Annotated in this window: 48 protein-coding genes and 1 other RNA gene (1 of these 49 running past the window's edge); 31 read left to right on the forward strand and 18 right to left on the reverse strand. The window is 45.0% G+C overall.

The genetic code is table 11. From position 1 onward, the window contains the following. Positions 1-94: 94 nt before the first annotated feature. The 3 genes from BM100_RS10315 to gltB all read right to left on the reverse strand — a co-directional run bounded on the left by BM100_RS10315 (position 95) and on the right by gltB (position 6827). Entirely contained in the window at positions 95-604 is a 510-nt protein-coding gene (locus tag BM100_RS10315) for a hypothetical protein (protein WP_092510612.1), read from the reverse strand. A gap of 336 nt (positions 605-940) precedes the next feature. Beyond that, positions 941-2359, reverse strand: coding sequence for a glutamate synthase small subunit (locus BM100_RS10320; RefSeq protein ID WP_092510614.1), 1419 nt, complete (start codon positions 2357-2359; stop codon positions 941-943). Between the two features lie 10 nt (positions 2360-2369). Beyond that, entirely contained in the window at positions 2370-6827 is a 4458-nt protein-coding gene (gene gltB / locus BM100_RS10325) for a glutamate synthase large subunit (RefSeq protein ID WP_092510616.1), read from the reverse strand. A 747-nt stretch (positions 6828-7574) separates the two neighbouring features. Between gltB and arcB the strand changes: the two genes are divergently transcribed. The 3 genes from arcB to mtgA all read left to right on the forward strand — a co-directional run bounded on the left by arcB (position 7575) and on the right by mtgA (position 11489). Then, positions 7575-9878 (forward strand): aerobic respiration two-component sensor histidine kinase ArcB, encoded by a 2304-nt coding sequence (gene arcB, locus BM100_RS10330; protein WP_420855318.1) that lies wholly within the window; start codon positions 7575-7577, stop codon positions 9876-9878. 236 nt (positions 9879-10114) lie between these two features. Beyond that, positions 10115-10768, forward strand: coding sequence for an isoprenoid biosynthesis glyoxalase ElbB (gene elbB / locus BM100_RS10335; RefSeq protein ID WP_092510620.1), 654 nt, complete (start codon positions 10115-10117; stop codon positions 10766-10768). A 4-nt stretch (positions 10769-10772) separates the two neighbouring features. Continuing rightward, positions 10773-11489 (forward strand): monofunctional biosynthetic peptidoglycan transglycosylase, encoded by a 717-nt coding sequence (gene mtgA, locus BM100_RS10340; RefSeq protein WP_092510622.1) that lies wholly within the window; start codon positions 10773-10775, stop codon positions 11487-11489. 131 nt (positions 11490-11620) lie between these two features. Here the strand turns inward: mtgA and dolP are convergent, their stop codons facing one another. The 4 genes from dolP to BM100_RS10360 are packed head-to-tail and all read right to left on the reverse strand — an operon-like array spanning position 11621 to position 15194. After that, a complete protein-coding gene (dolP, locus tag BM100_RS10345; RefSeq protein ID WP_092510624.1) occupies positions 11621-12196 on the reverse strand; it encodes a division/outer membrane stress-associated lipid-binding lipoprotein in 576 nt (191 codons plus the stop codon). A gap of 11 nt (positions 12197-12207) precedes the next feature. Next, positions 12208-12798: a DnaA initiator-associating protein DiaA gene (gene diaA, locus BM100_RS10350; RefSeq protein ID WP_092510626.1), complete on the reverse strand. Its 591-nt coding sequence runs from the start codon at positions 12796-12798 to the stop codon at positions 12208-12210. 54 nt (positions 12799-12852) lie between these two features. Then, positions 12853-13257: a YraN family protein gene (locus tag BM100_RS10355; protein ID WP_092510628.1), complete on the reverse strand. Its 405-nt coding sequence runs from the start codon at positions 13255-13257 to the stop codon at positions 12853-12855. A 5-nt stretch (positions 13258-13262) separates the two neighbouring features. Further along, positions 13263-15194: a penicillin-binding protein activator gene (locus tag BM100_RS10360; RefSeq protein WP_092510867.1), complete on the reverse strand. Its 1932-nt coding sequence runs from the start codon at positions 15192-15194 to the stop codon at positions 13263-13265. Positions 15195-15257: 63 nt separating this feature from the next. Here BM100_RS10360 and rsmI point away from each other — a divergent pair, with 63 nt between their 5' ends. The 7 genes from rsmI to BM100_RS10400 all read left to right on the forward strand — a co-directional run bounded on the left by rsmI (position 15258) and on the right by BM100_RS10400 (position 23186). Beyond that, positions 15258-16136, forward strand: a complete 879-nt coding sequence (gene rsmI / locus BM100_RS10365) for a 16S rRNA (cytidine(1402)-2'-O)-methyltransferase (RefSeq protein ID WP_092510630.1) — start codon at positions 15258-15260, stop codon at positions 16134-16136. A gap of 242 nt (positions 16137-16378) precedes the next feature. Beyond that, positions 16379-16765, forward strand: an RNA gene (gene rnpB / locus BM100_RS10370) — RNase P RNA component class A. Between the two features lie 1187 nt (positions 16766-17952). After that, the gene (locus BM100_RS10380; protein ID WP_092510634.1) at positions 17953-18498 is read left to right on the forward strand and encodes a fimbrial protein; all 546 of its coding nucleotides are present in this window, start codon (positions 17953-17955) and stop codon (positions 18496-18498) included. Positions 18499-18609: 111 nt separating this feature from the next. Beyond that, the gene (locus BM100_RS10385; protein WP_092510636.1) at positions 18610-19170 is read left to right on the forward strand and encodes a fimbrial protein; all 561 of its coding nucleotides are present in this window, start codon (positions 18610-18612) and stop codon (positions 19168-19170) included. A gap of 209 nt (positions 19171-19379) precedes the next feature. Next, positions 19380-21896, forward strand: a complete 2517-nt coding sequence (locus tag BM100_RS10390) for a fimbria/pilus outer membrane usher protein (RefSeq protein ID WP_092510638.1) — start codon at positions 19380-19382, stop codon at positions 21894-21896. A gap of 69 nt (positions 21897-21965) precedes the next feature. Then, entirely contained in the window at positions 21966-22712 is a 747-nt protein-coding gene (locus tag BM100_RS10395) for a fimbrial biogenesis chaperone (RefSeq protein WP_092510640.1), read from the forward strand. 27 nt (positions 22713-22739) lie between these two features. Beyond that, complete coding sequence (locus tag BM100_RS10400; RefSeq protein WP_092510642.1) at positions 22740-23186, forward strand: hypothetical protein; 447 nt, start codon at positions 22740-22742, stop codon at positions 23184-23186. A gap of 88 nt (positions 23187-23274) precedes the next feature. Here BM100_RS10400 and BM100_RS10405 read toward each other — a convergent pair whose 3' ends face one another. Beyond that, positions 23275-24324 carry a fimbrial protein gene (locus tag BM100_RS10405; protein WP_092510644.1) on the reverse strand — a complete coding sequence of 350 codons (1050 nt, stop codon included), beginning with the start codon at positions 24322-24324 and terminating at the stop codon, positions 23275-23277. Between the two features lie 435 nt (positions 24325-24759). On the opposite strand from BM100_RS10405, the gene BM100_RS10410 reads away from it, so the two are divergent. After that, positions 24760-25656, forward strand: coding sequence for a LysR family transcriptional regulator (locus tag BM100_RS10410; protein WP_092510646.1), 897 nt, complete (start codon positions 24760-24762; stop codon positions 25654-25656). Positions 25657-25790: 134 nt separating this feature from the next. On the opposite strand, the gene BM100_RS10415 is transcribed toward BM100_RS10410, so the two are convergent. The 5 genes from BM100_RS10415 to BM100_RS10435 all read right to left on the reverse strand — a co-directional run bounded on the left by BM100_RS10415 (position 25791) and on the right by BM100_RS10435 (position 28395). Then, positions 25791-26186 carry a DoxX family protein gene (locus BM100_RS10415; RefSeq protein ID WP_092510648.1) on the reverse strand — a complete coding sequence of 132 codons (396 nt, stop codon included), beginning with the start codon at positions 26184-26186 and terminating at the stop codon, positions 25791-25793. Positions 26187-26494: 308 nt separating this feature from the next. Beyond that, the gene (locus tag BM100_RS10420) at positions 26495-26785 is read right to left on the reverse strand and encodes a YqjK-like family protein (RefSeq protein WP_092510650.1); all 291 of its coding nucleotides are present in this window, start codon (positions 26783-26785) and stop codon (positions 26495-26497) included. Continuing rightward, entirely contained in the window at positions 26778-27185 is a 408-nt protein-coding gene (locus BM100_RS10425) for a phage holin family protein (protein WP_092510652.1), read from the reverse strand. The genes BM100_RS10420 and BM100_RS10425 overlap by 8 nt, the downstream gene beginning before the upstream one ends. 1 nt (position 27186) lies before the next feature. Further along, positions 27187-27492 carry an ElaB/YgaM/YqjD family protein gene (locus BM100_RS10430; protein ID WP_092510654.1) on the reverse strand — a complete coding sequence of 102 codons (306 nt, stop codon included), beginning with the start codon at positions 27490-27492 and terminating at the stop codon, positions 27187-27189. Positions 27493-27726: 234 nt separating this feature from the next. Continuing rightward, a complete protein-coding gene (locus tag BM100_RS10435) occupies positions 27727-28395 on the reverse strand; it encodes a DedA family protein (RefSeq protein WP_092510656.1) in 669 nt (222 codons plus the stop codon). 683 nt (positions 28396-29078) lie between these two features. Between BM100_RS10435 and sstT the strand changes: the two genes are divergently transcribed. After that, entirely contained in the window at positions 29079-30323 is a 1245-nt protein-coding gene (sstT, locus tag BM100_RS10440; RefSeq protein WP_092510658.1) for a serine/threonine transporter SstT, read from the forward strand. Between the two features lie 98 nt (positions 30324-30421). Here the strand turns inward: sstT and BM100_RS10445 are convergent, their stop codons facing one another. The 5 genes from BM100_RS10445 to BM100_RS10465 all read right to left on the reverse strand — a co-directional run bounded on the left by BM100_RS10445 (position 30422) and on the right by BM100_RS10465 (position 37795). Next, entirely contained in the window at positions 30422-32443 is a 2022-nt protein-coding gene (locus BM100_RS10445; RefSeq protein ID WP_092510660.1) for an NADPH-dependent 2,4-dienoyl-CoA reductase, read from the reverse strand. Between the two features lie 528 nt (positions 32444-32971). Further along, positions 32972-33940, reverse strand: a complete 969-nt coding sequence (locus tag BM100_RS10450) for a VirK/YbjX family protein (protein WP_092510662.1) — start codon at positions 33938-33940, stop codon at positions 32972-32974. A 348-nt stretch (positions 33941-34288) separates the two neighbouring features. Further along, complete coding sequence (locus tag BM100_RS10455; protein WP_420855316.1) at positions 34289-34753, reverse strand: GNAT family N-acetyltransferase; 465 nt, start codon at positions 34751-34753, stop codon at positions 34289-34291. Positions 34754-34801: 48 nt separating this feature from the next. Then, positions 34802-36160 (reverse strand): DUF6687 family protein, encoded by a 1359-nt coding sequence (locus BM100_RS10460; protein ID WP_092510664.1) that lies wholly within the window; start codon positions 36158-36160, stop codon positions 34802-34804. Between the two features lie 465 nt (positions 36161-36625). Next, positions 36626-37795, reverse strand: coding sequence for an MFS transporter (locus BM100_RS10465; protein ID WP_092510666.1), 1170 nt, complete (start codon positions 37793-37795; stop codon positions 36626-36628). Between the two features lie 431 nt (positions 37796-38226). Between BM100_RS10465 and atzF the strand changes: the two genes are divergently transcribed. The 19 genes from atzF to BM100_RS10555 all read left to right on the forward strand — a co-directional run. Beyond that, the gene (atzF, locus tag BM100_RS10470; RefSeq protein WP_092510871.1) at positions 38227-40029 is read left to right on the forward strand and encodes an allophanate hydrolase; all 1803 of its coding nucleotides are present in this window, start codon (positions 38227-38229) and stop codon (positions 40027-40029) included. After that, complete coding sequence (uca, locus tag BM100_RS10475) at positions 40022-43726, forward strand: urea carboxylase (protein ID WP_092510668.1); 3705 nt, start codon at positions 40022-40024, stop codon at positions 43724-43726. The genes atzF and uca overlap by 8 nt, the downstream gene beginning before the upstream one ends. A 124-nt stretch (positions 43727-43850) precedes the next feature. Further along, positions 43851-44120: an Ogr/Delta-like zinc finger protein gene (locus BM100_RS10480; RefSeq protein ID WP_092510670.1), complete on the forward strand. Its 270-nt coding sequence runs from the start codon at positions 43851-43853 to the stop codon at positions 44118-44120. 86 nt (positions 44121-44206) lie between these two features. Further along, entirely contained in the window at positions 44207-44461 is a 255-nt protein-coding gene (locus BM100_RS10485; protein ID WP_244590627.1) for a hypothetical protein, read from the forward strand. 175 nt (positions 44462-44636) lie between these two features. After that, positions 44637-44852 carry a DUF1240 domain-containing protein gene (locus BM100_RS23945; RefSeq protein WP_338066833.1) on the forward strand — a complete coding sequence of 72 codons (216 nt, stop codon included), beginning with the start codon at positions 44637-44639 and terminating at the stop codon, positions 44850-44852. Between the two features lie 447 nt (positions 44853-45299). After that, entirely contained in the window at positions 45300-45818 is a 519-nt protein-coding gene (locus BM100_RS10495; protein WP_092510873.1) for a phage tail protein, read from the forward strand. Positions 45819-46061: 243 nt separating this feature from the next. Continuing rightward, the gene (locus tag BM100_RS10500) at positions 46062-47177 is read left to right on the forward strand and encodes a DUF2586 domain-containing protein (protein WP_175494940.1); all 1116 of its coding nucleotides are present in this window, start codon (positions 46062-46064) and stop codon (positions 47175-47177) included. Beyond that, positions 47178-47633 (forward strand): DUF2597 family protein, encoded by a 456-nt coding sequence (locus BM100_RS10505; protein ID WP_092510674.1) that lies wholly within the window; start codon positions 47178-47180, stop codon positions 47631-47633. It abuts the gene before it with no gap. A 195-nt stretch (positions 47634-47828) separates the two neighbouring features. Then, entirely contained in the window at positions 47829-48098 is a 270-nt protein-coding gene (locus BM100_RS10510; protein ID WP_092510677.1) for a putative phage tail assembly chaperone, read from the forward strand. A 50-nt stretch (positions 48099-48148) separates the two neighbouring features. Next, positions 48149-48289, forward strand: a complete 141-nt coding sequence (locus tag BM100_RS24060; RefSeq protein WP_273554506.1) for a DUF6890 family protein — start codon at positions 48149-48151, stop codon at positions 48287-48289. Next, positions 48286-50334, forward strand: a complete 2049-nt coding sequence (locus BM100_RS10515) for a phage tail tape measure protein (RefSeq protein ID WP_092510679.1) — start codon at positions 48286-48288, stop codon at positions 50332-50334. The genes BM100_RS24060 and BM100_RS10515 overlap by 4 nt, the downstream gene beginning before the upstream one ends. Next, entirely contained in the window at positions 50327-50662 is a 336-nt protein-coding gene (locus BM100_RS10520) for a DUF2590 family protein (RefSeq protein WP_092510875.1), read from the forward strand. The genes BM100_RS10515 and BM100_RS10520 overlap by 8 nt, the downstream gene beginning before the upstream one ends. Beyond that, positions 50652-51836, forward strand: coding sequence for a baseplate J/gp47 family protein (locus tag BM100_RS10525; protein ID WP_092510681.1), 1185 nt, complete (start codon positions 50652-50654; stop codon positions 51834-51836). Before BM100_RS10520 ends, BM100_RS10525 begins: the two co-directional genes overlap by 11 nt. Further along, positions 51829-52485, forward strand: a complete 657-nt coding sequence (locus tag BM100_RS10530) for a phage tail protein (RefSeq protein ID WP_092510683.1) — start codon at positions 51829-51831, stop codon at positions 52483-52485. Before BM100_RS10525 ends, BM100_RS10530 begins: the two co-directional genes overlap by 8 nt. 9 nt (positions 52486-52494) lie before the next feature. Next, positions 52495-54477 (forward strand): phage tail-collar fiber domain-containing protein, encoded by a 1983-nt coding sequence (locus tag BM100_RS10535; protein WP_092510685.1) that lies wholly within the window; start codon positions 52495-52497, stop codon positions 54475-54477. Position 54478: 1 nt separating this feature from the next. Then, positions 54479-54901 carry a tail fiber assembly protein gene (locus BM100_RS10540; protein WP_092510687.1) on the forward strand — a complete coding sequence of 141 codons (423 nt, stop codon included), beginning with the start codon at positions 54479-54481 and terminating at the stop codon, positions 54899-54901. After that, complete coding sequence (locus tag BM100_RS10545) at positions 54901-55629, forward strand: hypothetical protein (protein WP_092510689.1); 729 nt, start codon at positions 54901-54903, stop codon at positions 55627-55629. The genes BM100_RS10540 and BM100_RS10545 overlap by 1 nt, the downstream gene beginning before the upstream one ends. Then, positions 55601-56140: a baseplate complex protein gene (locus tag BM100_RS10550; RefSeq protein ID WP_092510691.1), complete on the forward strand. Its 540-nt coding sequence runs from the start codon at positions 55601-55603 to the stop codon at positions 56138-56140. Before BM100_RS10545 ends, BM100_RS10550 begins: the two co-directional genes overlap by 29 nt. Continuing rightward, positions 56137-57671 carry the 5' portion of a hypothetical protein gene (locus BM100_RS10555; RefSeq protein ID WP_244590628.1) on the forward strand. The gene runs 385 nt beyond the window's last position, so 1535 of the gene's 1920 nt are visible here — the first part of the coding sequence; its start codon is at positions 56137-56139; its stop codon lies beyond the right edge, outside the window. Before BM100_RS10550 ends, BM100_RS10555 begins: the two co-directional genes overlap by 4 nt.

Raw genomic sequence — 57671 nt, forward strand, 5'->3', positions numbered from 1 at the left:
GCCTATTGTCTGAAACCTAAAAAGCCATCACTGAATATCACCCATGCTGAAAAAACAGGACTTCAGGTGATGGCTTAAACCGATCTCAGGTTAATTATAGATAGCTACTGGCCATTTTTTCGAATTCCCACAAACACATCTCGATGTTATCCCTATTTGTTCTAGTACTAGATTTCTCAGCTGCCTTTAGGCTATTTATTACCTTCCGGATAAATGATTTCTGCTGCCTTGACCCATTTATTGTTGAAGGAATATCGCAGATATCCATAATTGAAAGATTACGATGTTTTGTTGTTAGCATTAATACGTAATTGGGATTATTTATCAAAGCAATTGATAGAGATTCACGGATTTGTTTTGAAAATTTGGGATGAATATTCGGATATAACTTAAAAGCAATTTGTAGCCACTGATTATCACCAGTTGAAATATTATGGGCAATACTATTACGCTCGTATTCTTCACCTAATTCAGCTACAACAGAATTGACGCCTCTTTCCTGCACTTGCTGCATGATCTCATCAGGAGTAGATAACTTGGCAATGGATGGCACACTCGCCAAGGAGATGAGGGAAAAGAAGAGGGTCTGTAGTAGTAAGCGCATGTTATCTTCCTGTAATTTCACTTTAATAATCTTTTAAGTTGCGTCTATTAAATCAGTTACACTGAGAAACTTTCTTTTCGAAAAAAATGAACCTTACTGCTGTATTACGGTATTGCACTATTGTTGTATTGTTGTAATGCGTGGGAGATTAAATTTTAATATTTGACTTTGGGTTACAAGAATAATCGAATAAACTCAAAAAATACAATCAATCTGGTAGTAAGAAGAAAAGAAAAAACTAGAGTACTTTCATTTGTAAATTCTTTTCATTTGAAAAAATTGTCTCCGGTCAAGTGACCGGAGAAATAGTTAAGGGGATAAATAGGCGGTTAAATATTATATTTCAAGGTAATCCAAAATGCCTGAAGCGGCTTTTCTGCCTTCAGCAATGGCAGTGACGACCAAGTCGGAGCCACGTACAGCATCCCCGCCGGCGAATATTTTTGGATTACTGGTCTGGAAAGGCATTTCACTGGATTCAGGGGCAACAATACGCCCTTTCTGGTCGAGATTTACCTGATGTTCATTCAACCAGCTCATAGTATGAGGCTGAAAACCAAAAGCCATGATCACGGCATCAGCCTCTATTAGGAATTCTGAATCCTCAATAATTTTGGCTTGGCGGCGACCTTTTTCATCCTTGGTGTCCATTTGTGTTTTCACGACCTTGACGCCACAAACATGCCCTGTGCTGTTAATTTCAATACTGATTGGCTGGAGATTAAAACGAAACTCGACGCCTTCTTCTCTGGCATTGACTACTTCACGGCGGGAGCCGGGCATATTCTCTTCATCACGCCGGTAGGCGCAGAACACACGGGTTGCGCCTTGGCGAACCGCAGTCCGAACGCAATCCATCGCAGTATCACCACCGCCCAGCACTAGCACCCGCTTGCCTTTCATATCAATATAAGGCTGTTCCGGCAGGGAAGGATACCCCATCAGCTGGCGAGTATTCGCGATCAAAAAAGGCAGGGCATCATACACTCCATTTGCATCTTCGTTTTCCAGTCCGGCATGAATGGATTGATATGTGCCTACACCAAGAAATACAGCATCAAACTCTTTTGTCAGCTCGGCCAGCGTAACATCTTTACCTATCTCTGTATTCAAGCGAAATTCAATGCCCATCCCAGAAAACATTTCACGCCGTTGGATCATCACCTCTTTTTCCAATTTAAAAGAGGGAATACCAAATGTAAGTAAACCACCAATTTCAGGATGGCGATCATACACAACGGCCTGAACTCCGTTACGGGCCAGAACATCCGCACAGGCCAATCCTGCCGGGCCAGCTCCAATCACAGCCACACGTTTGCCGGTCGGGATGACATGCGACATATCGGGCTTCCAGCCCATAGCGATGGCGGTGTCATTGATGTAGCGCTCAATGTTGCCGATAGTCACGGCGCCGAAATCATCATTCAGCGTACAGACACCTTCACATAAGCGGTCTTGCGGACAGACCCGCCCGCAAACTTCCGGCAGGCTATTTGTTTGGTGTGACAATTCTGCTGCTTCAATGATGCGCCCCTCATTGGCGAGTTTCAGCCAGTTTGGAATATAGTTATGGACGGGGCATTTCCATTCACAGTATGGGTTGCCGCAAGCAATGCAGCGATCAGCCTGCGCCTGCGCCTGAATTTCTGAGAACGGCTCATAAATTTCCACAAATTCTATTTTGCGGATTTTCAACGATTTTTTAGGTGGATCGACACGCTGTAAGTCGATAAATTGATAAACATTCTGGCTCATTATTGACTCCTTACTGGGCCTGAACCCGCAATTCAGCAGAAGAGCGGCTACGGTGTCCCAACAACGCGCTGACGTCACTGGATTTAGGCTTAACTAGCGCAAATTTATTGACCCATTGTGACCAGTTCTCCAATATGTTTTCTCCATGCTGGGAGCCCGTCAGCTGGACGTGTTCGGTGATTAAGCCACGTAGATGCTCCTTGTGGATAGCGAGTATATCTATCGAAAGAACCTCCACCAGTTCGGAATTGACGCGCTTGCGGAAATCATCAAATTCATCGAGTACATAGGCAAAGCCACCAGTCATGCCAGCCCCGAAGTTGACTCCCGTACTGCCGAGAACGCAGATTATTCCGCCAGTCATGTACTCACAGCCATTGTCCCCAATTCCCTCGACCACGGAGATGGCGCCTGAGTTGCGTACTGCGAAGCGCTCACCTGCCCGTCCGGCGGCGAAAAGTTTTCCGCCTGTTGCGCCATACAAGCAGGTATTGCCGACGATAGTTGCTTCATTGCTTTTGAATGCTGAACCAACAGGAGGACGGATAGAAATACGGCCTCCAGCCATGCCTTTGCCGACATAGTCATTGGCATCGCCGGTTAAGCTCAATTCAACGCCACCTGCATTCCAAACCCCAAAACTCTGCCCGGCTGTTCCAGTGAAGTGCAATTTGATCGGATCGGCTGCCAAGCCCTGATCGCCATGACGGGTTGCAATTTCCCCTGAAAGGGCCGCACCGACGGAGCGATCGGTATTTTGGATATCAAAGTAGAAAGTCTTACTTTGCTTTTTTTCTACATAAGGCATGGCTTGGGCCACAATGGCTTTATTCAGGTCACCTTGATCGAAGGGTGGATTCCCTTCTGTACAATGCAGGGCTTTACCTGCATGCGGTTCAGCCGTTTCCAGCAATGGTTCAAGATCAAGCTTGTTTTGCTTGGACGAAATACCCTCAAGGATCTCCAGTAAATCTGTCCGTCCGATCAAATCAGTAAGCTGTCTGACGCCCAGTTGTGCCATGAGTTCGCGAGTTTCCTGCGCGATAAAGCGGAAGTAATTAATCACTCTTTCGGGCAGCCCGTGATAATGGGATTGACGCAATTTTTCATCTTGCGTTGCAACACCGGTTGCACAGTTGTTTAAGTGGCAAATCCGCAGATATTTACAGCCAAGGGCAACCATCGGGCCAGTACCAAAACCAAAGCTTTCTGCCCCTAAAATAGCGGCCTTGATGATATCCACGCCGGTTTTCAAACCGCCGTCGACCTGAAGCCGAATTTTATGGCGCAACCCATTGGCTACCAATGCTTGCTGAGTTTCCACCAGCCCCAATTCCCACGGACAACCCGCATATTTCACTGAGGAAAGGGGGCTTGCACCGGTTCCTCCGTCATAGCCAGCAATGGTAATTAAATCAGCATAAGCCTTGGCTACACCTGTGGCGATAGTGCCGACACCCGGCTCTGAAACCAATTTGACTGAAATCAGTGCGTTTGGATTAACTTGTTTGAGATCGAAAATCAACTGTGCCAAATCTTCGATAGAATAAATATCATGATGCGGCGGCGGAGAAATCAGTGTGACTCCCGGAACGGAGTAACGCAATCTGGCGATATAAGGCGTGACCTTATCTCCCGGCAATTGCCCCCCTTCACCCGGTTTTGCGCCCTGGGCCACTTTTATCTGGATCACATCGGCACTAGTCAGATAGGCCGGTGTGACACCAAACCGACCGGATGCCACTTGTTTTATGCGGGAAACTTTCTTCGTGCCGTAGCGAACAGGATCTTCCCCACCTTCACCGGAGTTGGAAAATCCACCCAAAGTATTCATTGCTTCTGCCAGCGCCTCATGGGCTTCGGGACTCAGTGCGCCAATAGACATGGCCGCGGTATCAAAACGTTTGAACAAGGCTTCCGCAGGCTCCACCTCTTCAATGGGGATTGGCTCACCTTGGGGAGAAATCGCCAGCAGATCTCGCAGTGTTGTGACCGGGCGCCCGTTTACCAATTCAGAATATTTTTGGTAATCACTGTAGTCACCGCTGTAAACCGCAGCTTGCAGTGCATTAACGACATCAGGGTTATAGGCATGATATTCACCATTGTGAACATATTTCAGCAGCCCCCCCTGATCGATGGAATGACGATGTAGCCATGCCCGTTTGGAAAGGTTCATCAGCTCTTGTTCAAAATCACTGAAATCAGCCCCTTCAATACGGCTGACGACGCCATTGAAGCAGATATCTGTCACTTCTGAATGCAAACCGACAGCCTCGAACAGCTTGGAACAGCGATAGGACGAAATCGTGGAAATGCCCATTTTGGACATAACTTTATACAGCCCTTTATGAATGCCATTGCGGTAATTCAGCATAACGCGGGCATAAGGTGCATTGATTGTGCCGCTATCGACCATTTTTCCCAATGACTCATAGGCCAGATAGGGATAAACTGCCGTCGCGCCAAAGCCCAGCAATACAGCAAAATGGTGTGGGTCACGCGCACTGGCTGTTTCTACAATCAAGTTGGCATCACAGCGTAAGTTCTTCTCCACCAAACAATGCTGAATGGCGCCGACGGCCATTGGTGCGGGGATCGGTAATCTCTCCGGCGAAATATTGCGATCGGATAGCACCAGCAACACCGCACCATTGCGGACAAGCTCTTCAGCTTTCTGGCATAAGGTTAAAACGGCGTTCTTGAGGTTGGTTTCTTGCGGATCGTAAGTCAAATCCAGCGTATCTGCGCGATAGTAAGGCTCTGCCTGTGTCGTTAACTGCACAAAGTCAGAATAGAGTAAAACCGGGGATTCGAAACTCAGTCGATGAGCTTGCCCTTCTGCTTCACAAAAAACATTCATCTCTCGCCCAATACGGGTTGAGAGTGACATAACATGCGCTTCCCGCAATGGATCGATGGGAGGATTGGTTACTTGGGCAAATTGCTGGCGGAAATAGTCATAGATGATGCGTGGGCGGCTGGAAAGAACCGCAAACGGCGTATCATCACCCATTGAACCTGTGGCTTCCTGTGCGTTTTCGCCCAATGTACGAATAACTTGATCCAATTCTTCATTACTGTAGGCAAATTGTTTGTGATACGTTGCCAGCAGTGTGTCATCCAAATTCCGCTGCCCGACCTGATCTTCTGGCAATGCTTCAAATGGTGTTAAACGCCTAACATTTTTCTCCAGCCATTCTTTATAAGGATGACGGCTTTTCAAGTCGTTGTCAGTTTCTGCGGAGTGAAGAATGCGGCCTTCGTAGGTATCAATGACCATCAATTCGCCCGGCCCAATACGGCCTTTTTCCACAACCTCATCCGGTTGGTAATCCCAGATACCGACTTCTGAAGCACAGGTAATCAGCTTATCGGTGGTAATCACATAACGTGCAGGACGCAAGCCATTGCGATCCAGATTACAGGCCGCATAGCGCCCATCAGAAATAACGATGCCGGCTGGCCCATCCCACGGCTCCATGTGCATGGAATTGAAATCGAAGAATGCACGCAGGTCATCATCCATATCAGGGTTATTTTGCCATGCGGGCGGAACCAGCAGGCGCATTGCCCGAATGAGATCCATGCCGCCATTGAGGAACAGTTCCAGCATATTGTCCAATGAACTGGAATCAGAGCCTGTTTCATTCACGAAGGGGGCTGCGGTATGCAGATCGGGGATCAGCGGAGTACGGAACTTATAGGCCCGGGCCTTGGCCCATTCGCGGTTCCCCGTAATTGTGTTGATTTCCCCGTTGTGGGCCAAATAGCGGAAAGGCTGTGCCAGCGGCCAGCGTGGAACTGTATTGGTGGAAAAACGCTGGTGGAATAAACAGATGGACGATTCCATCCGTAAGTCTGCTAAATCTGGATAGAAACGGGGCAAGTCGGCTGCCATGCACAGCCCTTTGTAGATCGTGACCAGATTGGACAGGCTGCAAATATAAAAGTCGCTGTCGTTAATGCGTTTTTCTATGCGGCGTCGGGCGACGAACAGGCGGCGCTCCAGATCTTGTGCCCGCCATCCCGCTGGTGCGTTGATAAAAATTTGCTCAATGCGGGGGAGGCTTGAAAGGGCAATGTCGCCCAAAATATCTTGGTTAATGGGAACTTCCCGCCAACCTACAATAGATAGTGTTTCGTTTTGTAATTCTTGTTCAATGATATCACGGCAGGATTGAGCGATTTGGGCATCCTGGCTCAAAAACAGCATACCGACTGCATAGTTTTTGGCGAGCCGCCATGATTGCTCATTGGCAATCATCTGAAAAAAACGATCCGGTTTTTGCAATAATAAGCCGCATCCATCACCGGTCTTGCCATCCGCCAAAATTGCGCCCCGGTGCTGCATCCGAGCCAGCGCATGTATGGCTGTGCGTACTACTTTGTGACTTGCCTCACCTTCAATATGTGCAATTAATCCAAAGCCACAGTTATCTTTTTCCTGTAATTTGTCATACAACATTGTAATGCTCCCCAAGTTCTGTCCGACTCTCACATCACTCGCGAGTTGATATAGATATATATTATTTCTATAGGCGTCTGAATTGCGCCCTCAGTCAAACGCCACTTGTTTTTTTGCAACGTTAATTTGCAACAACAAGCGGTAAATCAAAATGATGTTGTGTTTCGTTGTGTGTTACTGCATAAAATCGTGCGTCACTGCATAAATATGAGCTGGCTGATTATCCAACAAGTTATTTTCAGTGAATTCTCAACTTATCGAGAAAAATAGAATAGGTCAAATAGTGAAAAATCGTGTTTATCTCGATGTTTTTATTTTTATCCATTTGAATTAAATAGGTAAATTATGAAAAATCGTGTTTTGTGAGCCAGATCATATGTATCAAATGATGTGATTTATATCACTAAAACACCCTGATTATTTGTTTTGTACATGCTATCAAGTACAAGTTTATTGGTTTTTTATTCTATGTTTTTCCATAAAAATGGTTTTATATCGTGTATTTTATGTTCGATAAGAATAAATTATTGAATGTTTTTCCTCATTAAAAAATCAATCAGTGATTAATTGAATATAAATTTAATTATATTGACTTTTTATTCTTGCGGAGGTGAGGGTGATATTCCTCAACGAAGTTGAGTTTTTTTTACGTTATGATTCAATCCAGTGGCTTTATTGCGAATCGTTTTACTGGGAGTGGTTATGAAGTTTATTCGTGGGCTTGCCCAATATTATGTAGATTTAATGATGAAGCTAGGGTTGGTGCGCTTTTCTATATTGCTCGCATCTGCTCTGGTTATCCTGGCAATGACTATGCAAATGGCAGTCACATTCGTTTTGCATGGCGAAGTACAGCGCATTGACCTAATTCGCTCGATCTTTTTTGGTTTGTTGATCACTCCTTGGGCCGTTTATTTTCTCTCCATCGTGGTGGAGCAGCTTGAGGAATCCCGCCAGCGTTTATCCAGCTTGGTCGCAAAGCTGGAAGAGATGCGCCAGCGTGATGCGGAATTGAATCTGCAACTCAAAGACAATATTGATCAATTAAATCAGGAGATCAGTGATAGAGAAAAAGTGGAAAAAGCCCATTTGATCTTGCTGGATAAACTTAAACTGGAAATGGAGCATCGTGAAAAAACCCAGATTGAGCTTGAACAGCAATCAATTCTTCTGCGCTCATTTTTAGATGCTTCTCCGGATCTGGTTTATTACCGTAACGAAGATAACGAATTTTCCGGCTGCAACCGGGCGATGGAGCTGCTGACTGGCAAAAGCGAAAAAAACCTCATTGGCCTGACTCCGAGGGAAGTCTATGACGAAGAGATAGCCAGTAAGGTGATGGAAACTGACGAAAAAGTTTTTCGTCACAACGTCTCTTTGACTTACGAACAGTGGCTGGTATATCCCGACGGGCGCAAGGCCTGCTTTGAACTTAGAAAAGTCCCCTTTTATGATCGCGTAGGAAAGCGGCATGGATTAATGGGATTCGGGCGCGATATAACAGAGCGTAAGCGTTATCAGGATGCGTTGGAGAATGCCAGTAGGGATAAGACAACCTTTATCTCTACGATTAGCCATGAGCTTCGTACGCCTTTAAATGGCATAGTGGGATTAAGTCGGATTCTGATGGATAGCGATGTTACACCTGAACAGTGCAAATATTTGAAAACCATCCATGTCAGTGCCATTACCTTGGGTAATATTTTCAATGATATCATTGAGTTAGATAAAATTGAGCGACGCAAGGTCCAGCTTTATAACCAACCGATTGATTTCACAGGTTTTATGTCGGACTTGGAGAATGTTTCAGGGTTACTGGCACAACCCAAAGGCATCAAATTTGTGCTGGAGCCGAAGCTGCCACTGCCTGCCAAGGTGCTGACAGACGGAACACGTTTGCGGCAGATCTTGTGGAATTTGATTAGCAATGCCGTGAAATTTACCACTGAAGGGGAAATTCGGGTTCGTATCTGGCGTGAAGAAGGCAATTATCTGTTCTTCCAAGTCACGGATTCCGGTATCGGCATTCCCTCCGATGAATTGGAAAAAATCTTTGCCATGTACTACCAAGTCACGGATAGCGCTGGTGGACGTCCTGCGACCGGCACCGGCATTGGGCTTGCAGTATCGAAACGCCTCGCCCAGAGCATGGGGGGAGATATTGTCGTTACCAGCTCATTGGGCAAAGGTTCTTGCTTTACGTTGTCAGTTATCGCGCCTGCCATTGATGAACAACCTGTAGGGGAAGAAGAACAGGATAGTTTGCCATTGCCGGCTCTCAATATCCTGTTGGTGGAAGATATCGAGCTGAATGTCATTGTTGCCCGCTCTGTTCTGGAAAAACTGGGGAATAGTGTGGATGTTGCCATGACTGGCCATGAAGCGCTGACAATGTTTGATCCTGATGAATATGACTTAGTATTGCTGGACATCCAACTGCCGGATATGACGGGCCTCGATGTTGCCCGTGAGTTACACCAGCGTTATCCCTCTCAATCCTTGCCTCCACTGATAGCCCTGACAGCAAACGTATTAAAGGATAAAAAAGAATATCTTGAAGCTGGAATGAACGATGTGCTCAATAAACCTCTATCTGTCAAAGAATTAACTGCCATGATGGAGAAATATTGGGGGAAGGCGTCTGATTCTGACGATGAAAACGTGCCACGAGGAGAGGCTGATATTGTGAAGAAGAATGAAGAATTACTCGATATAGAGATGCTCAACCAATACATCGAATTGGTCGGGGCAACATTGATTACCGATAACCTGATGATATTCGAAACAATGATGCCTAATTATCTGGCACTGCTGGATTCAAATATGACAGCCAGAGATCAGAAAGGCATTGTGGAAGAAGCCCATAAAATTAAGGGTGCGGCAGGCTCTGTTGGTTTGCGTCATTTACAACAGTTGGCCCAACAGATCCAATCTCCTGACTTACCTGCGTGGTGGGATAACGTTCAGGAATGGGTGGATGAGCTAAAGTTGGAATGGAAGAACGATATAGAAATATTGAGAAATTGGTTGTTGGACACTACAAAAAAATAACCCCAACCGAAGTTGGGGTGCGCGAATACTGCGCCAACACCAGGGAAACTTGTTTACCCGCTTATCTAATATTTGTTTTCGGTGCGAGTAGCTAAAGAATTCTTCTGCACAGAGCACGGATACCAACATAGCAAAGATAAGATTTTTTGTTACAAGATTCATTAAAATCTGTGATGAAGATTGGTGTTTAACCCTCTAAGGGGTTAAGCATTAATCTACTACAAATGGAGAGAAATATGAAATCTGTTGCCGTTATATTGAGTGGTTGCGGAGTGTACGATGGAAGTGAAATCCATGAATCAGTTCTGACTATGCTCTCTTTAAGCCGTTTTGGCGCTGAAGTGTCTTTTTTTTCACCTGATGAAACACAACATCATGTAATTAATCATCTTAATGGGGAAGAGAAAAAAGAAAACAGGAACATAATGGAGGAATCCGCCCGTATAACACGTGGAAATATCCAGCCTTTATCTAAAGTTGATATTAATACACTGGATGCGTTAATTGTTCCCGGTGGTTTTGGAGCTGCCAAGAATTTAAGTAATTTCGCATTTAAAGGATCAGATTGTGAAATAAATAAGGATTTTTTAAGTATAGTGCAAGGGATGCATCGCTTGGGCAAGCCGATGGGATTTATGTGCATTTCTCCGGTCATGGTGCCAAAAATATTAGATAAACCGATTAAAGTCACTATTGGCAATGATCTTGAAACTGCTGCGCAGATAGAGAAAATGGGGGGTATACACGTAGATTGTCCTGTTGATGATATTGTTATTGATTTTAAAAACAAAATTGTCACCACACCCGCTTATATGCTCGCAGAATCTCTGTCTCAGGCAGAAAAAGGAATTGATAAGCTAGTTCAGAAAATATTGGAAATGATTGAGTAATTGGATGAGAAATCCTTTTTCAGTATTATGGCGCTGGTTGAAAAGAATTGTTTTGTCGATCACAGTTCTCTGGTTTGTTGCTGTAATTGCCTTTGCATTTCTGCCGGTGCCGTTTTCCATGATGATGATAGAGCGACAAATGAGCGCCGTAATGTCAATTAATTTATCTTATGTTTCTCGCTCCTCATGGGTAGATCAGAAGCAAATTTCACCTTATATAGCATTGGCCGTCATTGCGGCTGAGGATCAAAAATTCCCCAATCATTGGGGATTTGATTTTGATGCTATCGAAACTGCTATAGCGCATAACAAAAAATATCAGAAGCGAATACGGGGTGCGTCGACAATTTCCCAGCAAGTGACCAAAAATTTATTTTTGTGGGAAGGGCGTAGTTGGGTAAGGAAAGGACTGGAAGCGGGAATGACTTTTGTCTTGGAATTACTGTGGTCAAAGCAACGCATTCTAACGGTTTATCTCAATATCGCGGAATTCGGCAACGGCATCTTTGGGGTAGAAGAGGCAGCCCGACATTACTTTGGCAAGCCTGCAAGCAAGCTGACGGCCTCAGAAGCCGCATTGCTCGCTGCTGTATTGCCGAATCCCCATCAATATAAAGTGAAGGCGCCTTCTGCTTATGTACTGCAACGCCAGAAATGGATTTTGCGGCAGATGCAGTTAATGGGCGGAGTCAATTACTTAAAGCGAAACGAGTTGGAATAGGGATAAGTTGGGACAGAGGGAGCATTATTGGCGCTGGAAAAATTTTTTGTAGTTATCGTGCCTGAGGAAGAACGTTCCTCAGGCATTGATATTCGCTTTCTATCGGTTTCTCAGCGGAGGTATTAGAGGTATTAATTGAGGTAAGTAAACGCGGTGGTGACGCGCTTGACGCCACTGGTTTCGCTGGCAATTTTGGCTGCTGCGGAACCTTCTTCTTTGGTCACTATACCGAACAAAAAGACCTCGCCATTTTCGGTCACCACTTTAATGTTGGATGACTTAACCGCATCACTGGCCAAAATTTTAGAGAGAACTTTGGTTGTCAGCCAAGTATCAACAGAAGCGGTGCCCAATGATATTGGCTCTCCCTGACGGATTTCGTTATACACGATATCAGTGCCGTCAGTCTTTGACGCTATCTGCTTGGCTTTATCCGCCAAAGCCATATTGGGGCTTTGCCCGGTCAAGAGAACTCTGCCTTGATATACCGTGGTTACTACACGGGCTTGTGCCTTAATTTGTGGATCTTTGCTGATGGCAGTGCTGACACGCGCATCTAACGTCGTGTCGTCAACTTGTTGCCCGATTGTGCGCGGATCTGAACCTGCTTTTGTCGCAATCGCGGCAGAGCCGATAACGGCAGCACCAATACATCCTTGTAGCAGCATCGAACTAAGACATAACAATAATAGAGAAAATAACCGCATTATTTGGATCCTTACTCATCCTGATGGGGAAATAACGTATTGTCGATTAAGTCGCACAGGCAGTTGATTGTCAACATATGAACTTCTTGAATTCTGACGCTATGATGTGAGGGAATGCGGATCTCAACATCCTGAGGTCCCAGCAGCCCAGCCACTTCACCGCCATCAAAACCCGTCAACGCGACAATAGTCATATCACGTGTGACAGCCGCTTCTACCGCCTTGATAATATCCCTACTGTTGCCATGTGTAGAAATGGCAAGCAAAACATCTCCGGCATGGCCTAACGCCCTGACCTGCTTGGCGTAGACTTCGTCAGGTTGTTTACTGTTGGCGATAGCTGTTATCACCACATTATCAGTATTCAGGGACAGGGCTGGTAGACTTGGGCGCTCCGTTTCGAAATGATTTATCATGCTGGCGGCAAAACGTTGCGCGGTGGCAGCGGAGCCGCCATTACCACAGCAAAGGATTTTATTGCCGTTTAGCAGTGATTGAACCATCAACATTGCGGCGCGTGATATGGCGTCGGGCAATGCTTCTGCTGCTGCAATCTGAGTTTGAATACTTTCTGTAAAGCAGACTTTAATTCTATCCAGCACGTTATGACCTATTTATCTTGAAATCCATTGAGTAGAGAGCAAATTGAGAACTTATTAAAATAAGCTCTCGTTCAGAGTAAAAGCATTTTTTAGCCATTCAAATTCTTTATCTGTTATCGCACAGATATCGAAACGGCAGGGTGTGGTATCCAGCGATTCATTGCGCTGGGACAGCCAAACCGCTGCGGTATGCAACAACTTGCTGCGCTTGCTTTGGGTAATTGTAGCAACAGCATCGCCATATTGTGCGCTGCGGCGGAAACGGACTTCGACAAATACCCACGTGTGTTTATCACGCATTATCAAGTCTATTTCCCCACCGCGAATTTTTACATTTTCTGCGACAAAAATAAGCCCTTGTTTTTGCAGAAAGTGCTTGGCCTGAAGTTCGTAATGGCGTCCCACAGCATAGCGATTACTTTTAGCCGCCTTGGCCTTGTCACTTTTATTGTACTGCATTGCTCTTATTGTACTGCATTACTGTAATCAGCATTATTCACATCGTTTGAATGAGTTAAGCCGTCAGTGCTTTCTGTATTTTTCCCGTCATTTGTGCCTGCATTCACTTCGCCTGAGCGATTTTCTAGCACAATCCGGCCGTTGCTGAACGCCATCCAAGGCAATTGACGCAAGACGGTGCAATTGCCCGTGACAGAAAGCTCCCCTGATTCTCCATTCAAATGAAAACCCGTGTCTTGCTGTATTTGGGTAAAGTGATTGGCTAATGACCATGCATCAATGCCCATTGCATAGAGACGCATCAGAGAGTAATCATTGGCAAATTTCTTGGCAGCTTGCTGCATCAGTGGCACATTGACACCCGTTAACAGAGGAATGTCACTGAATTGCATTCCATCCATTTCCAGACGAAAGTCTGGGCCTGTACCCGATTTATTACTGCGTGAATTGGTATAGAGAGCAGGTTTTTTGCGAGAGCTGATTGCCATATCGATCATTGGCTTGATAATTGTCAGCTCGTTTGCTGTCGCAACAATGTAAACAGCATCCACTGGGCCATTGGCGGTACTTTTAGTAATAACGGCGGCATCTGTATTAGGCTGGATCATTGCCGCATCTGACACGGCAGCATTAACAGGAATTGGTGTACCGGACAAACGGATGCCGGTTCCTCGATTCATGGACTGACGCATTTCTGTCGGTGTTGCGAAAGTTTGCTGCAATACGGTTGCTCCACCCAGTTTCTGCCACTCTTCGGCAAAAGCTTTGGCAACCCGTGTACCTAAGTCAGCACGGGGGATCAATACCAGCGGATTATGTTTTTGTTGCTGCCAAATGTGTCTGGCTGCATTTTTTGCCTCATCTTCCGGAGACAGTGAGAAATAGCAAACATTGGGGCGAGCTTGTGGTACATCCAACTCGTTGAGCGCCAGAATATTCAACGGAGTATCAACCTGCGCCAATTGTTCCACATTCGGTTTCAGCAATGGCCCAACGACCAGCGTAACACCATCTTGTTCAGCCTGAGCCAGCAAGTTGCTGAGAGGCTGGCTGTTTGTGTCATACACTTTTACTGCCTGAATATTGACGGGAGTATCAGTGGTAGGGGATTGTGAGCTATCCGATAACTGGGCAGTCGCAGAAGCGGCAGCCATGTCTGTATTTTCTGCCGCCGTATTTTCTGAACTCAAGCGCTCTGGCTCTGAGATACTGGTATCCGCAGTTTTGGGTTGTGCAATATCATTGGCTTGAGCATCATTTGCTGCTGGGTTTGCAAGCTCGCCATTTGAGGCGGTGACATTCACAGGAGCTATTGGTTTTGGCAAGCCTTTTTGTGCATCAAAAAAACCTTGGCGAATGGCGTCACCAAATACTTTAGCTTGGCCGCTTAACGGCAGGAATAACCCAATCGTGTTCAGGCCATCTTTGGGCTGTTGTTCCATTTGTTGCAGGGCGGTAGGCAACTGACGGGCAGCGGGATTATTTGCGTAACGGATCTGCCAGTCATGGATAGCTGAACGCAGTTTATTGGGATCTTGCTTGTTGCTCTGGTAGGTGCTGAGTAAATCAAGCCACCCTTGCAACGTGTACTCATTGGCATTGATAACCAATTCACTGAGTTGCTGTGGAGAAAGATGCGTCAACAGTTGCCAGGTTTCATTAATATTTTTCTGGCGCTCTGCTTCATCTGTTATTGGGTTCCCCGTGAGATAAGTTTCCAATGCTATATAAGCACGGATAACATCCAGTGATGGTTGGTTATGGGCTGCGTCAATAATGGCCTGATAGCGGTTAATCTCTGCGCTGATGTTATCTTCAGGCTGAGAAGTTGGTTGCCCTTGCTGTGTGAGCGTGGTACACCCTGCAATAATCATAGTCGACAGCAGAGCTGTATAGACTAAACCAGTTTTGAAACGCACAAAAATTGAGGGAAGCATACTGTATCCAGTGATGTTTTTTTCAAAGATGCTCAATTTTAAATCGGTCATTCGGATGAAACAATGAATCAAACCAATCGAGCAGTGGTTACGACATCCACGCTGTATGTTGTGCCAACCCCAATTGGAAATTTGGGTGATATTACTCAGCGTGCTCTTGAAGTTCTTAAGCATGTCGATCTGATTGCAGCCGAAGATACGCGACATACTGGCCTGTTGCTTCAACATTTTGCCATTAATGCGCGCATGTTCGCACTTCATGATCATAATGAACAGCAGAAAGCAGATCAATTGATTGCGAAATTAGAACAAGGAATGAGCATCGCCTTGGTTTCTGATGCCGGCACTCCTTTGATCAATGATCCGGGCTATCACCTTGTTCGCCGTTGTCGTGAAGCCGGTATCAGAGTCGTTCCGCTGCCTGGCCCTTGTGCAGCAATTACTGCGCTGTCTGCTGCCGGGTTGCCTTCCGATCGTTTTTGTTACGAAGGTTTTTTGCCGGCAAAAAGCAAGGGGCGTCAGGATGCCCTGCGTGAGTTAGCACAAGAAACGAGGACACTTATTTTCTACGAATCAACACATCGCCTGCTGGACAGTTTAGAAGATATTGTCGAAGTCTGGGGCGAGGAGCGTTATGTTGTGTTGGCGCGTGAACTGACTAAAACGTGGGAATCTATTCAAGGCATGCCGGCAGGAGAACTGCTGGCGTGGGTCAAAGAAGATGAAACCCGTCGCCGGGGGGAAATGGTGCTGATTGTCGAAGGGTATCGTAAACCTGCGGATGACAGCTTACCTCCGGAGGCCTTGCGGACATTGGCATTATTGCAAAAAGAGTTGCCATTGAAAAAAGCGGCGGCATTGGCGGCAGAGATACATGGCGTGAAGAAAAATGCCTTGTACCGCTATTCGCTCGATCAAAATAATTCGGGTGAACTTGACTAAAGCAGCAGGTTTAATCAAACCCTGCCTGCAAGTGCGGCAAATTGCAGAGAAGGCGTTATATATAATGGATATTTCAAGTTGCATTGCGGCGGCAAGGGAGATCATCCCGGGAGCATAGATAACCGGATGTTTATAAAAACGGTGGCCGGGGTGAACGAGCGCAGCCAACAAAGAGGCAGTTTGAAAGACGAAGTGTATAAAACTCCTATACATGGGGTAATAAACCCCTTATAATCCGCGCCGGAGTTGACCAGACAGTCGCTGCTTTACATCTCTTTCGGGGGGCGTAAAGGGGAGGAAAGTCCGGGCTCCACAGGGCAGGGTGCCAGATAACGTCTGGGAGGCGAAAGCCTACGACTAGTGCAACAGAGAGCAAACCGCCGATGGCCCAATTTTGTTTGCAAAAACAATGTTGGGATCAGGTAAGGGTGAAAGGGTGCGGTAAGAGCGCACCGCGCGTCTGGTAACAGTTCGTGGCACGGTAAACTCCACCCGGAGCAAGACCAAATAGAGGTTCACATGGTACGGCCCGTATCGAACCCGGGTAGGTTGCTTGAGCCAGTGCGCAAGTGCTGGCCTAGATGAATGGCTGTCCAAGACAGAACCCGGCTTATCGGTCAACTTCACACATTCAGCCCTATAGAGGTTTCTCTATAGGGCTATTTCTTTTCTACGCCTTTATGCTAACTTTCACGCCACTCATCAAATCATCACAGAGTATGCACCTTGAATAAGTCAAACGCATAGCTGCCTGTCACCAGATTGAATGATTTCCCTCACTGATTTTTCTCCACTACTGCTCTGTTGGGGTATCAGCTTTAGCCAAACGATCAGTCGACGCTACTTTTAAAATCATGGTCTGACTGCCAAGAATCGCATTTATTATATGAATTCCATTTCAGTATTAATATAACTTGAAATCCAAAGAATATAAAAATAATGATTTATTTCAAGAATATTTTTTTTTGAAAGATTCAACATAATTATATTTTTAATTTAAATAACGGAAAGAGCCTTATTAGTTATTCATTAGGTGTTTTATTTCTTGAAAGGTTATATGAATTTTTATCTTAATACTAATTGTTAACTGATAATGGGAAAAATCTTAGAAATAACGTCTTTTAATTTAATTAAATAGGCTTTGTGAAGTTAAATTTTTGTGAAAATATAATGGCAATTAGAAACCATTTTCATAATAAAGTTGTATTGATTTAATCCCAGGTAAATGCGCTAAATTAAATATAAACAAGGGGTTATTAGTCCTATTTTTAAATACCTCAAAACCGATAAAATGGGGTTGTAATTTGTTACTAAAACAAGTTCCCATAAGATTGGGATTAAAAAATATAAAATATTAGAATTGATTAATAATAAAATAGCAGTAATATACCGCTCGTGTTCTGTAGGACGCTTTGTTTTCTTAAAAAATAACAATTTATTCTTATAATGTTTTTCTATCAAAAAATACAAAATAACTATCATTTCCCTTTTCATAACGTTAAAGGGAATGCTTGGTTTTTTGAGATAATATTATAGGTCGTAGTTATAGATTTATTTTTCTTGTTTCATGTAGTGAATGGTAAATGTTATCTCGGTTATTAATATGATTGAAAAATGTTTTGAAAAAGTTATTTTTTAAAAAAGAGAAATTAAAGAGATTGGATTCATCCGAATTGTTAGCTTACATCAGAAAGAATCTGATTACTGGTGCTTTAAAATCTCTTCATTTAATCTTCTTTGAAGATAAACCTTCATTAAAGATTAATCGTAAACAAAATATCTTGAAATTTATTGTTACAAAAACAAAGGTAAAATAATGAAACCAACAAAATTGGCTAAAATTGCTGCTATTACATTAGGTATGGGAATTTTTTGTGCGCAAGCTCAAAGTGTAGCTCCAAAGGCTACTCCAATAAATAACGGTGGTGGTGGTAAAATAACTTTTACTGGTACTGTTGTTAATGCACCTTGTAATATTTCTCCTGAATCTATAAACCAGACAATTAATTTTGGTGTTTTAAGCCAGTCTTTATTGAATAAAGGGAATGAAACTTCTCGCCCAGTTAAGATTGTATTGACTGAGTGTGATACAGAGACTTATAAAAAAGCCAAAGTGACGTTTTCCGGTGCTAATTATGACTCGAAAGAGCTATTAATGAGTGGTTCTGCTAAAAATGTCGCGGTAAGGTTAATGGGTTTGGATGGTGATATCGTTCTGGATCAAGCGACTAAGGCATTTAATTTAAGCCAAAGCACAAACGAATTAAACTTCATGGCGTTTGCGAAAAAAGCGATCGGTAAAGATAATGTTACTCCGGGTGAATTTAGCGGAACAACAACTTTTACTATGCAATATGAGTAAAAATTGAGCGGCATAGCAATTTCATTTAAATAAAGTGATTGTAGCGCATTGCTCTATGATTATATTGAGTAATGCGCTATTTTTAATAAAAACATATAGTTATAAGATCACATGAAATTCGTAAATGAAGTTCTAATTAAAAAATTGTTTATTTCTCTTTTTATTTTGCTTTTGTGCAAGAGTGCACTGGCATGGGAACATTCTTTAAATCCATTTATGGGAAGGGTAAATATTAGTGGAACAGTTGTCTCTGCGAGTTGTTCTATAGCATTAGACGATATGTGGCAGTCTGTTAATATGGGCATGGTTCCAGTAAAACAGTTATATCAGCATGGAATCAAAAAACAAAAAGAAGTCGTTATCCATTTGAAAAACTGTGATTGGGAGCAAGAGAAACACGCGGAGAAACGGGTGCCAATACATGTAACCTTCGATGGGGTTCGTGATAAAGAAACGCATTTATTCCGGTTGTCAGGTGGAGTTAGGGGAGCCGCTTTATTTATTAATGATGCACAAGGACATTTAGTACGTGCCGGAAAAAGCTATCCTGTTATATTTGGCAGTAATCATCAATCAGGGATGAAATATAGTTTAAATTTAGTGCCGAATGGAGAACCTTTGGTGCAAGGTAGTTATTATGCAGTATTAAGTTTTAAATTGTCCTATGAATAAAAATAACATTTTTAGCATGAAATATAATTGATGGTTATGGTGGCTATTCTTCTTATTTGATTGACTTTTTTATTATTAAAATAGATATGAAGTTTTTTATGAATAGTTACGGTTTATGATTCTTGCTAAGTAATTGATCGGTGAGTTATGGAGGCAAGCCATATTGTATCTGACAAGATAACATCTTACTGATGCTGGAGTCGTTATAAATGAATATAAAACAGAAAATAGAATTCTCTTCGTATTTATTGAAGGGGCTGATTTTGTTTTTTTCGGGTATTCATTTAGCAAACGCAATTGAATTTAATATTGATATGCTAGATTCCGAAGATAAACAAAATATTGATTTATCACGTTTCTCACAAACGGGCTATGTCATGCCCGGGAAATACCAATTAACTTTACAAGTTAACGAGCAACTCGTTAACCGTGAAACAACTATTCCTTTTTATTTTCGGCAACTAGGGAAAGAAACCCGCTCGGAAGCCTGCATTTCGCCTGAATTGCGAAATAAAATTGGTTTGAAAGAGGAGCATCTCGCACAGACAACGTTATGGAATGACGGACAATGTGTGGATTTTTCTGCGCTAAACGGGGTGACATCGTCTGTCGATTTAGCTGAATCACAGCTTAATATGACAATCCCTCAGCTTTATCTGGAATATTCTGACTCATTTTGGTTGCCGCCCGCTCGTTGGGATGAGGGAATCCCTGGCGTGTTGATCGATTATAACGTGAATGCTTTTTGGTCTAAATCGCACGGAAATTCAAGAAGCCAAAATATCTGGCTTAACGGCATTATCGGCGCAAATTATGGTGCCTGGCGTTTTCGGGGTCATTATCAGGGAAACTACAGCTATATCACAGGCCAGCAGAATAATAGTGATTCTTCGCTGAGATGGGCTCAATTTCATGCATACCGAGCCTTGCCATCATGGCAGGCCAATTTAACATTGGGAGAATCTTCTTTTGCATCAGATTTACTTGAGGGCTGGAATTATAGCGGTGTGTCATTGACCAGTGATGAACGGCAATTACCTCCAAAATTACGGGGATATGCCCCACAAATCAGAGGATTCGCCGACACTAACGCCAGAGTTACCATAACACAACAAAATAATATTCTGTATGACACAACAGTTCCCGCTGGGGAATTTGTTATCAAGGATATCAGTAGTTCTGTTCGTGGAACATTGGATGTAAAAATCACAGAGCAAGATGGTCGTGTGAAAACCTTTCAGGTTAGTGCAGCTTATATCCCCTATCTGACACGACCGGGCCAGTTTCGCTATAAATTAGTCTCCGGACGTGCCCGGTATGATGCTCATCGGACAGAGGGGCCTATTTTTGCTGCCGGAGAGTGGTTCTACGGTTTAACGAACAGTTGGACATTGTACGGTGGTGGCGTTGTTGCCGGTAATTATAACGCCCTTGCATTGGGGGCGGGTGTTGATCTGGGGGCTTTTGGCTCGTTGACAGCAGATATTACACAATCGATAGCCAGATTATCAAAGCGTGGGGAAGAAGATGGCAAAAAAACGCAACAAGGAAAATCTTGGCATCTGACTTATTCCAAACGTTTTGACGACATTAACACGGATCTGACACTGGCCGGTTACCGTTTTAGCGAGCGTGATTACATGCCAATGCAGCAATATTTGGATGCGCGTTATCGTGATCGTTTGGAAGGGCGTAGTAAAGACAAATATACAGTAACACTGAATAAAAACTTCCCTGAACAGAAAATATCGCTGGGTGTTTCCTACAATCACGAAACTTTCTGGAACGCTGGTGACAGCATTTATTACAACATTAGCATGAGTAAATATTTTTCTGCTTTTGGTATCGACAATATGTCTGTTGGTTTAGCGGCCAACCGTGCTCGTTATGTTCATACCGGCAAAATGAATAATTCTCTGTCATTGAATTTTTCGCTGCCTGTTGGCGAAAAAAGAATAAATTACAACAATTATTACAGCGAGAAACGATTCTCCCAGAGTATGAACCTCAGTGGACAGATTGGGGAAAAGGGGAACTATAACGTGACAGCAGGTATGAGCCATGGTCATGGGCAGGCGCCGCAGAGCCAATTTAGCGGTTATTACAGCCATAGAAGTGATATTGCTCATACGTCGTTTAATGTCTCAACGACACAAGACGGGAATGTTGTGGCTGGTATGGCAGTCAATGGCGGGGTGACGATCACCTCAAAAGGTGCAGCATTACATCCCAGCGGTTTTAGTGGTGGCACACGCTTAATCGTGGATACCAATGGCGTGGAAAACGTGCCATTCGATGGCGGGCATGTGAGGACTAATCGTTGGGGAATTGGCGTGGTCACGAATGTCAGTAGTTACTATCGCAATACAACGATGGTCGATATCAATAAATTGGACAGTGATATTGAAGCCCGCGATGCAGTGGCGGAATCGGTATTGACGGAAGGCGCGATTGGTTATCACAAATTTGATGTTTTAAAAGGCAACCGCTTGTTTGTTGTTTTGAAATTGGCGAATGGAAATATTCTCCCCTTTGGTACCAGTATTCGCAATGAGAAAGGGCGTGAACTGGGTATTGTCAATGACGGGGGAGTGGCATGGATCAGTGGGGCTGAATTGGGAGAACCCCTGCAAGCGAACTGGGGTGAGCAACATTGTTCGTTCATATTGCCATCTCAAATTGATGCTCTGTCATTGGTCTCATTACCTTGCCAGAGAGGGAAATAAAGGGGGGATCGTGCCATTAAAGAGTGAATAGCGTAACCCCAAAACGAATTGAAGAGAGTAAATGTAAGAATGAAGAAACAGATTTTGCAAAAATGGGTTGGTAACCTATTAACAGGCAGTGTATTGATTTTTAGTACATTCTCATCTCTGGCCGCAGTTTCTTTGGATCGAACCAGAGCGGTGTTTGATGGTGACAATAAATCTATTACATTGCATATCTCTAATGAGAATAAGCAATTGCCTTATTTAGCCCAAGCATGGCTGGAAGATGAAAATCATCAAAAAATGACAACGGGGCCATTAGTATTAACGCCTCCGGTACAGCGTTTGGAGCCTGGTAAACGTAGTTTGGTTCGGGTAGAAAAAACACCGACAGCCAATGTGTTGGCACAGGATAGGGAATCTCTGTTCTATTTCAACTTGCGTGAGATCCCACCTAAAAGTGAGCAACCCAACACGCTGCAAATTGCATTGCAGACAAAAATAAAACTATTTTATCGTCCTGTCGCCCTTCAAGCCAAGCCGGATGCAGTTTGGCAGGATCAATTGATCTTGCACAAGATTGCGGGGGGTTATCGCATAGAAAATCCAACGCCGTATTACATCACAATTATTGGTATGGGGAATAGCCAGTCACAATCAGAAGAAAGTGATTTTGATGGGATCATGATTGCACCGTTTGGCAATGAAACCGTCAAATATGGGCAATACAGCACGCCTTATTTTACCTATATCAATGACTATGGTGGCCGGCCCACACTGGCATTTCGTTGCCATGGTGAACAATGCACCGTGATTAAAGATCAGAAAAAATAATGGCCGGAAGCGGGATAGGATAAATGCATGTTAGGTTATGGAGATAGGCAAACCCGATTATGGAGAGGCTTGCTGGCAGGGCTTCTGATAGTAGCGAATAGCTATGCGAATGCAGGGGAAATAACACAAGACGTTCTAAAAAGAATGACCAGACAGGGAAACTATATTGAAATTTATGGCTCATTGGTTAGTTCCCCGTGCTTACTGTCTCCATCATCACATGATGTACAAATGCAAGATGGTTGGCTGCAACTTGATTTAATTGATTGTGCTGAAGGCATGGAAGCTATTGGTGCCTCTCCTTTTCCGGTTAATATTATATTAAGTACGGCTGATTCTTTTTCATCTAGTGCAAAAATAAGGCTTCCGTTACCTCGTCAATTAATTCGCCAAGGCAGGCATCAACTTAAAATGTCTCTTGGAGATGCTTTTTTAGAAAAAACAAATTTGAGATTAGAAATAAATTATGAATAAGTGAATTAATCTCTTATTTTTTAATACTAATTAATTAGCCCAATAGTGACTTCACTATTGGGCTTTTATTTAATTTGATAATTATCTTTTAATCATAAGATAATTTAAAAACTGCGCTGGCATGGACACTGCCGGGTGTGATTGTTGATTCTGACTGAATATAGTTTGCCTGAAATGGAATGCTATAATGGCCATTAATTAACTCACCGAGTCTAATTTTGTTGCCCGGCTGATACCTTACGGGATTTTGTTTATGGTAAATTCGGATGCCCACTCCTTTGGCCGTAGCATTTCTACTGAGTGTCAGGATATCACTATGATTGGAAGGGTTGGTGACGTCTTCTAAAGTCATTTTTGGGAGGACTGTTTTCCCTGATGACCCGCCAAAACATTCTAAACCGATATTAAATTGTTTACGTTGGGTCTCAGTTCTGATTCCCTGAAAATCAGATTTAGATATGTCACCTAATGCAACATTGACATAAGGTGTTTTGAGTTTGCAGCTGGGAGAAATTAGCTTAATGTTGATACTGCCTGCAATGCTTAAACTTATAAATTGGAAATTACCTTTCTCAAGCGCAATGCCTTTGGCGATTTCTCCTGCCAGTTGTCCACCATGTGGGATATTACCTATTTTGACCAGTTTCAAAATATATTTTGTACGATTATCAAAGGTAAGAAAGAGGGCAGTCGGGAAGCACTTATCTTTGCTGACACAAACTCCTGTAGCTCTAGTAGGAAACCACGGAATATTCGTATGACTACTGTAATCATTAGTTCTGGTTATTTTATATCCTAGTCCAGGAATATGAGGAATAGGATAAATAGAGGCTTTATTTGATGTACCCGTTCCTTCATAACTGACCTCTCCAATTATATCATTACATATGAACCTACCTGTTGGGGTTGATGTGTGTAGAGTTTTCGTTAGTAACTCAGTCCCTATCGGTAAATTTTGATCAATTTCAAAATCTTCCCCAACAGATATTGTATATGGTATAGGTGAATAACTTCTATTACCTGAATTAGCAGGAATTTCAGTCCAGCATTCACCATATCCTTTGCTTGATAATATTAATAAAGATGTACCTAATAATAATTTTATTATTTCGTTTTTTTTTACTTTATTCGCTTTCATGGGTTATTCATTAAATCAATCTTCATAAGAAGGAAATATTAGTATTCATAATGGTAAATATTTCAATCACGAAGGGAACCAATATGGAAGGATTTTATTGATAGTCATTATCCCATTATTATCAGCATAAAATAAATAGGTATGTTCTGAAAAGTAATCAAAGTTAACAAAATGACGATTTTATTTATTCCGATAAAAATACATTGCGGTATTAAATAAAATATATAGATGCCAGAGATATCAATTTCTATATTATCATTTCCAAGATCATACTCCACTTTGTTTTTTCTGAACTATTTTCAATTTTTCAGTGACGTTTTACAACTCGAACCTTTTGCAAGCCTCTTTTAAAAGTGGAAGTGAATGTCAACTAGACGTTGAAATGTCAGTCAGTTAATCTGGTAGGTATATTCAAAATTCTTGATTGAGAGAGACATGGGCAAAGAACGTGCACTTACACTGGAATCCTTGCGGGTCATGGATGCGATAGACAGGCGGGGCAGTTTCGCAGCGGCTGCGGATGAATTGGGAAGAGTGCCTTCTGCGTTAAGTTATACCATGCAGAAGCTGGAAGAAGAGCTGGATGTTGTGCTGTTTGATCGCTCAGGCCATCGTACGAAATTTACTAACGTTGGCCGTATGTTGCTGGAGCGGGGGCGTTTATTGCTGGAGGCAGCGGATAAACTGACGGCTGATGCAGAAGCTCTTGCCCGTGGCTGGGAGACGAATTTGACGATTGTATGCGAAGCATTATTTCCGGTCGCATCACTTTTCCCTCTCGTTGATAAGTTGACGAAAAAAGCCAATACACAGCTCTCATTAATGACAGAAGTATTGGCAGGTGCTTGGGAGCGGCTGGAAACAGGCGATGCAGATATCGTCATCGCGCCAGATATGCACTTCAGGGCTTCTGCCGAGGTGAATTCACGTAAGCTGTATTCGATTAACAATGTCTATGTGGCAAGCATTAACCATCCTATTCATGATGAGCCGGAGCCACTATCTGAGACTACCCGGCTGAAATACCGAGGCATCGCAGTCGCTGATACGGCAAAGGAGCGCCCGACCCTCACGGTTAAGTTATTGGATAAACAACCCCGGCTGACGGTCAGCACGTTGGAAGATAAGCGCCGTGCACTTTTGGCGGGTCTGGGAGTGGCAACCATGCCTTATTCGATGGTTGAAAAGGATATTGTTGAAGGCCGGTTGCGTGTAGTGAGTCCTGAATATGGTCATGAAACCCACATTATCATGGCATGGCGTCGTGACAGCATGGGGGAAGCCAAGGCTTGGTGTTTGCGTGAAATTCCTAAATTGTTTATCAATTCATAAAATGAACTAAAAAAGAAACAAAGAAAGAAACAACGCAGGATAGAAAAGAGAATGAAAAACCCCAGACTCTCAACGAACAGTCTGGGGCTTTCAGATTCTTAATATGTTTTTCAGGCTGTTGATATAAAGAAGAATTACCAGTTTTTCTTCAGTGCGCTATCAAGACTGAATTTTCCAGGTCCCATTATCGCCAGCAACAAATAGCCTGCGCCAATGGAGAAATTTTTCAGGAACATGGTCTGATTCATGTCATCAGTAAAATCGCCGTGGAACAAAATTGCTGTCAGGATACAAAAAATAAATGTAAATACAGATGTAGTCCGAGTCAGCAAACCGAACATAACGGCAAGGCCACCCCCCAGCTCGAGTAAAATAGTCAGTGGCAACAGAATTCCGGGAACCTTCATGGCTTCCATAAATTCTTGTGTTCCGGCATAAGCACTGCCTAATTTGCCATATCCTGCGATGATAAAAAGAATAGAGATTAAAACTCGGGCAACCAATAAGCCACTATCTTCAAATTTTTTCATTGTTTTTCCAAAAGCACTGCGGGTAACGATAAAAGTTATTCGCATGGATGTGATTGACTAAAAGTGTAATTTGCTTGTTATTAGCTAGTGGTCGCTATTCTAGGGAACGCTGTTGCTTTTTGATAGCAAGGAATATTCACAATTTAATACAGTTTTTTTGAAAAAGCGCTGGGTGATGCGAAAAGATATTTGAATGAGAGGAGGGTGACTGCCTGTTTTCGTCAATTGTTTTCGGATTACTTTCTGATTGATTTCGTTATTGGCCAATGAATATTAATCATGGATCATTGGCATTTACATGGCATATATCATGATTTAAGCGTATTTCGCACAATTTTCAGGATTTCTAAAAAACTGAGCATACGACGCGACCAGTGATACAATTTTTTAGGATGCCGCAGGCCATAAATCAGGGCAATACCAGAGCCGATCGCAATATACGGTTTAAAAGCAAGCAGGGTTTGCCAGCTTTTATCATAAGGTTGGGTGAGTTCCAACCATTGCTGGCTGCATTGGGAGAGTGATTGCCGCTGTTGCTGGATTTTTTGCAGCAGTTGTTGCTTCCTTGATGTGAGCTGATGCTGCTGAGATTTACTCATGTGGGCCGCCTTCCAGCATTTTGCGATCGATATTCAGTTGCTCACGGGTTGCATTGAGAAAAGTGAGCTTTTTGGCTTTCCGAACTGTCCATATGGCACCAAACACGGCGAGGAGCAGTAACGTTCCGGCTGTGATGGCCATTGCCATGATCCGGTAAGCAGGATCGATAGCCCAAAATATCAGGGCCAAAAAGCACATCAAGCCAAATCCGGCAAACAGCAGAGTGAGCCCAATCATCAGCAGCAATTGAACCAGTGTTGCCGCACCTTCTTCCAGTTCAACTGCAACGAGCTGGATACGGGTTTCAGCCATGCCGATAACAATTGCCGCTACTCGCCGCAAAATACCAAGGAGGCCTTTTCCTGGGCCTGAATCTTTAGTATGGGATGATTGAGTCATTTCAGCGCCTTGACAGCAGAACACCCAACACGATGCCTACGGCTGCACCGATACCGACACCTGTCCACGGATTATCACGGACATAACTATCGGCTTGGCCTGCAATTTCTTTGGTTTGGCCTATGAACTTATCGCCTGCTTCACTGAGTGTGTCACGCGCATCTTTCAGTGTTTTTTCTGCTTTGTTGCGTAATTTTTCCAATTCAGCCTTTGACTTATCTCCTGAACCATTAAGAACTTCTTCCAGAGTATCTGCGAGGGCCTGCAATTCATCACGCAATTCCTCAGATTGTTTTTTCTGTGGCATGACGTATCTCCTTAAATATACGATGAATGAATTTCTACCATAGACGCTTTTGTGGGGAGTTTAAAGTATGGATAGATGAATAATTCTCACGGTTTATTGGAAATTAACCTGAAATACTGTTTGAAATCATGGCTAAGGGCCGTTTATGGGGAAATCGGGCAAGTTTGGAAACAAAATCCTGTGGCAAGTTTTTCGCTATACCACAGGAGGAAAAGTGCAGGGCATATTGATGAGTTACGAAGTCGTATTTTTGGCGCGTTTTTTGCGGAAAATAACGGTCAAAGTACCAATTAAGCCGATGAGTAACAGAGCCACGGGCAGCAATAACAAAAAGTTCATCAAATATTCTTCATATTGGCGGAACAGCGGGCTTTTACCCAACATATAACCCAATGTTGTCAGAATGATGACCCACAGAAATCCGCTGAGCCAATTGAATAATTGAAAACGCCCGTTTTTCAACCCGGCAAGGCCTGCCAGTGTTGGCAACAAGGTTCTGATAAAAGCGAGGAAGCGGCCTATCAGCAAGGCAGATAAGCCATGACGATGGAATAGGTTATGCGCACGTTGGTGATAATGTTCAGGAAGGTGTGATAGCCAGCCTTGGACTAATTTTGTATTGCCAAGCCATCGGCCCTGAAGATATCCAATCCAGCAGCCAAGGCTTGCTCCTGCGGTGAGAATGACCAATGTCGCGGGAAAATTCAGCGTGTCTTTGGCAATTAACACTCCCACTAATATCAATAGGCTATCACCGGGTAAAAATGCGGCTGGCAAGACCCCATTTTCAAGAAAAAGGACGAGGAAGAGAAGAATATAAAGAGCCCATACCAGTGACGGGTTAGTGAGCGTTTCGTAATCTTGGTGCCAAAGTGCATAAATAAGGTCTGTTACAATTTCCATCAAATGTTCCTAAAACGCGGGTTAAGGATTGCATCTTACTTTTATGGTGCATTTATGGTGAATTTCTATTGAATGCTTTATAAACACAAAGCATTGCATTCCGATTGTCATAAAATGCTCTCGAAATCCATTCAAGATGGCATAAAGATTGACAAGGGTCACTTTAACAAAATCGGCCGTACCGAGATAGAAAATTTTGGTGATCGTTTGAACATTTATATATACAGAAAAATAGACTCATCCCTATATATCAACTGATTAATGTTCTGGTGAAGTTTGCCAAAATAGCAGTGATATCCCATTTCTCCTGAGAATTGACTGAATTCATATTTCTTCCCAGTTAGCCCTATGTCTGTTTCTGACGTAGTGACGAAAAGTTGCCTAGCTGTAAGTTGGCCATGAATAAATGTCCTATTGCCATTTTTAGACCAAACATTTTATTTAACATTTTGAATAAAAAGGAAATAATAAGTTTTTCCATATCAATCATCGCGTTATGCAGTTATTGAAAAACAGAAAACTGATGTTTCGATCACACAAATGTAAGGTATTTGTTATCAAAAGTTGTGTTCTCTGTATATTGCAATTAATTATTCTTTGTAAGTTTCACAACTTCCTTATACTGGGAAAGCAAACACTAACATTAGGCTCATTGAGCTAAAAAAATATCAAATGGATAGATTATGGAAAAACAACAAAGAGGCTTTGTACAATTTATTGTACAAGGAAGCCTTGTAAAACAAATTCTAATCGGTTTAATTCTCGGCGTATTGTTGGCATGGCTAGCGCCTGCTGCGGCTAAATCAGTGGAATTGCTGGGTGCGCTTTTTGTCGGTGCATTGAAAGCAGTCGCACCTGTTTTGGTATGGGTTTTGGTCATGTCTTCGATTGCGAATCACAAGACTGGCCAGAAAAGTAATATCCGCCCGATTATATTCCTGTACATCATAGGCACATTCCTTGCGGCAGTCGTGGCTGTGATTGGAAGTCTTCTGTTCCCTTCAACACTGACTCTGGTGACAAACAATGCCCAAATGTCACCGCCGGAAAACATTGTTGAGGTACTGAAAGGAATATTGCTCAATGTGGTAGCCAACCCGATTGATGCCCTATTGAGAGGGAACTATGTTGGAATTTTGGCGTGGTCAATTGGTTTGGGCATTGCCTTGCGCCATGCCAAAGAATCCACAAAATCCGTGTTGGGCGATCTTGCGGATTCCGTGACCAATATCGTACGCGTCGTTATCCGTTTTGCCCCCATCGGTATTTTCGGATTGGTTTCTTCCACGATTGCGACAACCGGTTTTTCGGTTCTGTTTGATTATGGCCATCTGCTCATCGTTCTGATCAGCTGTATGATCATTGTTGCATTGGTGGTTAATCCACTGATTGTTTACTGGAAAATTCGTCGCAACCCTTATCCGTTAGTTTTTGCGTGCCTGCGTGAAAGTGGCGTAACGGCGTTCTTTACCCGCAGCTCGGCCGCGAATATTCCGGTAAATATGGAGATGTGCCGTCGCATGAAACTGGATGAAGATACCTATTCTGTATCCATTCCATTAGGCGCAACGATCAATATGGCGGGTGCTGCAATCACCATCACAGTATTGACTCTGGCGGCAGTGAATACGCTGGGCATCACGGTCGATATCTTTACAGCGATATTATTGAGCGTGATTTCTGCCATTGCTGCGTGTGGCTCGTCTGGTGTTGCAGGTGGCTCTTTGTTGTTGATTCCGCTGGCATGTACTCTGTTTGGCATTCCCAACGAAATTGCCATGCAGGTGATTGCAGTTGGGTTCATTATCGGTGTATTGCAGGATTCGGCTGAAACAGGTCTGAACTCTTCTACCGATGTGTTATTTACCGCAGCCGCGTGTCAGGCGGAAGAAGCGCGCGTTGCGTCGGAGCAACTGACACAGCGTTAAATATTAATGTGAATGAACAACGGTGATAATCAGTTTTCTGCTCATTATCACCGTTTTTGTTTCTGCTTTTATCTGCCTGTATTTACAATGCTTGTGTATCAGATTTTGAATGCCAAGCGGGTTCCTTGATCAATCGCCCGACGCGCATCCAGCTCGGCTGCGACATCAGCACCACCAATCACATACACATTTTTCCCCATAGCCTGCAATGGCTGGAACAGCTCTTTCAATGGCTCTTGTCCTGCGCAAATAATAACGTTATCCACATCAAGGCATTGTTCTTCTTCACCCCGGCGGATATGCAGCCCTTTATCATCAATTTTCAGATATTGGACACTGTTGAGCATGGTGATTCCGCGCATTGACAGGCTGGCTCTGTGTATCCAACCGGTGGTTTTTCCCAGACCTTCACCGACTTTGGAATCTTTGCGTTGCAGCAGGTAAATTTTTCTCGGTGAACGCTCGACTTGTGTTCCTTCCGGACGCAATCCGCCGCGATGCATGATGGTTTGATCAATTCCCCATTCATGGCTAAATGCATGGCTGCTCAAGCTGGTGCTTTGCCCGCTTTGGCTCAGGTATTCTGCGGTATCAAAGCCAATGCCGCCGGCCCCAATAATGGCTATCCGTTGACCCACTTGTCGCTTGTGCTTCAAGACATCAAGGTAGGTCAGCACTTTTTCGTGATCAATGCCGTCAATATTGGGAGTACGTGGTGTAATGCCGGTTGCGATGACGATTTCATCAAACGAAGAAAGCTGCTCGGCCGTTGCGACATGGTTAAGGCGCAGTTCGACACCATTCAAAGCCAATTGGCGCTCAAAATAGCGTAAGGTTTCATGAAATTCCTCTTTACCAGGAATCTGTTTGGCAATATTAAATTGCCCGCCAATTTTGTCATCCCGTTCAAATAGCGTGACATGATGCCCTCGGCTGGCTGCCGTCACAGCAAAAGACAGTCCCGCAGGCCCGGCACCAATAACGGCGACTGTTTTGGGTTCTTTCACGGGGTCAGCAATAAATTCCGTTTCATGGCAGGCTCGTGGATTAACCAGACATGAAGTCAGTTTGCCGACGAATATTCTATCCAGACAGGCCTGATTGCAGCCGATGCAGGTATTGATTTCGTCAGTCCGGTTCTGCTCGGCTTTCAGGACAAATTCTGCGTCAGCCAGGAAAGGTCGCGCCATAGATACCATATCGGCACAACCTTCACTGAGGATCTGTTCGGCAACTTTGGGATCGTTGATACGGTTGGTGGTAATTAAAGGGATGCTGACTTTTCCCATCAATTTTTGCGTGACCCAACTGAATCCGGCTCTGGGCACCATTGTGGCAATTGTCGGAATACGGGCTTCATGCCAGCCAATGCCAGTGTTGATGATAGATGCGCCCGCTTTTTCGATCTCCAGAGCCAGTTGCTCGATTTCTTGCCAGTTAGAGCCATCTTCCACCAAATCCAACATGGAAAGGCGATAAATAATGATAAAGCGTTCCCCGGCAATTGCCCGAACCGCCCTGACGATTTCGAGGGCGAAACGCATGCGATTTTCGAAAGAGCCACCCCATTGATCCTGACGGTGATTGGTGCGGGAAACCAAAAACTGATTGATCAGATACCCTTCTGATCCCATGATTTCGACCCCATCATAGCCCGCTTGTTGCGCCAATTGGGCACATCGGGCGAAATCTTTGATAGTCTGCTGGATATCCTCTTCAGACATTTCGCGGGGCGTAAAAGGATTGATGGGCGCTTGGATAGCGGAAGGGGCAACAAGGGATTTCTGGTAGCTATAGCGCCCTGTATGCAGAATTTGCAGGGCAATTTTCCCACCGGCCTGATGCACAGCGTCCGTAATAAATTTATGGTGCGGCAGGGCATCTTCATTATTCAGGACGCTTGCGCCTGCGGCAACAACACCCTGTGGGTTTGGGGCGATACCGCCAGTCACAATCAATGCAACGCCACCCGCCGCCCGTTCTGCGTAGAACTGAGCCAACCGTCGAGTACCGTCGGGATGTTCTTCAAGCCCGGTGTGCATTGAACCCATCAATACACGATTTTTCAGTGTGGTAAAACCCAAATCCAGCGGTGCAAGCAGGTGGGGGTAGTTGCTCATTGCATTCTCCATCAAATATTTGGTAGCGCAAAAATTTTATTTTTTTCTGTATGGCTTAAATTTTTCACTTGGCTATGGCTAAGTGGTCGGATGAGATAGTTATCAAATTTAGACAGTTCCGGCTTGATTGGAATCACTTTGTTAAGCGATTGTGACAAGTATCATGAAATCTACTCGTACAGAAAATCTTCTTATCCATATTGATGGTATGGTTTGTCATTGATTATATAGTTCTGAACTTCGCATACTGCCACTGGCTTCTTCAACGAGGGCGAAAAATGTGTATAAAAAAGAGACTGATTGGATAACGCCAGAAGTTAAGTTATAGAACGCAATTGAAGGGCGGGCTGGCAATGAATTTGGTGGCTATGCAGCCAATGGGGAATGCTATTAATTAGTAACGCCTTAGCAATTGGTAACGCCTTAGCTGTATTGGCAGGGACAGCTCATTGGCGTTTATGGCATTCTTCTCAATAAGTGGTTCGCCATTAAGCGCATCTTGGATGGTTAATGGCGAAGCCGCATGAGTTATTGGTGATGCTTTTCTGCTTGCACCTGTGGCTGAGTCGTCAAAGACGCCTTGATGCCGTTTTCTAGCTCATCCAGCAATTGATAACGACGGCGATACTCGGCGCGTTTCTTGCTGGGGATATCATCCAATATTTTTCTTTCTATGTTTGATGGTAAATGGAAATCTTTATTGTCCTTTCTGATCCCGCTCAACGATTCCCAGAAGGAATTGTAATCAGCCACCATCTGGTTTTTCTTTTTGTGCCAATAACGAATACTGCGGTAGATATGAGTCTCGTTACTGACCGCCAAGATCTGCTCACAACCTACATGATCGGCAAAGCGGCAGATGGCTTCAATCAATAAACGCTTAGGGAATAGCCCGTAACATTCTTTGGTTGCATGGCGGATAACGTCCAGAGAATTATCTCCTTTGGTTGGCCCTTGCAATACACCAATAAATAAAGTTTGTTTGCCATCCACCGTTAATAAAGTGAAGGCACACTTTGCGAGAATGACATTTTCAGCGGTGGTGATATATAAAGAGAGCTCACCTTCTTTATTCAGATTATCCAATGAATCAATATAAATCATAAATGATTCATTTTTTCCCTGAATGGTTGCTAATAAATAAGCACGCTCATCAAAGATTCTGCTGATAATAGCAGGCTCTAATTGATTGAATAATAATTGATAATGTTCATTCAATGCGCTGACAATCTGTTTACGATTGAAGTTAATGCTTAAATAGGGACGATGTAACTTGCAAGGCAAACTTGGTTGCTTTTTCAAGATATCTAAATATAGCGGTGTCTTGGCAAGACTGTCCAATAGCTTCAGGGTAGAAACAGGAGTCAGCATACTGCGCAATGCAAATTTAGTGCGATTGCTGGAAGATTGCCAGTGTTCTCCGGGAGTAATGCGCTTTCCGATAAGATCAGTAAAAAGCTTCATTCCAGAAGAAGCGGGTTGTTGTTGGTAATTCATTTATATTCAAACTCAATGACAGAAACGTTTATATCTGCGCGATTATATCATTGATTGATTAAATGCTCCCTAGATGTTTACAATCTATTCCATTACTTTAATTTTCTTTATTCAATTCCAGTGTAAATAAATAAAACTAAACAATAATAATTTATTAAATTCATTCATAATGATGATCTATTTCCTAGGTTATCATTTTCAGAATGAATTTTAATTTCCCTTAGGTTTTATTTGCTGAAAAATGCCTAACTATCTCTGATATCACGAATAATTGTTAATACCTTGTGATTTTTAAAGGGGGAATCGATTCCCCCCTGAAAAGAAATGATGCGATATTGCCAATTGTTTTTATGCCAGTCTCATGTGCAACAATGGAAAGGGGTTTCCTTCTCCATCCAGTTCTGAGCGGGAAAAAACCTGAAACCCCATATGCAAATAGAAGCCAACCCCTTGTGTGTTTTGTTCATTGACATCGACTTCATTTGCCTGCAACTCATCAATGGCAAATTTCAACAACTTCTTGCCGATCCCCGTTCCACGAGCTTGCGGAGATATAAACAGCATCTCCACGCGGTTTTGGGCGGTACTGATAAACCCGATGATATTGTCTTGATCATCCACCGCCTTGTAGACAGTCAGGTTGGGCAGATAATCATTGAGGATCTGTGGGCGAAGAACATCAATCATCTCATTAGGCAGAAAATCATGAGTCGCAAGTACAGAGGCTTCCCAGATCTGAATCAGTGTCGGAAAGTCAGTTTTAGCAGCTAATTGTATTGCCGATGGCTGCATTGTGGCTGATTGTATTGGCATTGAATCATTCCATATCTGGTGTCATTTTATTCGATTTTTGAGTATAACCTAATAAGATGCAATAAGTGGACTTGATAGCCAAGCGGGCGGAGCAACCGCGAGAAAATGTTTCAGCTCGTCCAGAATAGTCTCGATCGGTAAGTGGGTTGGCTGCGAACTACCACGCCCAAAACGGGGCATGATGTATTGCACGCCGTCATAGTACCAAGGGCAACCGTTCGGCTCGGCTGACTCCAATGCCCGCATAAAAATCGATAGATCACGACGTGGCCGAGGTGCCCCCGACTGTAGCTCAACCCACCCTTCATAGCGCTGGTGGACAACGATGTCGTCCTGCGTGACAAGTGCAATTGTCGATAATGGCGTACGATTATGGAAAGGAATGGGCGAAAACCCTAAATAACGCCGTGGTTCAGGCTCATAGGGCACTTCAGATGCAGGCAGGCGGAATACCGCGAGATCTAATTCAGGGTACTGCTCCAGCATGACATTCGGGTTATCGAGTAAAGCTTCTGTTGCCAAATAATTTTGTTCAGTATCACGCCAAAGTTCCTCTTGGATTACCGAAGCATCCAGTAATTCACGCATTGCGGGTAACAATTTGGCGAAAACGGCCGCAATGTGCCCAGTGCTGTGTGGTGTTGATCCTGCTGGAGGAGGCGTTTGTGCTGCGATTGTATTCAGCGTGAATGCGAGTCGGCGTGCCTGCGGGTTATGGCCGCGGGCAAAATCGTCGAACTGCCCGACATCGATGAGCAGTTGCTTATGTTTCATCGCATGTTCAGGGGCAAGCAGTGCATAGACCGATGCCAGCCCGTCCAGATCAAAGTGGTCGGTTGTCACATATCGCGCATCCGCCGGATAGTCTGGATTCTCAGACATGAGAAACTTCATTACGCTTTCTGTCGATAGATTCGCTTTATAGCGTTCAGGAGTTCGGTTAGATGGCCAGTGCGAGAGTGAAAGTTGTGTGCCTTTATTGTGGATCGCATCGGCCGCGATATTCGGTAAATTGCGCGTTTTTTCGAATGGCAAGAACGCGAGGCGATCGCCGGGTGATAACCGTACTTCATGAATCGTTGGTAAGACTGCTGCGCCGGCTGTCGGTGTGAGTACGGCAAAGCGGGCACTGTCAGTTTTAGGCTCATGCAATTCCAGTTCACCATGACGACCGAAATTATAATGCTGCACGGCCAGATTTTGGCGTCGTAGATCGTATGGATTGCCATTTCGGGTAATGGCTCCTCTTCCCGCAATAATGTTTTGTAAGTCAAAGAATTGATTGTGGTGAAACGCAATAACACGATTTGCAAGAAGTCTCAGTTCAAGCCCATCGAGTTTAGCGGCTACATCATTGTCAACGAGGACTAAATCATCGCCATCATGAAGAGGAAGGGTATTTATCATTGAATGTCTCCTATCAACGTGAATGCCATTTGGGATAGAACAACAAAAATGCAACAATATAAATGAGTACATACGAGCATACTCGGCAAAATATCAGCCTATTATCAGCCCACTTCCTCAACTTATCATTCCGGAAATAAACGGAACAAGGACAATAAGTGCTAAGTAGAATAATGAAAGCTATAATGTTAACTGCATCATAACTATTTGTATTTAAAGTTGTTTATTATATGCCGACAATTAATTAGACTAATAATGTTCTTATCAGGGCAATCATGCTTATATAAGAAGTCATTCCCCGAACGGGAAAATGCGCGGCGTCATTAGTTGAATGGGAAAAAAGGAAAGGGGAAAAAAGGAAGTGGAAAACGAGAAATGGAAAAAAAGAGGGAAGACGTGAATAAAACAAGCCTTAATGCGCTAATCTGATACGCCACAAGCGGTGACGTACCAGGTTAATTTTTTCTAGTTTGCCAATACCCTGTCTTTACGGCGCAAACTTGCCAACAGCATATAAATGGCTGTCGCCAGCAAGACAATAAAGAAGAAACTGATTAATCCATTATGTTGAACACTAAAGTAGTGTTGCAGCATAAAATGTCCTGCCCCCAACGGCCCCAGTGCGGAGCCAATGCTGTAGCTTAACAACATCACTTGGCTTGCCGCCACAATATAGGATGAATCCAGATTGTCACAGGCGAGGGTAATGGCGATGGGATATAAGGCAAAAGAAGACATACCCAGCAACGCCAGTGAGACGATCAGCACAATATAGTGATCAAAAAGATATGCCATGCCTACCGCAAACACACCCAGCAATGAAACCATAGCCAATAAAAACGTTTTACTGATAATAACAGACAGTTTGCTGACGATCGGCTGTATGATCATTCCACCCAAAATAATGGCCGCCATTAATACACCCACCTGATCGGCACTGAAGTGGCTTTGGCTTAATGACAAAGGCATCAGACCATAAATCGTGCCCATGACAATCCCTGAAACCATGCAACCCACGATAGCGGGCTTACTGAATTGAGTAATTTTTTTCAGTGACAGGCTCTGATGATTAAGTGCCGGAGGTTGCCCGTGGCGCACAAATAACGGCGGCAAAATTGCCAGCAGGAGCAGAGCTGAAATTATGATAAAAGGGATCATGCCTTGCGTGCCGACAGAGCCAATCAATAATTGACCCAACGTGGTTCCGCCATACAGTGATGTCATGTAAAAACTCAGTCGTTTGGCGCGCTCTTTGGGATTATCACCAATCAATAACCACGATTCGACGACGACAAAAATCCCGGCAACAGCGATGCCCGCAATACAACGAATAAATAGCCAGATTTCTTTATTTGGAAAAAAAGGCAATACAATTACGGTTGCTGTTAAAAGCAACAAAAAAACAATAAATGAAATACGGTGGCCGACTTTTGCAATAACAGGCTCAATCATCATGGAACCTATTAATAAACCGAAGTAATAAGCACTGGCCAACCAACTGGCATAAACCGTATCGATGTTGAAACTTGCCATCGACAAAGGAATTAAGCTCATCAGGTAACCAGAAGCAATTGCAAAAACAGTCAAGCCAGCGACAGGTACAAATGCACTGTCATTGTTCCGCAGCAGTTTCACTACTGTCGTCTCCACATAAAAAATCAGCTAGAAATGCGCTGCTTCTCATCAAGATTTTGCCGAATGGCGTCACGATATATGCCAAGGACTGGAATATATCTTGGTGATTAAAGCAGTAGGTAAGTCACTCAAATATCTTGAGTGCTGCGGACTATAGCTGTTTCTTATCAAGAGATACAACGAGAAAAACTGATACTCATGAATGAAAAGATTTATGAAGGATCACCCGTTTAATTCCGGTGTCTCTGGGGGGAGAAAAACAGGCACCATTATAGTTCACCGGCCATTCACAACATGAACCAACATTGTGCAACCCGCCATCCCGCTACACTTTCCCTTTAATTAATTCATTTAAAATCACCCAGTTAAAATATTGGCATGTGTATTGCTGTATGAAAGGCATCTTGTATGTCGATTGGGAGTTTAACAGCATGACATCAATAATAGGCTATACATTAAAATTCTGGCAAAACAAGATCCAGAAAGACACAGCCGCAATTTTGACTTTACTACAACAGCACCTGAATTCTTTTTTACCTGACGATAATGCGTGGATTTATCTTGCCACACCGAAACAATTGCAAGATCAAATTGATAAGGTTTTAGCGGATTATCAGCATAACCCCGACGCATATCCCCTGCTTGGTGTGCCCTTTGCGGTCAAGGATAATATCGATGTTGCCGGTTGGCCGACGACTGCCGCTTGCCCTGCCTTTGAATATATTGCCGATGAAGATGCTACTGCGGTAGCAAAATTGAAAGCGGCGGGTGCAATCGTTGTAGGGAAAACCAATATGGATCAGTTTGCCACGGGACTGGTCGGAACCCGTTCCCCTTTTGGCGCAGTCAAAAACAGCTTCAATGCCGACTATATCAGCGGAGGATCCAGTTCCGGTTCAGCTTCTGTTGTCGCCAGAGGGCTGGTGCCGTTCGCCCTTGGAACGGATACTGCTGGATCCGGGCGCGTTCCTGCGGGGTTCAATAATATCGTCGGCTTAAAGCCAACCAAGGGCTGGCTTTCGCGAAAAGGGGTGGTTCCTGCTTGCCTGCTCAACGATACACTGTCCGTATTCGCCCTGACAGTGGAAGATGCCTTAAAGATCGCTGAGATTGCCGGTGGTTTTGACGAAAATGATGCTTATTCCCGCATAAATCCAGCCACTGCCCCCACCACACTGCCCGAACACCCATGTTTCGCGATACCTGAGAATCCCGAATTTTACAATGACTCGCTTGCCGAAGCCGCATGGCTGAATGCTCTGGATGAACTGCGTGAGCTTGGGGCAACTCTGAAACCCATTGATTTTTCGCTCTTTAAACAACTGGCAGATCAACTTTATCAAGGAGCATGGGTTGCGGAACGTACGGCGATAGTCGGAAATCTGTTGGATTATCCGGAAAAAATGGATCCGACCGTACACCAAATCATTGCCAATGGTAAAAATTACAGTGCCGTTGATGCCTTTAAGGCTGAATACCTGCGTGCAGAATTGGCGCGGAAAATCCAGCAGACCCTGGCTAAATTTGATGCACTTGTCGTGCCAACTGCCCCGACGGTTAGAACCATTGAAGAAATTAAACAAGAGCCTATCCGATATAACACGGAATTAGGCACCTATACCAATTTCACGAACCTTGCTGATCTTTCAGCCCTTGCCTTGCCAGCGCCTTTCCGTACCGATGGACTGCCGGCAGGGATCACATTGCTTGCGCCTGCTTGGCATGATCGCGCATTGGCATCATTCGGTTTACGTTGGAAGCAGCACCTTGTATTGCCGCTCGGGGCAACCGGAAAGATAGTTTATGGCGCAAAAACAGAGTTACCGGATTCTAAGCAAAACGTCCGGCTTGCAGTGGTTGGCGCCCATCTCAGGGGCATGCCGCTGAATTACCAATTGACCGAACGCAAGGCTGTATTTGTTGAGGCGGCACAAACCGCCCATTGCTATCGCCTTTATGCTCTCGCCGGCACCCAACCTCCCAAGCCCGGTTTGGTGAGAGATATTGAAGGGGCGACCATTTGCGTTGAACTTTGGGATATCCCCCTGTCCCGCTTTGGTGAATTTGTTGCTGAAATCCCTCCTCCCCTTGGCATTGGCTCTATGGAATTGGAGGATGGTCGCTGGGTTAAAGGTTTCATTTGTGAGCCTGCTGCACTGAAAAGTGCCATTGAGATTACGGAATTCGGGGGCTGGCGTAATTGGCTTATCAGTCAGGGGGCTGCTTATGTTTAAGACCGTATTAATTGCTAACCGTGGCGAAATCGCCTGTCGGGCGATCAGTACGCTGAAGCGCCTCGGAATTGTCAGTGTGGCGGTGTATTCAGACGCAGATAAAAACTCCCAGCATGTTAAAGACGCCGATATTGCTTTGCCACTGCATGGAGAAAAAGCCCATGATGGTTACTTATGTATCAACAAAATCATTGAGTTGGCACAACAAAGTGGTGCTGAAGCTATTTGGCCGGGTTATGGTTTCCTGTCTGAAAGTCTGTCGTTTGCAGAAGCCTGTGAGAAAGCTGGCGTGGTATTTGTCGGCCCAACACCACAGCAAATTGGCGAATTTGGCTTAAAGCATCGCGCCCGTGAACTGGCTGCCGAAGCCGGGGTTCCCATGACACCGGGCACAGGTTTGCTCAATTCACTGGATGAGGCGCTGAGTGCCGCAGAGAATATCGGCTATCCCGTGATGTTGAAAAGTACCGCTGGCGGCGGTGGAATTGGCTTAAGTTGCTGTAATAATGCAGAGATGCTTCGTCAGGCATGGGAAAATGTGCGCCATCTTGGTGAGCAATTTTTCAGTGATGCCGGCGTGTTTCTGGAACGGTGCATCGAACGGGCGCGTCATATTGAAGTGCAAATTTTCGGTGACGGCAAAGGCAATGTCGTGGCCTTGGGAGAACGCGATTGCTCATTGCAGCGCCGTAATCAAAAGGTCGTGGAAGAAGCTCCGGCCCCGAACTTGTCTGCCAGTAACCGGGCCGCATTGCTGGAATCAGCGGTACAACTGGGCCGGCTTGTGAATTACCGCAGTGTGGGAACGGTAGAATATATTTATGACGTTGACCGCGATGCTTTTTATTTTCTTGAGGTCAACACACGGTTGCAAGTTGAACACCCTGTCACTGAATGTGTGACAGGCCTTGATTTAGTGGAATGCATGCTGCGCGTTGCTGCCGGTCTGCCCATTGATTGGTCGCAATTGATGCGTGAGCCGGTTGGTGCCGCGATTGAAGTTCGCCTGTATGCAGAAAATCCTATCAAAAATTTCCAGCCTAGCCCCGGCGTGCTGACGAAAGTTAAATTTCCGGATGGCGTTCGCATTGACAGCGGTGTTGTTACCGGCAGTGAAGTGTCTCCATTTTATGATCCGATGATTGCCAAAATGATCGTTTATGGAGAGAACCGCGATGAAGCACTCATCAAACTGCGTGAAGCACTAGAGAGTTGCCAATTGCATGGCATTACGACCAATCTGGAATATTTGCGCCAAATTACGGCCTGTGACTCTTTCCAGCAAGGGGAAGTCTGGACTCGGATGCTCGACAGTTTTGTTCCCCGTGCAAATGCCATTGAGGTTTTGCAGGCGGGAACGTGGAGCTCAATTCAGGATTATCCGGGACGATTGGGATATTGGGATATCGGTGTACCGCCATCTGGTCCGATGGATGATTTCGCTTTCCGGCTGGCTAACCGCATTGTCGGCAATCATGATTCAGCAGCCGGATTGGAATTCACGCTGGAAGGCCCGGCCTTGCAATTCCATTGTGATGCCGTGATTGCCCTGACGGGAGCCGATTGCCCTGCATTGCTGGATGGCGAAGCTGTTCCTTATTGGCAGCCACTGAGCATCAGGGCAGGTCAGGTACTTACGCTCGGGAGAGCGCAATCAGGTTGCCGGACATACCTTGCGGTCAGAAATGGCATTGATGCCCCTGATTATCTGGGTAGTCGTTCCACCTTTGCCCTCGGCCAATTCGGGGGAATTGCTGGCCGAATTTTAAAAATTGCCGACATGTTGCCGATAGCGCAATCACCAACAGAGCAATTGCCGACAACTCAATTACCGATAACGCAATTACCGATCGAACAGCCTTCATCGGTCAGGGACACAGCTCTGGCGGTTATCAGTGATCCGCAAGCTCTCGATCCATCATTGATCCCTCTTTACGGAGAAATATGGCATATCGGGGTACTGCATGGGCCGCATGGGGCGCCTGATTTCTTTACGCCAGACTATCTTGAGGAATTTTTCTCCAGCGAATGGCAAGCCCATTTCAATTCAAATCGTTTGGGTGTGCGTTTGATAGGCCCCAAACCCCGCTGGGCCCGTCCGGATGGCGGCGAGGCCGGCTTGCACCCTTCCAATATTCATGATTGCGAATACGCCATAGGTTCGATTAATTTCACGGGGGATTTTCCGGTGATCTTAACCCGCGATGGGCCTAGCCTTGGTGGTTTCGTTTGTCCGGTGACCATTGCCAAAGCCGAGTTATGGAAAGTGGGTCAAGTCAAGCCGGGGGATCGTATCCGCTTCCATCCAATCAGTGTTGAAGAAGCCTCCGTTTTGGAAGGGCAGCAGGCGCACTTTGTCGCTACACTGAAAAATCATCCGTCCTTAAAGGCTGTATCAACGATTAACGCACCACCATCGGTATCTGTGAATGGTGTATTTGCAGATGGTGTCTCTGCTGCTGTGCTGGCATCAATAGCTGCTACAGACAGCACACCTGCGGTCATTTATCGTCAGGCAGGCGATAACTATATTCTGATTGAATATGGCGATAATGTTCTGGATTTGACACTGCGTCTGCGAATACACCTATTGATGGATAAATTGCATGAATTGTCCCTTCCGGCGATCAAAGAAGTCGCTCCGGGCGTACGTTCCTTGCAAATTCGTTACGATAGCCATCAACTTCCCCAACGGGAGCTCGTGGTGTTGCTGTTGTCCCTGGAAGGGCAGCTCGGAGATCTGAGCGCCATGAAAGTGCCATCGCGTGTGATACACCTGCCGATGGCATTTGAAGACAGCGCAACGTTGGGGGCGGTCAGCCGTTATCAGGATACCGTTCGTGCCAACGCACCTTGGCTGCCGAATAATGTTGATTTTATTCAACGCATTAATGGATTGGCGCATCGTGATGACGTCCGTCGCATTATATATGAGGCCAGTTATCTGGTTCTCGGTTTGGGAGATGTGTATCTTGGGGCGCCATGCGCAGTCCCTATCGATCCTCGCCATCGTCTTCTAAGCTCCAAATATAACCCCGCGAGAACCTTTACCGCAGAAGGCACTGTCGGTATTGGCGGCATGTATATGTGCATATATGGCATGGATTCACCGGGCGGTTATCAATTGGTAGGGCGAACTTTGCCGATTTGGAACAAGTTCCTGAAAAACGAACAATTTGCTGCCGGGAAGCCGTGGCTGTTGCGGTTTTTTGACCAAATACGTTTCTACCCAGTCAGTGAGCAGGAGCTGGAGCAACAACGGGAAGAATTCCGGGAAGGGCGTGCTGTTATTCGCATTGAAGAAACTCAGTTTGATTTTGCCGAACACCTGCAATTTCTGCGTGAACATGGGGAAGAGATCACCTCTTTTCAGCAACGGCAGGCGATGGCATTTGAAACAGAAGTGGCACACTGGCAGCAGGAGGAATCAAGCCCCGTGCCGGAGATGGAAGAACCCCTGCAAGACCTCGATATCGATGAAAACGTTGTTCAAGTCAGCTCTAACATGAATGGCAATATCTGGAAAGTATTGGTTGAATTGGGTGAAGAAGTGGCTAAGGGGCAGCCTTTAATCATCGTGGAAGCGATGAAAATGGAATTGGCAATTTATGCACCGCAATCCGGGCGGATTACGCGCATCAATTGCCAACCGGGTCGCTTTGTCAGTCCCGGAGATTCACTACTTTGGATGGAGTAATTTTGCAGTTGTATCCATGATATTACATGGCTGACTTACGTAAGATTGCGCCACATTAGGAGTAAAATACGCCAAAAGTTCAAATCTTTTGAAGTCATTCATTGGAAACTGGAAAATAAGTAACATGCGCGTATTGAAAATTATTTGCCCCGAATGTGGCGCTAAGGCAGTCATCAGCAAAACAAACCGGAAACACCCAGAAATAGCCGATCTGTATTGCGCTTGCTCTGAAATTGAATGTGGTTACCGATTTGTCATGAACCTGACTTTTTCCCATGCATTAAACACCAGTGCCAAAACCGGTGACAAACTGCTGCAAACTGTGATTAATAACCTCAATCCCCGCCAACGCCAAGCTGCATTGGACCTGCTGAAAGCTGACTCTGCCGCCTAATCGCGGCTCATTTCTGAATGCCATATATATTTTGCCTTAAGAGTACATTCCATATACACCCTATTAACTCCAAGTTTCAGGAAGCAATGTATTATCATCCCGCGTCGCGGGATGATAATACATGCACCTTGAAGTACGACGCGTATAGTCATGCCGCTATTATTGCTGCAATAGTTTTACTGACTGGTTTTGTAGTAGTTTATGGTCTGGATTTTCTTGATAAAAAATATGGAATAAGCGAAAAATTAATAGTATTTTTGAAAGAAGAAATGAAGAGAAAGCCAAGAACACCAAAAGCAGACTTACAATATTTTTTAAATACGATGGGAAGAATTAGGTGAATAGTAAATATTTAAAAGCCTTGGGTGGAGTAATGTTGTTATTATTCCTTACATTTCTGATGTGCTTCATTATTGAATCTGCTGTTTCATTAGTGTTAATGAAAGATGAAATAACATTTTCCGGTGCAGTTGTTATAAGTCTTCTATCTTTTCCTATAATATTTTATTCTTTATCATGTTCTGTTTTTTCTTTATCTTTGATAGGTTGCCAAAATATAGCGAGATAATTGCTAAGTGTCTTGCTAGATTGATGATTTTATCATTTATCATGAGTTTTCCTATCTCTTTTTATGTTGATTATAAATTAAAAAATGATGGTTATTTGATATGTGATAAAATATCGTGGAGGTCTCCAACAACGTACGTGAAACGTTTATCACTTTGTGAATGAAATTTTTAAATATCCTTAAATCATATCTAGCTTCTGATTTTCAGAGGCTTTTTTGTTATTTAACATGATATAAAATAGTGGCTTATGCATTATTTTAGCGACTAAACACTACGAACACTCTGACTCTCCTGCTGTTGTTAAAAATCTCTGGCTGAAATAGGATGGATTCAGCTTAATTTCGGCCTGATTCGGTTATTGGCTGATATCCGAATTTATCAGAATTAAACCATTCGCAGTATTTTACCGAATTCGTAATAATGCATGGGTGTTGAACGGAAGGGATTAAATATCTCTATTTGATCCACAACTGAGTGTGAAAGCATATTAACTGTAAAAACAGATTAAATGTGAAAACACATGGCAAAGGATTGTCACCCGTTTATAAGCAGAAGCGTTTTTTTACCCGTAATAATATAAGGATTGAAACTGGTCGCGGTACGCATGGATATGAGCAAATTACAGCAATTAACGATATTTTTACGGGAAAACTTGCCAGAATGCATTTCTAAAACGGAATTCACCAGTGAAATGGGGAAAATCAGTTTTATTCAGGCCCAAAAGGATTTAGGGCTTGGACAATACCAGATGTTTATTCAAAAGTATAACGCGATGATGACATGGAGGAATTTCCCGCATAAAGCGTGTGATCCTCGGTATATTCCACTGTTAATCGATGCATGGTTGATGGAACAAAACGATACGCCAGGCACTTCAATTTTGGCACAGGAACGGCCAACGATGACCGTTAAAACGAGTGTAAATGAAGGCACAGCCAATGAAGAAACGGCGATTGTTATGGTGTCATTGCCTTTGTCGGAAACAGTAATTATGCGTGAAGACAAAAACGGTATTGTCCCCTTTGATGGTAAACGTTGGTTACTGGCAACCCCTGAAATCTGGTTTGCTGAAAATGGAATTTTACGTGTTATGGATGAATCCGGCACACCCATTGAGCAAATTCGATAAAGGCAAAAGGGAAATTAAAGCTGCAAATTGGAAGCTATGCCCTATAGGTTTCGAGTTGCATCAAGGCGGCAAGGGAGTGACAAATTCGTCAGGCACGAATTTGACTGGCCTCCGGTGAAAGGCAGGAGCCTTTCATTCACCTTCGGCCACATAGACAACCTATGTGGCCAAGGTGACCGGGTGCAGCCACCAAAGATGCAATTTGAAAGACGGCGGGTATAAGGGTTATCGATAAAGGAATAAATTATGTGGCCAAAAGTTCAGGTTAACCAAGTTAACCAACTGCAAGGCGAAACAAAGGAGATTGAGCGGGTATTGCTCTTTGTTGGAACGGGAAAAACCAACACAGGTAAAACTCTCTCTGTAAATACCCAGACAGATTTTGATTCTGTATTGGGAGCAGAAGACAGCGCGCTGAAACGCAATGTACTGGCTGCAATGGCAAATGCAGGGCAAAACTGGTCTGGTTATGTTCATATCTTGCCAGAGTCAGCAACTGAACTGGATTTTGTCGAAGCGGTCACAGCGGCACAGCAGGTTGCCAGTGTTGAAGGCTATGTGCTGACAACGGGGGCAACAAAAGCGGTTATTCAAGCGGCGCAAACACTGCGGGAACAGACCATTGCCAAGTTTGGCCGTTGGCAGTGGGCTATTTTGTCTGTTGAAGGCCCTCAATCAAAAGAAATCTGGGCTGACTATGTTGCTCGCTTGGCCGAGCTGCAAAAAGGCGAAGCGGCAGCTTCTGTTCAATTGGTTCCATCTCTGTGGGGTAATGAAGCAGGAGTATTGGCAGGTCGACTGTGCAATCGCTCTGTCACTGTGGCAGATAGTCCGGCACGCGTTCAGACCGGGCCGCTGGTGGATCTGGGCCGGGCAGATTTCCCGGTTGACGGGGCCGGTAAGCCGATTGCTTTAGCGACATTGCAGGCATTGGAAAAGCTGCGTTTCAGTGTGCCGATGTGGTATCCCGATTATGATGGCATGTATTGGTCAGATGGCCGGACACTGGATGTGGAAGGCGGTGATTACCAAAGCATCGAAAACTTACGTGTCGTGGATAAGGTTGCGCGTCGTGTCCGCTTGCAGGCGATTGCCAAAATCGCCAATCGCCTTCTGAACAGTACACCTGTCAGCATCGCGACCCATCAGGCGTATTTTGCCCGCACGCTGCGTGAAATGTCCCGCAGTACGGAAATTAACGGCGTGACATTCCCGGGAGAAGTGAAATCTCCGGAAGACGGCGACATTGTTATTACATGGCGCAATAAAAATACGGTAGAAATTTATATCACTATTCGTACCTATGAATGTCCGAAAGAGATCACGGCGAGCTTGTTGCTGGATTTGGGAGGGAACTAAATGAGCCAGCGTATTTCCGGCCAATCGGTCGATTTTAATATGGATGGTGATCTGGTTCACGCTGAAAAGGTCAACCTGTCCATTACTGACAACACGGCTGCCGCCCAAACTCAGGGCGTACCGGATGGTTATATTTCCGGTGATGTTGCGGCAGAGGGTGAAATTGAACTCAGTACGAAATATTTGGATATCGTCACCGCCAAAGCACGGGCTGCTGGCTCCTGGCGCGGCATTCAACCCGTTGATTTGATGTGGTACGCCAAAGCGGGCAAGGAAGAGATGAAAGTTGAGGCTTATGGCTGCAAACTGATCCTCAGCGATATTCTGGATGTCGATCCAAAAGGTGGCAGTGTGATGACACACAAAGTTAAGTTTGTCGTTACCTCACCTGACTTTGTACGTATCAATGGTATTCCCTATTTGGAAGCTGAATTAACTCGTAATCTTATTGGATAAGTTTACCGGATAAGCTGTTCGAATAAACCATTCTAATAAAAATGGCGAGCATGGAAGAAAATAAGAAGCTATTTATTACATTCGTGTATTCATGTTTTAGCATGAATGTACTTTGGCGACTTATTGCATCAAGGATGATGATTTTTTAAATAAAACCTGCCAGTCAATGGATGTATAAAATAAAGGAATGAGATTGTGAATAAAGAAAATAAAGTTGTCACTTTAGTTGTTGGTGGTAATGAAATTAAATTTGAACCAAATATCGTCGCTTATAATAACATGATTAACGATATGACGATGGACAATAAAATTGTGCCGATTGTGACTTATCTGCGTCGTATTGTTCAGCAGGCTTCTAAATCTGCATTGGATGAATTATTGCAGATCCCCGGTGCTGCAATGCAATTGGTTGAGAAAATCAATTCTGAATACGCACCAAAACTGGAAATTGAAATAAAAAACTAAATGCACGGGTTAAGGCTATCGAAAATAGCTTATTTGAACAGGCCTTAACTTTGCGTCGTCATTATTTACCAAATGAAAACGATGAGACGGAAAATTTAGCCCGTGCAATTTGGTTGGATAATCGATATTGGGAATATACACGTATTGCAACTGCAAATGGAATTGCGTTGGCATTAAAGGGTGAGCCATGACTTTAGGTTCTATATACAGTTTAATTAGTAGTATTACACAACCTATTGCCGGTATAAAAACGGAACTTCGTGAGCTAGGCAGTAAATCGCAAGAGGCATTTGGAAAAATTGCCGCTGGTGGACAGACAATTTCTGATTCATTCTGGTCAACGCATAGTTTCCTTGAATCAGCCATTCAAATGGATGACGCCTTACAATCAGCCTCATTGCAAGGCATTGATAGCGGTGTTATGGCAAAAATTGCCAAAGACTCAGTGACTTTCAGCTCACAGTATGGCAAGTCAGCCATTGAATTTGTCAACTCTGCTGCGGAAATTAACAAGGCCGTACAAGGGCTGGAGCAAACGGAATTGCCCCAGATGACCAAGATTGCCAATACCACGGCGGTGGCCCTGAAAACCAGCGCAACCGATGCTGCAACCTATATGGGGAAAATGTTCGATCTGTTTTCTGAGGATGCTGAATCGGTAGGGAATCTCCAGTTTGCCGAAGAGTTGTCAGGCAAAGCTGTGTTTATGGCGCAAACATTCGGCACCAGTATGCCGGAAATGACACAACTCTTGGAAGGCGCTCGCAAGGCGGGAACAAACTTCGGTGTGGGAATTGATGAGCAACTGGCGGTATTGGGCCAATTGCAGAGTTCGCTGGGCGATGAATCCAGCCGTGCTTATGAATCCTTCTTGTCGGTGGCGGTCAGCGGCGGGAAAAGTCTGGGATTGAGTTTTGTTAATGCATCCGGCCAGATGCTGTCCATGCCGGAAATGCTGGAAAAACTACAGGCTAAATACGGCACAAGCATTGAAGGCAATTTGAAAGCTCAGGCTGAAATTGAGGCGGCCTTTGGTGATTCTGCCGTGGTGGTCAAGGCGCTTTTCAGTGATGTGGATACGCTAAACAAAAATATAGCCGAGCTGGGTGCGAATGACGGAATGGACCGTACCCGTGCAATGGCAGCACAGATGGCTGATCCGTGGGAGCGGCTACAACAAATCTGGCAGAACCTGCATATTTTGATTGGGTCAGCATTGTTGCCGGTGATAAAACCATTGGTGAATTGGCTCGCCGATACCAGCCAAGTGCTGGTGCGCTGGATGAAACTGTTCCCCAACATTGCGCGCTGGGTTGGTTATATCACATTGGCAATTATGAACTTCACTGTAGCAGGTGCAGTCGCCAATATCGTGATGGGAATATCCAAATTTATTCTGATTGGGCTGAGAGGCATTTTTGTTGCTTTTACGTTGATTACAAAATTGGGAACCGCGGCCATATGGCTTTATAACTCAGCTATCACTGCATGGAGTCGTGGTTTGGCAATATTACGCGGTACATTATTGGCTATCCGAATGGCAGCGGTTTTGGCGGGTATTTCATTCAGCTTCATGAGTTGGCCGGTATTATTGATTATTGCGGCTATCGCATTGCTGGCTTACGGAATTTATAAACTAATCCAGAATTGGGATGAAATAAAGGCTTCCATTATGGATACAGAAGCTTTTAAGAAAGTGGCCTCTGCTGCACAGTGGATTGGAAATATATTTGAAGAATCTTTCGCGTGTATTGCTGAAAAATGGAATGAACTGGCAAATTTATTTAGTGATTTTTCACTTTCAGATATGTTCTCCGGTCTTGGTGATATATTGAGTTTTATTCCGGGTTTTGGCGCTGCATCTATTGGGGCTAAAGTTATTGGAAAAGTCATCGCTGATCCTGTGGAGAATACTATTTCCTCCAATATGGGAATTGATGAAAACACTCAAAAATTGATAGCTCAACCAAATAATATATTGCAGGGGCAATCTCAGGCAATGCTACAACCTATGCCAACTCAATCCGTGCAAGCAATTAACCCTCAAGAAAATAACGGAATATTAACCGGAGGAAAAATGCAGGGTATTAATAGAAACGGCTTGATTAATGAAGTAGCCAGTAATTCACAAACTGTTAATGACAACAGCCGCCGGATTGAAAGTGTGACACTGAATATTTCCAATAGCATGACACCGGATCAATTAATGGAATGGGAACATGTGGCTTATGGATAAACCTAAATATATTGATTTATTAATTAGTGAGCGTGATTTTACGCTTAATTCAGGGAATGAACCACTTTTCTGTAATAACCGAACTTCTATTGGGCAGGATTGTGTTCACGCAATTATTGAAAGTGGTTTAGCAACCAATTTAATTGCCGAACGCAGCCCGACCTTACGGGCAGATATTCACACTCGGATAGTTATCTTAGTTGAAAACGACGAACGGATTATTCCGGGAACGGTCAGCATCAATGAAGAATCGCCGACGAAATTATGGATCACGGCTGAAACTTACGATTTTGGTCATATTAATGTGAGCGTAGGAAATGGAAACTAAGCCAAACATTGATTACGAAAAGGTACTGCGTGACAGCGGAATGCCGACTACGGAAACCGACATCAGCGCCGCTTTTGCCAAGGTTGTGGATGACGCGGGGCTGGTAACCAATACATCAAAAATGTCTCCGTTCTGGCGGTTGATTAACACCATCGTGACGCGCCCGGTACTGTGGCTCAAAGAGGCATTAATCAATGTCACGTTGAAAAACATGTATCTGGCGACTGCATCGGGGGCATGGCTGGATATGTTTGCGTGGGGCGTCAATCTGAAACGCAAACCCGCCTCAGCAGCACAAGGCGTGATCCGTTTTTATAAAGCAGCGGGCGCTTCCTCTGTCACCGTACCTGCCGGAACGGTTATCCAGACTGAGCGTCTTAATGGTGAAATTTACCGTGTCAGTACCGCAGAAAGCGCGGTAATTGCCGAGGGTGCCACGAGTGCTTTGCTGCCTGTTTCAGCAGCCTCGGCAGGCGGCGCGTTTAACCTCGCACCCGGCTACTTTCGCATTCTGCCTGTGGCTGTTTCCGGCATTGAACGGGTACAAAATGAAGAAGGGTGGCTATTGACGCCCGGTGCAGATGCAGAATCCGACGACGATTTACGCGACCGTTGCCGCAACCAGTATAACTTGGTCGGCAACTACCACACCGATGCTGTTTACCGGGGCATGATTGCTGCCGTGGCGGGCTTAAGTATCGACCGCATCTTTTTTCTGCACGATGCCCCCCGTGGCGCAGGCACTGCCAATGCCTATTTGTTGCTGGATTCGGGCGTAATTAGCCAGCCGTTTGTTGATGCGGTGAACGATTACATTACCAATCAGGGGCATCATGGGCACGGGGATGATATGCAGTGCCTGCCGATGCCGGAAACCCATCATGAACTGACGGTGACGCTGTTTGTGGAAAATCTGGCGAATTACAGTCAGGAACAAATCATTCGGCTGAAAACCGATGTCGGCAACCTTGTTCGTTGTGCCTTTCGGGAAAACACCGAATATAAGGTGAAGAAAACGTGGCCGTACTCACGATTCTCTTTTTCGAACTTGGGGCGTGAAATTCACCGTGAATTCAGCGAAATCACCTCACTGACGCTTTCATTGGATGACATTATCAGTGAGCTAAGTATACCGCGTCTGCGATCGCTGACCGTCGAGGTGAAAAATGTCTGAGTTTAGGGAACGTCTTGCACGGCTGGCGTTGCCCTCATGGATGAACAAGGGCGAGCCTGCCAAATTACTGCATGCTACACGGGCTTTCTGGTCGCAGATTTATGATTGGCTGACATGGCCGCTGGCGCAATTGGATGCGGAAACCTGCACCGAATCACTGTTGTCAGTGCTGGCTTACCAGCGGGATATCCAACGTTTTAACGGTGAACCGCTGTCATTGTTCCGCAAGCGGGTGAAGTACGCCTTTATCAACGCCAGAGATGCGGGCAGTGCCGCTGGCTTTATTGCCATCTTTGATCGTTTGGGCGTGGGCTATGTGGAATTGCAGGAACGCCAGCCGGGCATTGATTGGGATGTGATTATTCTGCGCGTCAGTGACGGACAGATAGCCGAAAACCCGGAATTGCTGATGAGCATCATCCGACAGTATGGCCGCACCTGTCGTCGCTACCGTTTTGAGGTGATCGCCAAAAATCAGTTGCTGATGCGTGTGGGGAGTGTAGGAGCTGATTACTGCTGTTATCACGCCGCCATGCCAATACAGCCGCTTTTGTTAAGGGTAGGTCATATCTCGGGTGAAGCCGTTTGTGACAATGCCCGCTTGAAAGAAAATACTGCATCGCATGTCACATACGGTGCTTCATTATAAGGAAATTGTATGTCTTCAGTGATTACTGTCGATTTTGAAAGATGGAAGGCACAGCAAGTTGCTGCCGGAAACTCGGTAGTGCTGGATGAATTTGTCTTTGCATATGTGCCGGATTTAGATCCGGCGAAAGATATCAGCCGCAGCGAGAAATTGCCTGATCAAAACCAAATCGTACACCGTCAGGCGGTGAATAAAACCGGGCTTGCCAGTGAAAATGCGGTGGCTTACAGCGTTACGCTGGGCACAGAAGTCGGCGACTTTGATTTTAACTGGATTGGCTTGCTGAATAAGGGCTCTGGCGTGATTGGTATGATCACCCATGCGCCAACTCAGAAGAAAATCAAAACTGCTAATGGATTGCAGGGCAATGTGCTAACTCGTTCTTTCTTGCTGGAGTTTGAAGGCGCAGCGAAAGAGACTGCCATTACCACCACGGCGGAAACATGGCAGATTGATTTTACTGCACGTTTGTCCGGCATGGATGAAATGCAACGCTTGATTAATACCGACAGTTACGGCGAAGCGGCTTTTTTTGAGGATGGCTTTGCGGTAATTCGCAAGGGTGAGCAGTACACGGTGAAAAAAGGGCTGGCTTATGTGGGCGGGCTGCGTGGTGTATTGGAGTTTGACCAAACACTGAACTCGATGCGCAATACCCGTGTGTATGCGGATTTTAGTTATCAGGGCAATCTCGTGAGCCAGTGGAAAACGGTAGTGAAAATCACTGTTGCCAATGAGCTGAAAAACTATGTGGATGCGGCAGGTTATCCGCATTATGTGTTTGCGATTGCCCAGATTGATGGTAACGGCAATATTTCCGACTTGCGTCCTAAAGGCGCATTGAGTGATCGCGATATTGCTATGATGAAACAAGAGATTGGCAAGGTGAAACTGGACTATGCCACCAATACGGCTTTAAATGAGGTAAGAGGGCTGGCGAATACAGCAAACCAAAACGCCACTCATGCCAGCAACAATGCAAATACCCGATTGGAAAAAGGAAAAAATTTGTCTGACCTAGCCAATAAAGTGCTAGCCCGGCAGGCGCTTGCACTTAAATCGGCGGCGATTCGTGATGTGACCCAGTCTCAGTCGGATACCACGGCAGGACATCTGGTTCAGGTGGGCGATTATGGTTTCGGTATTGCTAATGGGGACACGGAGTCCTTGCGAAGCATTTACGATATCACCTGCACACGATTATACCGGGCGTTGGGTCAGGCTTCTGCTGCACCAACGGAAGGCATGCCGGAGAACTCCGGCAATATTATGTTTTCCGTACTGGCGCTGAACATTTATGCCGGACAATATTGGGTCACCCTGACCAGTACGAATCAGTTTTATGTCGGGATGGTGAACACGGACAGCAAAACGGTATCGTGGGTACAACATTATAGCCCCACATTTAAACCGTCCGCAGCTGATATAGGCGCACAACCGAAAGGCAGCTACGCAAGAGGGGATTTATATACAGCAAAAACTGATGCCAGTCTTATCTATTCACCCAATAAACGAGCGATGTTATCCATTGGGGATACTGGTTGGTTATCGTTGAAGGGCGAAACCGCAAAAACAGCAAACTTTGCTGTTGACAGTACAGGAATAATCAGGCGAGGACTGGCAACCATTGCGACAGGCGGAACCGAAGCAACGACCGCAGCACAGGCACGAATAAATCTAGGATTATCATTTGATTTTGCCAAAAATAATCCTGTGAGTTATACGCTGCCCGGAGGATTAATACTAAAAGCAGGATTCGGCACTACCACTGAACATGCCGTGTCGGTGACCTTCATCAAGGCATTTCCGCATACCTGCATTGCAGGCGGGCCGTTGAGCGCCGAAGAGGGGACGAATGATTATGTGATGGCGCAAGGCGTGTCTAGGAATAAGAACGGCTTAACGCTGGCATTTTATCGCAATCTGCCAGAAGTCGCACCATCGGCGAACATTAAGCCGCTCACTTATTCATGGTTTGCTATAGGATATTAAGATGAATATTTATTTTAGCCCATCAGAATGCGGCTTCTATCCCATCGCCGATAAGCCGTTATATGAAGCAGGGGCGGGCTGGCCATCAGATGCCCTGCCAATTAGTGATGAAGATTATCACACCTTACTAGCGGGGCAAATTGTTGGGAAAACTATAATGCCCGGTGAAAGGGGGTATCCAACTCTGAGGGACCCACTCCCGCCCTCAGCCGAGGAGCAACGGCAACAGGCAGAATCCGAGAAAAGGCAATTATTGGGCGTGGCAAAAGAGAAAATTGCTATCTGGCAGGACGCTATGGATCTTGGTATGGCAACAAATGCTGAGAAAATTACCCTGACTGAATGGCGTAAATATCGTGTACTGCTCAATCGGGTTGATTGTTCAACCGCCCCGGATATCGATTGGCCGGAGCAACCGAAATAATGCACTGGCAGCGTAAAACCCTGCAACTGTCCCCGACTTTGTCGGGGATATCCGCCAGTATCGTGCCCGTACACCCGTTTATCTACGGCGTCGGGCAGCAGGCGAACAGCGGCAGCTACTTAAGCCCGACGAACGCCGTGCATTACCTGTCAAACAAACTAACAGGCGCAGGCACCTTGAATGCCCTTGTGTTGATGATTTGCGCCAAGACTCATGATGACTTTATGCAGCACCTTACGCAATTTTCATCGGTGCTGCCCTTGCCAGTCTTCTCTCAGGTCACGCGCATGGCAAAAACCGCAGGCAATTTAGCAATCACCAAAATGCAATTGCCGGGCAAGCAGGGCGGCGGTTTACCGTTGCCGCAGCCACTGTCAACGGCGACTAGTCGAGCGGCGGCTAATGCTCAATTGATTGCACAGGCAAAAACTCAAGCCAGCGCAGGCAATAGTTTGGCGGAGCTAAAATCCCAGATAACAAATTTTGCTACTGCCAGACAAAACGCCTTGCAGCAAGTCAGTGATGCCTTGAGTGGGGCAATGGGTAAAACGGTCAGTGTCTGGGCATTTACCGGAACAGGCAACGGCGCATTGTTGGCGGAGAAGATGCGACAGGATATCCCGGAGCCGGACGCCGTTTACACATTGGCGACACTCTTTGTCGGGGATGACATAAGTTCACTAGAAAGGATGCTATCACATGAGCCAGATTATCACCCTCGCCCTTGATGGTGAGGCCATCCCGTTAAAAAGCCTGACCGTCACACCGTCGGTTATGTTTCAGGATAAAGACCAGAGCGGACAATCTTCCAGCACCACGGTTGCCGAACAGGGCATCAAGCCGAAGGAGCTGAAAGTCACCGGGATTATTCCTTTTACTGAACATAAAGCGCTGTCTCGATTGTTTGCTCTGGCAGAAGCCAAAGAAAACGGTCAGTTGAAACGCTACCGTGTTGCCAACCTGACCGCACAGGCCATCAACTTTCGTATCGGTACATTTACCAGCACGATTGATGCCAGCAAAGTTGACGGAAAACAGGCATGGCAGGTCAATTTTACTTTGCGTGAACATCTGTCCGTCTCGGAAAAACGTGACGAGCGCGCTGCCAATAAGATTCAGGTTAAGAAACAAACAAAGCAAGGTGGAGGCGTCGTCGAGGAAGAGCAGGAAGAATTAACGTGGTTTGAGCGCCATGTATTGAAACCCATTAATGATTGGATAGGGCCGATAGAAAAATGAAACCCATTAACCGACTTTATCTGTCCGGCGATGAAACTCATTTGGTAGACGCCAATCTTATGTTGGAACTCTCATCCTGTGGGCGGGGTTTTATCACGGCTGAAACCACCACGGATTACACTGGAAAACTCGTCCGGCTGGATGTGGGTTATACCAATCTGATGCTGCGTTGGTTTACGGGCTATGTGGAGCGTTCCCAGCCTGCCCAAAACGGCTATCAACGCCTATTTGTGCGTGAACTGGTCGGGGTGTTTGAGCGCCAGTGGCCGTGTTCGTTTCAGCATCCCACCCTGCGCCAGATTGCTGCTTGGTTGCAGGAACACAGTAAATTGACGTTTACCTTGCCCGATGCGCCTTATATGGATAAGCCTGTCCCACATTACACCCATAATGGTACGGGGTATCAGCTACTGGGCAGTTTGGGGCAGATCTTTGCCATTGAGGATTATGTTTGGCATCAATTACCTGATGGGACGGTTTATATTGGGAGTTGGGCGCATTCGATGTTTGCGGAAAAGCCGGTTGAAATTCCTAATGAATTCAGCAAAAGCCAGTCTGCCGGCAATTCGATGACCATCCCCATGATCCAATCATTGCGGCCCGGTTTTGTCGTCAATCAGCATCGGTTGAACAAGGTCAACTTGGTCAATGAAAGCATGACCATCACATGGTTACCCAAAGGCCAAACGGAGAATAAAACCCCCGCGCAGCGCCAAATTGATGCGGCTTACCCTGAATTATCGGCCGGGCTGCATTTACCTAAATTTGCCCGCATTGAAGCGCACACTGAAAGTACAGCCAGCGGTGATATCTCTGATCGATTCCGCCCGCGCTATGCGGTTGATGTGCAATTGTTGGGCGATGATGGCAAAGACGCCGCCGTCCCGGTTTATAAGGCTGTTCCGCTGCCTTTGCCGATGGCGGGTGGTGAGTCGGGCATGTTCCAATATCCGCCCATTGGCACGATAGTGGAAATCGCGTTTGAGGGTGGCAGACCCGATAAGCCGTTTATCCGCCAGACCCTGAGTCACGGCAACACTCTGCCGGATATCAAGCCGGGCGAACAGTTGCAGCAACAGCGTGCGGAAGTCTCGCAGCGCGTAACGCAAGAGGGCAGTTGGATACGGCAGACTGACCAGACCATTAATGAATCGTCCATGCACCGCGAAGTTAAGGCGGATACCGAAACGCGCAACGTGGTTGCACGGGATTCCACCGTGCAGGCAACGGATAAAACAACGGTACTGGGCACATCAACCTTACAGGCGGGGGCTGTCCAGCACATGGCTGCCGGCGATTACTGTGTGGCGGCAAACTCAAATTACCTCGCTTGTGTAGGGAACGATGCCAACGTTGAAGTGGGGCAAAAACTGATAGAAAAAGTCGGTTTGCTTAAGCAGAGTATTTCTGGCGGGAAACAAGAAATTATCGCGCCTGTGGTTTGGGTCGGCAGTGAGCAATTGAACGTTATGGCGTTGATGCTAGAAACGCTGGATGTGGTCAAGGAACTGGCAGAACTGACCGCCGCGCA

Origin of the sequence: Xenorhabdus mauleonii (assembly GCF_900113945.1) — a bacterium.
GTDB lineage: Bacteria > Pseudomonadota > Gammaproteobacteria > Enterobacterales > Enterobacteriaceae > Xenorhabdus > Xenorhabdus mauleonii.

Excerpts from the sequence above, each read along its gene's own strand:
- BM100_RS10315 (WP_092510612.1), bottom strand. The coding sequence starts at position 604 with ATGCGCTTACTACTACAGACCCTCTTCTTTTCCCTCATCTCCTTGGCG.
- BM100_RS10320 (WP_092510614.1), bottom strand. The coding sequence starts at position 2,359 with ATGAGCCAGAATGTTTATCAATTTATCGACTTACAGCGTGTCGATCCA.
- gltB (WP_092510616.1), bottom strand. The coding sequence starts at position 6,827 with ATGTTGTATGACAAATTACAGGAAAAAGATAACTGTGGCTTTGGATTA.
- arcB (WP_420855318.1), top strand. The coding sequence starts at position 7,575 with ATGAAGCTAGGGTTGGTGCGCTTTTCTATATTGCTCGCATCTGCTCTG.
- elbB (WP_092510620.1), top strand. The coding sequence starts at position 10,115 with ATGAAATCTGTTGCCGTTATATTGAGTGGTTGCGGAGTGTACGATGGA.
- mtgA (WP_092510622.1), top strand. The coding sequence starts at position 10,773 with ATGAGAAATCCTTTTTCAGTATTATGGCGCTGGTTGAAAAGAATTGTT.
- dolP (WP_092510624.1), bottom strand. The coding sequence starts at position 12,196 with ATGCGGTTATTTTCTCTATTATTGTTATGTCTTAGTTCGATGCTGCTA.
- BM100_RS10355 (WP_092510628.1), bottom strand. The coding sequence starts at position 13,257 with ATGCAGTACAATAAAAGTGACAAGGCCAAGGCGGCTAAAAGTAATCGC.
- BM100_RS10360 (WP_092510867.1), bottom strand. The coding sequence starts at position 15,194 with ATGCTTCCCTCAATTTTTGTGCGTTTCAAAACTGGTTTAGTCTATACA.
- rsmI (WP_092510630.1), top strand. The coding sequence starts at position 15,258 with ATGAATCAAACCAATCGAGCAGTGGTTACGACATCCACGCTGTATGTT.
- BM100_RS10380 (WP_092510634.1), top strand. The coding sequence starts at position 17,953 with ATGAAACCAACAAAATTGGCTAAAATTGCTGCTATTACATTAGGTATG.
- BM100_RS10385 (WP_092510636.1), top strand. The coding sequence starts at position 18,610 with ATGAAATTCGTAAATGAAGTTCTAATTAAAAAATTGTTTATTTCTCTT.
- BM100_RS10390 (WP_092510638.1), top strand. The coding sequence starts at position 19,380 with ATGAATATAAAACAGAAAATAGAATTCTCTTCGTATTTATTGAAGGGG.
- BM100_RS10395 (WP_092510640.1), top strand. The coding sequence starts at position 21,966 with ATGAAGAAACAGATTTTGCAAAAATGGGTTGGTAACCTATTAACAGGC.
- BM100_RS10400 (WP_092510642.1), top strand. The coding sequence starts at position 22,740 with ATGTTAGGTTATGGAGATAGGCAAACCCGATTATGGAGAGGCTTGCTG.
- BM100_RS10405 (WP_092510644.1), bottom strand. The coding sequence starts at position 24,324 with ATGAAAGCGAATAAAGTAAAAAAAAACGAAATAATAAAATTATTATTA.
- BM100_RS10410 (WP_092510646.1), top strand. The coding sequence starts at position 24,760 with ATGGGCAAAGAACGTGCACTTACACTGGAATCCTTGCGGGTCATGGAT.
- BM100_RS10415 (WP_092510648.1), bottom strand. The coding sequence starts at position 26,186 with ATGAAAAAATTTGAAGATAGTGGCTTATTGGTTGCCCGAGTTTTAATC.
- BM100_RS10420 (WP_092510650.1), bottom strand. The coding sequence starts at position 26,785 with ATGAGTAAATCTCAGCAGCATCAGCTCACATCAAGGAAGCAACAACTG.
- BM100_RS10425 (WP_092510652.1), bottom strand. The coding sequence starts at position 27,185 with ATGACTCAATCATCCCATACTAAAGATTCAGGCCCAGGAAAAGGCCTC.
- BM100_RS10430 (WP_092510654.1), bottom strand. The coding sequence starts at position 27,492 with ATGCCACAGAAAAAACAATCTGAGGAATTGCGTGATGAATTGCAGGCC.
- BM100_RS10435 (WP_092510656.1), bottom strand. The coding sequence starts at position 28,395 with ATGGAAATTGTAACAGACCTTATTTATGCACTTTGGCACCAAGATTAC.
- sstT (WP_092510658.1), top strand. The coding sequence starts at position 29,079 with ATGGAAAAACAACAAAGAGGCTTTGTACAATTTATTGTACAAGGAAGC.
- BM100_RS10445 (WP_092510660.1), bottom strand. The coding sequence starts at position 32,443 with ATGAGCAACTACCCCCACCTGCTTGCACCGCTGGATTTGGGTTTTACC.
- BM100_RS10450 (WP_092510662.1), bottom strand. The coding sequence starts at position 33,940 with ATGAATTACCAACAACAACCCGCTTCTTCTGGAATGAAGCTTTTTACT.
- BM100_RS10455 (WP_420855316.1), bottom strand. The coding sequence starts at position 34,753 with ATGCCAATACAATCAGCCACAATGCAGCCATCGGCAATACAATTAGCT.
- BM100_RS10460 (WP_092510664.1), bottom strand. The coding sequence starts at position 36,160 with ATGATAAATACCCTTCCTCTTCATGATGGCGATGATTTAGTCCTCGTT.
- atzF (WP_092510871.1), top strand. The coding sequence starts at position 38,227 with ATGACATCAATAATAGGCTATACATTAAAATTCTGGCAAAACAAGATC.
- uca (WP_092510668.1), top strand. The coding sequence starts at position 40,022 with ATGTTTAAGACCGTATTAATTGCTAACCGTGGCGAAATCGCCTGTCGG.
- BM100_RS10480 (WP_092510670.1), top strand. The coding sequence starts at position 43,851 with ATGCGCGTATTGAAAATTATTTGCCCCGAATGTGGCGCTAAGGCAGTC.
- BM100_RS10485 (WP_244590627.1), top strand. The coding sequence starts at position 44,207 with ATGTATTATCATCCCGCGTCGCGGGATGATAATACATGCACCTTGAAG.
- BM100_RS23945 (WP_338066833.1), top strand. The coding sequence starts at position 44,637 with ATGTTCTGTTTTTTCTTTATCTTTGATAGGTTGCCAAAATATAGCGAG.
- BM100_RS10495 (WP_092510873.1), top strand. The coding sequence starts at position 45,300 with ATGAGCAAATTACAGCAATTAACGATATTTTTACGGGAAAACTTGCCA.
- BM100_RS10505 (WP_092510674.1), top strand. The coding sequence starts at position 47,178 with ATGAGCCAGCGTATTTCCGGCCAATCGGTCGATTTTAATATGGATGGT.
- BM100_RS10515 (WP_092510679.1), top strand. The coding sequence starts at position 48,286 with ATGACTTTAGGTTCTATATACAGTTTAATTAGTAGTATTACACAACCT.
- BM100_RS10520 (WP_092510875.1), top strand. The coding sequence starts at position 50,327 with ATGGATAAACCTAAATATATTGATTTATTAATTAGTGAGCGTGATTTT.
- BM100_RS10525 (WP_092510681.1), top strand. The coding sequence starts at position 50,652 with ATGGAAACTAAGCCAAACATTGATTACGAAAAGGTACTGCGTGACAGC.
- BM100_RS10530 (WP_092510683.1), top strand. The coding sequence starts at position 51,829 with ATGTCTGAGTTTAGGGAACGTCTTGCACGGCTGGCGTTGCCCTCATGG.
- BM100_RS10535 (WP_092510685.1), top strand. The coding sequence starts at position 52,495 with ATGTCTTCAGTGATTACTGTCGATTTTGAAAGATGGAAGGCACAGCAA.
- BM100_RS10540 (WP_092510687.1), top strand. The coding sequence starts at position 54,479 with ATGAATATTTATTTTAGCCCATCAGAATGCGGCTTCTATCCCATCGCC.
- BM100_RS10545 (WP_092510689.1), top strand. The coding sequence starts at position 54,901 with ATGCACTGGCAGCGTAAAACCCTGCAACTGTCCCCGACTTTGTCGGGG.
- BM100_RS10550 (WP_092510691.1), top strand. The coding sequence starts at position 55,601 with ATGAGCCAGATTATCACCCTCGCCCTTGATGGTGAGGCCATCCCGTTA.